This is a genomic window from Micromonospora trifolii (genome assembly GCF_022229005.1).
Taxonomy (GTDB): Bacteria; Actinomycetota; Actinomycetes; order Mycobacteriales; family Micromonosporaceae; genus Micromonospora; species Micromonospora trifolii.
This window is the reverse complement of the sequence record NZ_JAKKFD010000014.1, coordinates 1-55,974: the sequence shown is the minus strand read 5'-3', so window position 1 is coordinate 55,974 and position 55,974 is coordinate 1. Positions and strand designations below refer to the sequence as shown.

Here is a 55,974-nt window from a genome sequence, read left to right as displayed (position 1 = left end):
GGCGTCCGGGGCGATCTCGCCGTTGTTGCTGGTGTGCGAGGGGCCGTACGGGTTGCCGGCGATGAACTGGCTGGTGTCGGTGTAACCGGGGGTGACCACCACTCCACCCCAGTGGTAGAACACGTTGAACAGCGAGGTCAGCGTGGTCTCCTGCCCGCCGTGCGAGGTCGCCGTCGAGGTGAAGGCGGAGTAGACCTTGTTGGCCAGCGCGCCCTGGGCCCAGAGCGGGCCAGTGGTGTCGATGAACTGCTTCAGCTGCGCCGCGACCATGCCGTACCGGGTCGGCGCGCCGAGGATCACCACGTCGGCCCAGGCCAGGTCGTCGACCATCGCCTCGGGCACGTCCTGGGTCTCCAGGCGGTGCGCCTGCCAGCCGGAGTTGGAGCGGATCGCCTCGTCCGGCGCCAACTCGCGCACCTTGCGCAGGCGCACGTCGGCGCCGGCGTCCCCGGCAGCCTCACACACGGCCTGCGCCATCTGGTACGTGATGCCGGTGGCGCTGTAGTAGATCACCGCTACCTTGGTCTGGGCAGCCATCAGAGTGTCCCCTTCTCGTCTCGGATCAGCTCCCGCGACTACCCGCTGCGGACGTGCTCTAACGACAGCCCGAGGCGGTCCCGGCTACCGGTCCGCCGGCTCAAGTTTTCCGCAACTTCCCGGTCGTTCCGGCCCGACGTCGCGCGCGGACGACGATCCTGATGCCATCGGTGCCGGCGGGATCGAGCCGCCGCCCCGCACCGGGCACCTGAACGGGGGATCGCGCTCCGCCGGCAACGGCGCTGGCGTAGCGCGATCAGGGGACGATCACCGCTCCCCCGCCCCGCTTCGATTCAGCGGACCAGGGTCGCCATCAGCCGGTCCAGCTCGGCCGCCGGGTCGACGGTGAGGCCGGTGTGCACCGGCCCGGTCTGGATCATCGTGCTGCGTGGCGCGGCCAGCCAGTGGAACCGCTCACCGAGTCGCATCCGGGTCGCCGGCCCGTCACCGGAGCAGGTCCGGTCCCAGGAGTCGAGCACCGCGGCCACGGCTGGCAGGTCGACGTCGGGTGCCAGCGCGCGAACCCGGTCGGCGTCCAGGTGCGTCCGCGCGGCCAGGAAGTCGAGCTGCTGGCAGTAGAGCAACACCCCGACGTTGATCTGCTCGCCGCGCTCGATGCGGGGCACGAGCCGGATCAGCGCGTACTCGAAGGGTTGCCTCATGCCCCGCTCCCCGATGGCAGCCAGTCGGCCGTGCGGGCGACCCGGCGGGACAGGTGATCCAGGTACGCGCCGCGCGCCGCGTCGGCCGTCTCGAAGTCGGCGGCGGTCAACCACTCCTCCGGCACCAGGGTCAGCACCTCGGCGAGCAGCTCCGGGGTGACCTGGGGAGCCAGTTCGGCGTCGGCCTCGGCCAGCCGCGACGCGTACGGCGCCAGCACGTGATCCTCCGCGCGGTAGGCCCGGTGCACGGCGGCCTCGGCGCGCGGCCAGTTGTGGTGGAAGTACAGCGAGGCGCCGTGGTCGATCAGCCACAGCTCCCGGTGCCAGACGAGCAGGTTCGGGTTGCGCCAACTCCGGTCGACGTTCTCCACGTACGCGTCGAACCAGAGCACCCGGGAGGCCAGCTCCGGGTCGACGGGGTGCGCCACCGGGTCGAAGCCCAGCGCCCCGGGCAGGAAGTCCATCCCGAGGTTGGCGCCGCCGCTGTTGCGCAGCAGCTCCTGCACCTCCTGGTCGGGCTCGGCCCGCCCGATCACCGGGTCGATGTCGAGGACCACCAGCGGCGGCACCCGCAACCCCAGCCGGCGCGCCAGCTCACCGCAGATCACCTCGGCGATCAGCGCCTTGGGCCCCTGCCCGGCGCCCCGGAACTTCGCCACGTAGGTGCCCAGGTCGTCGGCCTCCACCACGCCCGGCAGCGACCCACCCTCGCGCAGCGGGGTGACGTAACGGATCGCGGTGACCTGGCGGAGCACGCCGCCCACCCTACTGGGGCCGACCGGAACGGGTGGCGGGCCGGCCCAGACCGGCACCCGCCGGTCAGTCGATCTTGTCGCGTAGCTTGTCGACCTGGGTCTGGAGGCGGTCCACAGCGTTCTCGTTGTTGACGAACGTGGTGATCCCCGCGGCCAGACCGAGGCCGATCAGCACGGCCAGGATGCTGAGCACCAGGCCGCCGATCGACACGCCACGACCGGTGACCCCGGGTCGGCGGGCCATCTTGAGGCCCACGATGCCGAGGATGATCCCGATGATGCCGAGCACCAACCCCAGCCAGGCGAGGATCGCCGTCAACACGCTGAACAGGGCGGCCACTCCGAACACCAGGGCGAAGGTCGCCGCGGCGCTCGTCTTCGCGCGGGCGTCCCCCCGATGGCTGCGGGACCCGGCCGTCACGCCGGCGCCCCGCGCCGGCTCGCTTGCGGCAGTCATGAGCTTCCCTTCCGTACGCGCGGCGCGCGCACTTCCGGCGAGCCGCATTCCCCCGACGACCGCCGTTACGCCTCCCACCAGCAGGAGTGTCGGTGGTCGGTCCTAGGCTGGCCGCCCGGCCACCAGAAGGAGCGCCCGATGCCTGTCGACCTCAGCGCGGCCGACGCGCTGGCGCTGCGGATGACCAGCCTGCTGCTGCGCCCACACCCGAGCACCCGACCCGGCACCGTCGCCGAGGTGGTCGAGTGGTTCGGCGCGATGCAGGCACAGGATCTGGCCAGCGGGCTGTGGTCGCTCGGCGCCCGGCTCCCCGGTCACCGCATGACCGACGTGCAGGCGGCGTTGGAGCGGCGCGAGGCGCTGCGCACCTGGCCGATGCGGGGCACAGTGCACCTCGTTCCGCCGGCCGACGCCCGCTGGATGCTGGAGTTGACCGGCGTACGGTCCCTGGCCGGCGTGGCGACCCGGCGGGCGCAGCTCGGGCTCACCGAGGCCGACGCGGACCGGGCGGCGGACGTCCTCGGCACCGCGCTGGCCGGCGGCGGTCGACTCACCCGCGCGCAGTGCCTGGCCACCCTGCGGGCGGCCGGCCTGGGCACCGACGGGCAACGCGGCTACCACCTGCTGTGGTATGCCAGCGTTCGCGGCGTGACCTGCGTGGCGCCGAACGTCGGCACCGAGCAGACCTTCGCCCTGCTCGACGAGTGGGCACCCACGTCCCATCGGCTGGAGCGCGACGAGGCGCTGGCACTGCTCGCCCACCGCTACGTCCGCGGGCACGGCCCGGTCACCGACCGCGAGTTCGCCGGGTGGAGCGGCCTCACAGTGACCGACGCCCGGCGCGGCCTGGCCGCCGCCGACGATGCGCTGAGCACGGTACGCGTCGACGGCACACCGATGTACGTCGACGCGGCACTGGCCGACGCGCCACGCCCGACGCTTGACGATGTGCTGGCGCTGCCCGGCTTCGACGAGTACCTGCTCGGCTTCCGGGACCGCACGTTGATGCTCGACCCCGCCCACCAGGCGGCAGTGGTGCCGGGCAACAACGGCATCTTCCAGGCCACAGTGGTCCGCGCCGGTCGCGTGGTGGGCGTGTGGAAGCGCAAGGTCGGCCGCACCGCTGTCACAGTGACGATCCAGCCGCTCACGACACTCGACGTCGCCGCGCGGGTCCGGGTGGAGCAGGCGCTCGAACGCTACGCCGACTTCCTCGGGTTGCCGGCCCGCTTCGACTGGCTGACCTGAGCAGGCCCCGTCACTCCTCGGCGGCTGGCGTCGGGTCGGCCGGTCGCGGGCGGGCGGCGCTGAGCAGGTCGACGATCCGGGCCACCCGGGGGTCCGCGCGGATCTGCGCCACGCTGGCCGGCAGCGGCAGCCGCCAGTTCGGATACTCGTCCACAGTGCCCGGCATGTTGGGTTGGCGCACCTCGCCCAGCACGTCGTAGAGGGAGACGCCGAGCAGCCGGGTCGGGCTGGCCGCGAGCGCGGCGTGCATCGCCACCACCACCTCGCCGTCGTCGGGCGCCCCAGTCGCCTCGGGCAATGCCGGATCGGCGGTCGCAGCCGGCTCGGGCAGCAGGTTCTCGGCGGCCAGCATCGTGAGCAGCCGGTCCCGGTCGGCGGCGGCGCGGGCCCGCTCCACCGCCACGTCGGTGCCGAGCAGCTTCAACTCGTCGCGCACCCGCACGTGCTCACCGGTGAGGAAACCCGGCGCGGTGGGCAGGTCGTGGGTGGAGATCGTGGCGAGGGCGTTGCGCGGCCACCGGGCCGGCGAAACGAAGTCACCGGCCTCGTCACGCGCGAACCACAGCACTGTCGAGCCGAGCATGTTGCGCCCCCGCAACCCTCGGGTCACCGCCGGTTGGACCGTGCCGAGATCCTCACCGACCACCACGGCGCCGGCCCGGTGCGCCTCCAACGCGAGGATGCCGAGCATCGCCTCGGCGTCGTAGCGCACGTAGGTGCCCTCGGCCGCGCCGCCGCCCGGCGGCACCCACCACAGTCGCCACAGACCGGCGACGTGGTCGACCCGCAGGCCACCCGCGTGCCGCAGGACGCGGCGCAGCATGTCCCGGTACGCGGCGTAGCCGGTGGCGGCGAGCCGGTCCGGGCGCCACGCGGCGAGCCCCCAGTCCTGGCCGAGCTGGTTGAAGTCGTCCGGCGGCGCGCCGACGCGCACGCCCTGGGCCAGCACGTCGGCGAGCTGCCACCCGTCCGCGCCGCCCGGGTCGATGCCCACGGCCAGGTCGTGCACGACACCGACCGGCATCCCCGCCGAGCGGGCCGCCGCCGTGACGGCGTCGAGCTGCTCGTCGCAGAGGTGTTGCAGCCAGGCGTGGAAGGCGACCCGGTCGGCGAGCTGCCGGCGCTGCTCGGCGACCGCCGGGGCGTCCGGGTGGTGCAGTTCCGCCGGCCAGGCCCGCCAGTCGTTGCCGTGCCGCTCGGCGAGCGCGCACCAGGTGGCGAAGCTGGTCAACGCCGGGTCCGCGGCAAGATCCACCGGCTGGGCGTACGGGTGCAGCAACTCCAGGGCGCGCCGCTTGGCGGCCCACACCTCGTCATAGTCGATCAGACGCCCCCGGTCGGGACGCAACGCGTCGACCACCGCACGGGTCGCCGGGTCCGCCGCCCGGTACGCGGCGGTGTCGCCGACCCGCAGGTAGAGCGGATTGACGAAGCGTCGACTGGCCGGCGAATACGGTGAGGTGGCCACCGGGTGCGCCGGCCCGACCGCGTGCAGCGGGTTGAGCAGCACCAGCCCCGCCCCGCTGGCACCGGCCCACCCGGTGAACTCGGCGAGGTCACCGAGGTCGCCCATGCCCCAGGAACGCTCCGAGGTGAGCGCGTAGAGCTGGAGCATCCACCCCCAGCTCGACGGCGGCACCGGCAGCCGGCGCGGCACCACCACCACTGTCACGTCCCGGTCGGCGCAGGCCAGCCGGTGCCACCCCAGCGGCAGGTCCGCCGGCAGCTCACCGTCGACAGCGCGGCGGCCACCGTCCTCCAGGGTCACCACCCCCGGGCCGGGCAGCGCCCGGCTGCGGCCCTGGGTGAGCACGACCGTCTCCGGCAGCGCGCTCCGGTCGACAGCACGGGCGGCGGCGAGCGCGTCGGTGATCGCTGACGGGCTGGTGGCGTCCACGCCGAGCAGCCCCAGCACACCCACCACGGTCTCCGGTGCGACATCGACGCGGCGGTGCCGCCAATCCTCGTACCAGGTGGAAACACCGTGTGCGTTGGCCAGCGCGGCCAATCGTCGGTTCATCCGTCCCCCGCTTCACGACGCGACCTGCGACCACCATGCCACGCCCGCCCCAACACCGCAGAACACAAGCCGCGCCACCCCCGCCGCGCCGATCTTGCACTTCCTGCCCCGACACAAGGGGCATTCCACCTGTGTCGGCAACCGAAAGTGCAAGATCGGCGCGATCGGGTTGTCAGTCGGCGAGCGCTCCGGCGGCCCGGCCCTCGTGCAGGGTCAGGTTGCGGCCGTTGGCCGGGTCGAACAGGTGGATCTTCTCCAGGTTGAACCAGACTCGGCGCGTCTGCCCCTCGGCCACCGGGGACTCGGCGGACAGCCGGGTCACCAGGTTGCCGCCGGCGCCGGCGAAGTCGGTGGCGCCCGCGTCGGCGGCCAGCTCCTCCAACTCGGCGGCGCTGGCCTTCTCCCCCTCGACGGTGAAGTACACGTACTTGTCCGAGCCCATCGACTCGACGATGTCCACCGGCGCCTCGAACTCCATGCCCCGCCGACGGGTGTCGTCGTCGACCAGTTCGGCGTCCTCGAAGTGCTCCGGCCGGATACCGAGGATCAGCTCACGGGGCGCGTCAGCCGCCTCCAACTCCCGGCGGACCCGGTCCCCGATCGGCACCGTGCCCAGGGCGGTGTGCAGCTCGCCGTCCTGAACGGCGGCGTGCAGGAAGTTCATCGACGGCGAGCCGATGAAGCCGGCCACGAAGAGGTTCTTCGGGTGGTCGTACAGCTCCTGTGGCGGCCCGACCTGCTGCACCGCGCCCCCGCGCATGATCACCACGCGGTCGCCGAGGGTCATCGCCTCGGTCTGGTCGTGGGTGACGTAGACGGTGGTGGTGCCGAGTTGCTTCTGCAGACGGGACACCACTGTGCGCATCTGCACCCGCAGCTTGGCGTCGAGGTTGGACAACGGCTCGTCCATCAGGAACGCCTTCGGCTGGCGGACGATCGCCCGGCCCATCGCCACCCGCTGACGCTGACCACCGGAGAGGTTGGCCGGCTTGCGGTCCAGCAGCGAGGTCAGCTCCAGCACCTTCGCCGCCTCGTCGACCTTGCGGTCGATGGTCTCCTTGTCGAGCTTCGCCAACCGCAACGGGAACGCCATGTTCTCCCGCACCGTCATGTTCGGGTACAGCGCGTACGACTGGAACACCATGGCGATGTCCCGGTCCCGGGGGGCCTTGTCGTTGACCCGCTGCCCGGCGATGCGCAGCTCACCGGAGCTGATGTCCTCCAGCCCGGCGATCATGTTGAGGGTGGTGGACTTACCGCAGCCCGAGGGCCCGACCAGGATCACGAACTCGCCGTCGGCGATCTCCAGGTCGACGTCCTGCACGGCGACGGTCCCGTCCGGGAAGCTCTTGCTCACCTTGTCCAGCACGATGTCAGCCATGACTACCCACCTATCCCTTTACCGCGCCGGAGGTCAGACCGGACACGATGCGACGCTGGAAGAAGAGAACGAACAGGATGATCGGAACGGTGATCACCACGGCGGCGGCGCAGATCGCCCCGGTGGGGTCCTCGAACTGCGACGCGCCGGTGAAGAACGACAACGCGGCCGGCACCGTGCGGGACCGCTCGGTCGACGTCAGCGAGATCGCGAACAGGAAGTCGTTCCAGCAGAAGATGAAGACCAGGATCGCCGTGGTGAACAGCCCGGGCGCGGCCAGTGGCGCGATCACCCGTCGGAACGCCTGGCCCTGGGTGGCGCCGTCCATCTTCGCGGCCTTCTCCAGGTCCCATGGGATCTGCTTGAAGAACGCCGACAGCGTGTAGATCGCCAGCGGCAACGCGAAGGTGATGTACGGCAGGATCAGCCCGAGCCAGGTGTCGAAGATCTTGAGCTGACGCTCGATCTCGAACAGCGGCGACACCAGTGACACCTGCGGGAACATCGCGATCAGCAGGGAGACGCCGACCAACAGCTTCTTACCGGGGAAGTCCAGGCGGCTGATCGCGTACGCGGCCATCGCGCCGAGCACCACAGCGACCAGCGTGGCGATCAGCGCGACGCCGATCGAGTTGACCAGTGCCCGGACGAACTGGTCGGTGTCGAAGATGGTCCGGTAGTTGTCCAGCGTCCACTCCCGGGGGATGAAGTTCCCGTCGGTGAGGGTGGCCGGTGTCTTGAACGACAGCGACGCGATCCACAGCACCGGGACCAGCGCGAAGACGACCACGAGGACGTCGAGCAGACCCCAGCGCAGCTTTGCCCTGGTAGTGGTTTCGACAGCCATGTCAGCGCCTCTCCCCGTCGTCGCTGCCCGGAGCAGCGGTGCCGAACAGCTTCACGAAGACGAAGGCGATGATCGCCACGGTGATGAAGATCAGCACCGACATCGTCGAACCGATGCCGAGGTTGAGACCCCGGATCAGGTTGTTGTAGGCGAGCATCGACACCGACGACGTCTCGTTGCCTCCGGCGGTCAACACGAAGATGTTGTCGAAGACCCGGAACGCGTCCAGGGTGCGGAACAGCAACGCGACCAGGATCGCCGGCTTCATCACCGGCAGCATCACCTTTGTGAACTTCTGCCAGGCGGTCGCGCCGTCGGTGGAGGCCGCCTTGAGCAGGTCCTCCGGCACCAGCGCCAGCCCGGCCATCAGCAGCAGCGCCATGAACGGCGTGGTCTTCCAGATCTCCGCCAGCATGATGATCGCCAGGGAGCTGGCCCGTTCGGTGAGCGGCGCGCCGTCGCTGAACAGGTCGGCCAGGTAGCCGGTGCCGGGCGTCCAGGCGTACCGCCAGGAGAACGCGGCGACCACTGTGACGATCCCGTACGGGATCAGCGCCGAGGTCCGGACCAGGCCGCGGCCGATGATGGTGCGGTGCATGATGATCGCCAGGCCCATGCCGAGCACCAGCTCGACGGCGACGGTGACCACCGTGATCAGCATGGTCACCCCGAACGCGGTCCACCAGAACTCGTTGGTGAGCACCGTGACGTAGTTCTCCAGCCCGATGAACTCACGCTGGTCGGGGAAGCGCAGGTCGAAGCGCTGCAACGACAGCCAGACCGAGTAGATGATCGGGTACGCGGTCACCGCGATCATGACCAGCGCAGCCGGCGCGCAGAGCAGCAGACCGAGTCGGCGTTCGGCCTTCTTGTTCTCACTCAACGGGGGCTTGCGACGGCCGCCGCGTTGCTTCGGCACGGCGGCGGGCTGCCGGGTCTCCTCGGCGGCGACGTCGGCGCCGGTCGGCGTGGCGTTGATACTCACGGGGCCACCTTCCTTCGCGACTGCGGGGCTCGCAGGAACGGCTCACTCCTCGCGCTCACGGCAGGACCCCCTTGGACTGGAGGGCGTCGGCGATGGCGCCGCGCAGCTCGTCGGCGGTCTGCTGCGGACGGATCCCGGACGGCGGCGACAGGATCGCCGACATCACTGTGGAGATGCTCTGGTAGGCGGGGGTCAGCGGCCGCGTCGCCGGCTCCTTCAGCTCCTCCAGGATGGTGTCCTTCATCGGGTACGCCTCGGTCATCTCCGGGTCGTCGAAGACGGCCTCGATGGTCGGCGGCACACCGTCGTTGATGGCGGAGAACTTCTGGTGCTCGGCGCTGCGGATGCACCGGGCCGCCTCGAAGGACTGCTCCGGGTGCTTGGAGTAGGAGCTGACCGCCAGGTTGACCCCACCGATGGTGACCTTGCTGGGGGTGCCCTCGTCGATGCCCGGGATCCGAGCCCAGCCGACCTGCTTGGCCAGCTCCGGGTTCGCTTCCTGAAGGGCCGGGTAGACGAACGGCCAGTTCACCTGGAACGCACCGGAGCCGGACTGGAACTCCAGCCGAACCGGGTCCTCGGTGGCGTTGCTGAACGACGGCGAGGTCACGCCCGACGTGGCGAACTTCTTCAGCTGCTCCAACGCCCGGACCGTGCCCTGGTCCATCACGGCCTTCTGGCCGTCGTCGCTGAGGATCTTCCCCCCGGCGCTCTCGGCCAGGGTGTTGTAGAGGACGACCAGACCCTCGTACTGCGCACCCATGGTGAGTACCTGGTACGGCTTGCCCTGGTCCTTGAGCTGCTGGGCCGCGCTGATCATCTGGTCCCACGTGGTCGGCGGCTGCGGCACCAGGTCCTTGCGGTACCAGAGCAACTGGACGTTGGTGTTCTTCGGCGCCGCGTACAACTTGTCCTCGTACCGGGCGGTGTCCAACGGCCCGGCGAGGGTGCCCTGCTCGACCTCGGCCTTGTCCTGGCCGGTCCACTCGCGGATCCAGTCGGCGCTGGCGAACTCCTGGGTCCAGGTGACGTCCAGCCCGAGCAGGTCCATTCCGCTGTCCTCGGCGGCCAGCCGGCGCACCATCTGCACCCGCTGGTCGTCGGCCTGCCGGGGCAGCACCCGGTAGGCGATCTCGTACCGTCCCTGGGCCTGCGCGTTGCAGTCGTCGACGACCTTCTGCAGGTTCTGCTCGGGCGGGTAGTACAGGTTGATCGTCGGTGGGCCACCAGCGTCGTCCGCGCCGCACGCGGCCAGCGGCGCGACGAGTGCCAGTGCGGCAGCCGCCGCGCCCAGCCGAACGACCGGCCGGCGTCGGTGTCGAGCCGTTTCGGGGTCCGTCATCGCCCTCCCCCTCTCCTCGGCGAAAGACCGGGGAGGGCATCCGTGCCCCGGCGCACGGCGAGCCGATTCCGAGTCGGCAAGCTGCGGAAACACCGGCCCAGAGGCTCTGTAGCGGCTACTCTGCCCCACCCGTGAAGCCACGAAACCTGGCTGTCACTACGGAAGTCCGCTTCGGTATATCGCGACGCCGAATAGCAAGGTAGTATGTGTCGCATGGTAGCGGCGGAGAGCCAGTCCATCGACGACAACGACCGGCAGACCCAACTTCTGCGGGGCGCGCTTGACATGTGCCTGCTGGCGCTGCTGGCGCGCGAGCCCGCGCACGGCTACGAGCTGGTTCGGCGGATGGAGGCGGCCGGCTTCGGCGCCATCAGCTACGGCACCATCTATCCCCTGCTCACTCGCATGCGCCGACTTGGTCTTGTCGCTCACGAACAGCAGGTCAGCCCGACCGGCCCGCCCCGAAAGGTCTACGCGCTGACCGGGTCCGGTCGGACCCACCTGGATGCCTGGCAGAAACAGTGGAACCGCTTCACTGACACCGTCGACGCCGTTCTCTGCCCGCTCGACCACACCCCCACGAGGAGTTGACCCATGGACACCATCGACCGCCTTCTGAGCGAAGCCGACCAGGCGTGGCGCGGGCACGGGGTCGGCTCGGCCGATCGGGCGGCGCTCGCCGCGGACCTGCGCCTCGACCTGCGGGCCGCGGCTGCCGACGGGGGCGATCCCGCGCAGTTGATCGGCGGTGACGTGGCAGGCTTCGCGCGGCGGCTTGCCGACGAGGCTGGCGTCCAGCGGGTGCGCGGCGACTACGGCCGCATTCTCGGCACCGCGCTGATCGGCGCGGCGCTCGGTGTCGTGCTCGGCTTCGGCCTCCTGATGGCGGCCTACCCGGCCTTCGTCCGCATGGTCGACATCCCCCGCTCGATCGACGTACCGGTCCAGCTCGCCGTCGCCGTCTACTACGGCATACCGGCCGCCGTGGTCGTCACGGGAGCGGTCATCGCGGTGCGGACCCGGCTCCGCGACCTGCCCGAGATCCGGCGGACGGCTCGGTTGATGAGCATCCTCGTGCCTGCGGCCGGCATCGTCATCACGCCGATCACCGTCGGCTTCGCCTGGGCCACCGACTACAGCTTGGCCCCGTCGGTGGTGGTCACGGAGATCGCCCTGGTGCTGGCCGCGCTCGCGGGCGCCACGGCGCTGGCGCGTCGCTTGTCGCTCCGCGAGGACCGAACCGCCTCCGGCACCTCGCAGCCGGACGCCACCAGAGTCAAACCCGCCTGACGGTACGAGCAGCGCCAGCCTGGAGTATGACAGGTGTAGGCTGCGCGTATGACAGAGCCTCAGCGCCGCTTCACGATCTCCGTCCCTCCGGACGTGAGTCAGATCCTGGAGAGCCAGGGCAACCGCATGGCCAGTGCCTACGTCACGGAGTCGGTGCGTCGGCGCAAGCGGGTGGAGCAGCACAAGGAGTTGTTGCTCGCCGCCGGCATTCACGTCAGCGAGCAGGGTGTGGCCGAGGCTCGGGCCCGCCGTCTGGGCGTGGAGGCTGAGTGGTCTGCGGAGCGGTTCGAGGCGGAGCGCGCCAAGATCCGAGCCGCCATGGAGGCCGAGATGAACGGTGACGACACCGCGCCCCGCGCCGACGCCGCATGACCTCGGAGACAACACCACCAGTTCGACTCATCCTGGACCGGTCGGCCCTGCTGGGATACGCCGTCCTCCGGACGGTGCACGTGGGCGAGCCCGTCCACGAGGTGATTGAGGACGGGGTGCGGTTCGGGGTGCCGGTGGTGGCAGCGACCGAAGCGTTGACCATGGCGACCGGCAAGGACCTGGCCCTGCTGCACAAGCTGCTGGCCTTGACTTCCTGCGCGCTGCTGCCCGAGCAGGCGGAGGATCTACCGGAGCTGACCTTCTGGCAGCGCAGGACCCGCCGTTTCGACCTGGCCGCAGCCGCCGTGGCGGGCCTGACCCACGACGCCGCGGTGCTGACCAGTGAGGGGCCCGGATACTCCGACGGGGTGCCACTGATCCACTTTCCGGGGTGAACGACGGCGGGCCGAGCGTCAACTCCGGGCCCTGGCCCAGGAGAGGAAGCGCTCGGTCATCCTGGTCGGTGGATGATCCGGGTGGAGTTGGGTGAGCTGGTTCGTCGCCTCGTGCATCAGGGTGCCAAGGTAGATCAGCAGCGCGGTCCGGCTGGTCCGGTACTCCGTCAGCAGGGCGAGCTTGGCCGGTTGGCAGGGCCACTCGGTGCCACAGTTGCGGCACCGCCACAGCGGGCGCATGGCGACGTGCGGGACGGGCGGCCGAACCACCATCACCGCCACCACACCGAGGGCTGCTGGCCTGTCGGGGTGAGCACATCGACCTCCTCGGGGACGGGGAAGGGGCCGCTCCCGCAAGGGGGAAACGGGAGCGACCCCGGAGGGCAGGGCCCACCGCCGCCATTGCGGCCACCAGCGGACCCGCCACTGGTGACAGTCTGGTGATGAGGCGACTACCGTCGATACGTGCTCGCGCCATCTGTGCAGCTCAGCGGTCCAGGTGAGCATCCATGAGGGACACGCCGAGCCAGACTGAGCGAAGGTTGGGGAATCGATGGGGACCGTCACCGACTACGTGCTGGAGGAACTGCGTCTGTTCCGGACGGGGATCGGGCTCAGTCAGGACGACTTTGGCAGGGGCATCGGCTATTCGGGTTCGCACGTCAGCTCGGTGGAGACCGGCGGGCGACCGCCCACGAAGGAATACATGAGGGCGGTAGACACCCACCACCAGACCGGCGGACGCTTCCTCCGCATGCTGGACGGGTTGGCCCGGCTCGACGCCGAGCCGGCCTGGCTACGCGAGTGGATCGAGTTCGAGCGGGAGGCGACCACGCTGCGCTGGTTCGAGTTGGCCTACGTGCCGGGCCTGCTCCAGACCGAGCGGTACGCCCGCGCGACGCTGGCCGGCGGCCGCTTCGACGCCGAGGACGTGGATCGCATCGTCGCCTCCCGGCTGGAGCGCCAGGCGATCCTGCACCGCCCGCGCCCGCCGCAGCTCATCGCCGTGCTGGACGAGGCGGTGCTGCGTCGACCTGTGCTCGACCAGCCGGGCCTCATGGTCGAGCAGTGCGAGCACCTGGCCCAGTTGGCGACGGCGGAGCATATCCAGGTGCACATCGTCCCGACGGATGCTGGGATGTACCTGGGAATGGGCGGCCAGTTCATCATCGCCGAGATGCCAGACGGCGAACGCGTGACCTATGCCGACAACCAGCTCACAGCGCAGATCGTCGATGCGTCGGCCGACATCGCTAAGCTGGCGAAGACGTGGGAGATCGTGCGGAACGAGGCGCTCCCCCGCCGGCAGTCAACCGAGCTGATCAAGGAAGTGGCGAAGTCATGGGCATTCTGACCCCACAGTGGCGAAAGTCGACCCGGTCCGGCGGCAACGGCGGAGCCTGCGTCGAGGTCGCCGACAACCTCCCGACCGTGGTGCTGGTGCGCGACACCAAGGACCGCGACGGCGGCACTCTGCACGTCGACCCGACGGCCTGGAAGGCCTTCGTCGCGTACGCCAAACAGCACTGAACGCGAAACCCGAAGAAGCCTCGCCCCGACCGGCCGCCCGCGCCGATCTTGCTGTTTCGGTCGCCGAAAAGTATCGAATGCCCCTTACGTCGGGACAGTAAGTGCAAGATCGCGGCCGGGTCCGGGCTCGGACCGCCCGGACCGGGCATGCTGAAGCCATGATCGCGCGCTTCAAGGACCTCTGCCTCGACGCCAACGACCCACTCGCGCTCGGTGCCTTCTGGGCCCGGATGCTCGACGGTGACGTGGCCGACGCCGGTGACGACGACACCCGGGTGGACCCCCGCTCGGCGCGCTCCAACGCCGAGTCCATCTGGGTGAACAAGGTGCCCGAGCCTCGGGTCGGCAAGACCCGCGTACACCTGGATCTGCGGTTGGCCGGCGCGGACCCGGCGGCGCTGCTCGCGGACGGCGCCCGGCTGGTTCGCGAACCGGACGGCGAGGCGACCTGGTGGGTGCTCGACGACCCGGAGGGCAACGAGTTCTGCGCGTTTCCGGCCCGCGAGGGCACCGGAGCGGGCCCGTTCGAGCTGGTCGTGGACTCGGCCGACCCGGCTGCCCAGGCGACCTGGTGGGCCGGGGTGGTCGGCGGCACCGTGGAGCACGACTCGACCACCTCGTCGGTGGTCGGTGCGGCCGGGTTCCCCTGGGACTACTGGGTGTTCGTCGGGGTGGCCGAGCCCAAAACGGTCAAGAACCGGCTGCACTGGGACGTCGACCTGGTCGACCCGGAGCCGATGGCGCTGATCGCGGCGGGCGCGACCCTGCTGCGGGAGCCACTCGACGAGGCGCACTGGTGGTGGGTGCTGGCCGACCCCGAGGGCAACGAGTTCTGCGCCTTCGCACCACGCCCCACCGGGTGAACGACCGACTACCGAGCACGGGCGTCGTCGGCTAGCGTTTTCCTAGCGCCGCAGCCGGCGCGTTCGCCGCCGCCGTCGACACGCCTCCGGCCGACCCATGCCTGCCCGATCGGTTGGTAATCGCGGAACATCCCACCGCCGCTCCCCCGGTTCGGCAGGATCGTCCCAACGAGGAGGTGCCGTCGTGCAGGACACCCGCGCTCTCGCCCTGACGTTCGAGGTGAGCGGCCTGCCACCGGTCAAGACCGAAGCGTTGTCCATCTTCGCCGCCGGGCACCGGCAGGCGACGAGGGTCCGCACCCTGCTCCAGGCCGCCCTCGTCGCGGCCCAGCGCACCGGCTGGACGCCGTTGCCCGGGCCGATCGAGGTGGACCTGGTGTTGCGCTGCCCGCCCGGGCACCGTACGTCCGACGCCAGCACCCTGCTCGGCGGCGTCTGCGCGGTGTTGCAGGACAAGAAGCGGGTGTCCAGCATCGGCCTCGCCCACCTCGGCGTGCTGGTGGACGTCGCCCTCTACGACGACGACCGGCAGATCCGCCGGCTGTCGTACCACGAGGAGCCGGCGGAGGAGTTCTCGTACCAGGTGCGGGTCGCCGCCGTACCGACCGGGGTTTGACCGACGTCCGCGGTGGGGTATCGCGGACGCCGACGAAGGGAGCACCGATGTCGGAGCCACATGTCACGCTCGACCCCCGCGGGCTCGATCCTGTGCAGCAGAAGCTGCGCGGCCCGCTGGAGGAGCAGCTGACCTCGGCGCTTCAGGCGGCCACCGACCGGGTCCGCACCGGCTACGCCGGCGAACCGGTCGAGCAGGTCTGCCAGCGACTGTTGGAGGAGACCCGCTCCGGGTTGCATCCCGACATCGCTGCCGGGTTCAACCCGGACATGGACGAGTTCTGCCGGGTGGCGGTGGCGATCGTCCGGCGCGAGGCCGGCTGAGCCGCGGCGGCTCTCAGTATCGGCTCAGCTGCGCGTACGGGCTGAGCACGATGCGCGGCGACAGCGCCGGGTCCAGCCACTTGAGCACATCGACCAGGTGAGCGTGGGCGAGAGAGACGCAACCGGCTGTCGCGTTGCCGGCGCTGGTGCTGAACTGGTGCAGGAAGATCCCGCTGCCCGCGTTCGGCACCGGCTTCGGCACGTTCGGCGGCATGTTGTAGGTGATCACCGCGAAGTGCGTGTACGCGGGGACCTCCTTCCACAGTGCCTCGCTGGCCCCGCCCGGGTTGGTAGCACTCTGCTGGAAGGTGTTGTAGCGCGCGGACGACGGATTCTCGTTCCACCAGTCACCGCTCACCAGCCGGTGGTAGGGGTAGAGCATGCCCGGGTTGGCGGCGATGCCGTACATGGTGGGGCCGATCGAGTAGACGCCGGTCGGCGTGGTCGGCACACCCTCCACGTGGTTGTCGCTGAAGCCCTTCGAACCGATCCGGGCGGGCAACGACGCCGAGGCCGGATGCCAGCCGTTGCGGACCCGCACGTACGCCTCCAGCGTGGCGTAGGTGGTGGTGTAGCTGCTGGCGCCGACGATGATCACCTGCTTCGTCTCCGCCGGCAGCGTGGTCAGCGCGCTGGCCCGGTTCTGTAGCTGCGGCACCGACCAGGGTCGCTGCCCCGGGGGCGTGCCCCAGCCCGGCCGCAGCGGCCGGTCCGCCGCGAGAGCGGGCGCGGCCGGGGTGAGCACGGCCGGGGCGGCCAGACCCGCCGCCGCGCCGAGGAGGAGAGATCTGCGCTTCATGCCGCCATCCTGACAGTCGAACCGACGCGAGGTCTGCCCCGCTCCGCCCTGTCGGACGACTCGCGGGCCGGGTCAGGACCGGGTCCGCAACTACCCGGCCCTGACCCTCAGCCGTCCGACAGGGAAGCGGACAGCTCCGGCACCCCGCGACGCGGGCGTGGCACGACGCCACGCGCCAGCACGGGGTGAGCCAGCCACTTCGCACTCAGCTCCACGGTGCTCACCCGCCGAACGCCGACACGCCCCGACACACCCCGAAGGGCCGTGAGCGCCGGACCAGGCTAGGCGGGCTCCGGCCAGCCGGACAAGCCGCGCCGGCCCACCGACGGCAGGACTGATCCCACGATGAAAATCGGGCAGATCGGCGTAACGCGACCATGATCGCCGACGCTGTTTGGCGTCGGCACGGTCAGAAGTGGCGCAGCAGGTCGCGGAACGCGGCGAGCCGCAGCACCCCGCCGTCGGTCGGGTCCAGCTCGTCGTCCTCCAGCACCCAGGTGTTCGCGTTCGGAATGAACACCGCGTTCAACCCGGCCGCCCGCGCCGGCAGGATGTCGGACTTCGGGGAGTTGCCGATCATCCACGCGTCGTCCGGCGCGAAGCCGTGCTCCCGAGTGAGCCACCGGTACGTGTCGACGTTCTTCTCGGCGACGATGTGCGCGGCCCCGAAGTGGTGCAGCAGACCGCAGGCGTCCAGCTTGCGCTGCTGCTCCTCCTGGTCGCCCTTGGTGAGCAGCAGCAACTCGTGCCGGCCGGCCAGCTCGTCGAGCGCGTCGGCCACCCCGGGCATCAACTCCACCTGGTGCTCGACGAGGGCCGCCGCCAGCCGGTCGATCTCCTGACGTTCGGAGGCGGTGGCCGGCCGCTCGCGCAGCCGCTCCAGGCACTCCGCCAGGCTGCGCAGGAAGACCTTGCTGCCGTACCCGTGCGCCACCGCGTTGGCCCGCTCGATGTCGTCGAGGACGGTCCGTAGCTCGGCCCGGTCCAGTGTGGGGTGGTCCAGCCAGCCCAGGAAGTCGTCGATCACCCGCTCGAAGACGACGTTGTTCTCCCACAACGTGTCGTCCGCATCGAAGATCAACACCTGTGCCTGCCGTCGCGCCGCCACGCCGAGCGTCATGCCAACCCCTCCCCGTGCCACCGGCCCCGAGGCCGAGAGACAGGATAGGCGGGCGACAAACGGCGAAGCCCTTGATTTTCCGCTCGACAGGTTCGGGACGCTCTTGAGGAGTGCGGCATGGTCACCATGAAGTGGGTCACCGGCGCGGCGATGCTTGCCTGCACCAGCGCGCTGGTGGCGTGCCAGGGCGGTGCGGACAAGGCAGCGGGTACGCCGACGCCGTCGGGCGCCGTGACAGGCGCGCCGACGCCGACGGCAGCGGCGCCGGCCACGTCATCGGCGGCGGCGACCGACCCGCTGCTGTCCGGCAAGCGCGAGGTCACGATCACCCGCGTGCAGGGTTCGGGGCAGCCGTTGGAGATCAGCGGGCGCCTCGAGGAGGGCGGCGACACCGGCGGTCGCACCCTGTTCGTGCCGACGCCGATCGGCGGCGACCGGTACGTGATCAGGGCATTCGGCGTGAAGGACGACCACCCCGCCAACGACGACCCGTCCTGCTGGCAGGTGAACGGCCTGGACATCGAGCCCGAACTGACCATCGGGGCCGTCGTCTGCGACCAGGACGACCCGATCCAGCGATTCACCATCATCGCCAAGGGCGACGGCACGTACGCGATCGGCAGCGAGACCCGGTTCCTCCAGCACCTCCCCGGCAACGGCCTGGTCCTCAAGGAGTTGGACAACGCCAAGCTGAACACCACGTTCCGGTTCACCGACAAGGGCCCGGCCGACCGCGAGCCCATCAACTGACAACGATCGGGAGCGTCGGCGGCGGCCCGGTCAGGGCCACCGCAGCAACCGCTGCGCGATCAACGCTTCGCGGTCCTCCTGCCCCTCGGGTCGCAGCCGGCCACCCCGGGTGAGCATCACCACGCCGTGCAGCAGGCTCCAACCCACCTCGGCGAGGGTGTCCGGGTCCCGCCCCTCGGCGAGCGGGGTCAGGGCCGCCCGCAGCTCGGCGAAGACCGCCCGCGGCGCGGCCGGCACACCATCCACGCCGAGGGCCAGGTCGGGGGTCAGCGCGAGCATCGCGTCATAGACCTCGGGGTTCGTGTACGCGAAGTCGAGGTACGCGGTAGCGACCGCCGGCCAGACCCCCTCGGGGCTACCGGCGGTCTCCGCGTGCGCCTCGGCGAGGTCGGCGGCCAGATCGGCGAAGGCGCACACCGCGACGGCGGCGATCAGCGCCTCCAGATCGGCGAAGTGCCGATAGATGTCGCCCATGTCGATCTCGGTGCGTTCGGCGAGCCGTCGGGTGGTCACCCCCGCCCAGCCCTCCGTCTCGGCCAGCTCTCGCGCGACCGTGACGAGGAGGTCACGCCGGTCCTGTTCAGTGGCCTTCTCGGCAGGTCCGGGCACGCCCACGAGCGTAGAGGCGTACACCTGCCGTAGTGGTCGGGTGACGGATTGGTGACTGTTGTGGGTCGCCGGTCCCCTCTCCCCACGTGCCACCGCCGCACCCTGGCTCGTTAGGCGATCAGATCACCGCGACGGGAGGGCACGTGGTCGTTTCGCGGCACCGGCGCGTGGCGAGCCGATGAGGAACAGCCCCGATGGACTGTTGCGCAGCGAAGCCACCCGCCAGCGGGCCACCTTTCTGGAGCTCTTCCTCGACCTGGTCTTCGTCTTCGCCCTCACCCGGATCTCCGCGCGGCTGATCGCCGACTTCACCGACGGCCAACGCGGCGTGTACGCGGGCCTCGGCCAGGCTCTGCTGCTGTTCCTGGCGCTGTGGGCGGTCTGGTCGGTGACGGTCTGGTCGACAAGTTGGCTGGACCCGGACGCCCCGATCGTCCAGACCGTCATCATCATGACGTTGGTCGGTGCGATGACGATGGCCGTCGCCGTGCCGCACGGCTTCGGCGCACGGGCCTCACTCTTCGCCATCACCCTGGTGACCCTCCAGATCGGCCGGGTGGTGTTCTTCCACGTGGCCGGGCACGGCCGGCCGGACCCTCAACAGTCGATCCGGATCATGTTCTGGTTCGGCTTGAGCGCACCGCTCTGGGTCGTCGGCGGGCTGGTCAACGACGGCACGGCTCGGGGGGCACTCTGGACTCTCGCCGTGTCGATCGACTACACCGGGCTGTTCTTCGGCTGGCCGACGCCACGACTCGGCGCGCAACGGCTCGGCGTCCAGATGATCGCTGCCGAACACCTGGCCGAGCGGTACCAACAGTTCCTCCTCATCGCTCTCGGCGAGGCGATCTTCGTCATCGGCCTCGCTTTCAGTGGCAGCGAGTTCCACACCGACCAGACGGGTGGGTTCGTCCTGGCGCTGGCGAGCACCGTCCTGCTCTGGCGGATCTACTTTCACGTGGCGGGAGGGATGCTGGACGTGGCCATCGGTCGTTCCCGCAACCCGGCCCGGCTCGCGACCGACATGGCGTTCGCCCACATGGTCATGATCGCGGGGATCGTGCTGACCGGCGTCGGCTTCGAGCTGTTCATCGCCGAGCCGCTCGGGCACCTCCCGGCGACCTGGCTCATCGCCATCTTCGGCGGTCCGGCGCTCTTCCTCGCCGGACGAGCGGCGCTCGAATACCAGGTCTTCGGTCGGGTCTCCCGGTCCCGGGTAGCCGGCTTGCTGGCCCTCGGCCTGCTGATCCCGGCAGCACTGCACCTGCTGCCGCTCACCGCCGGCGCGGTCGCCGCAGTGGTGCTGCTCGGCGTGGCCACCGCGGACGCGCGACGCTCCCGCCACCGGTCGCCGGAGACGCCCACGCCCCCGTACTAGGAGCTGAGTCGACGCGCTGGTCAGCCGATCGTTCAGCGGCGCAGGGCCGTTTCGCTCCGCATGTGCGACAGCTTCTCGGGGTTCCGCACGGCGTAGACCCCGCTGATGAGACCGTCGTCGATACGCAGCGCGAGGACCGTGTCGACAGCGCCGTCGAGGCGCATAACCAGCGCCGGGTGACCGTTGACCTGGGCGGGGTGCAGCGACATGGTTGCCGTCCTGGCGTGCGTGCTGCACAGCAGGCGGGCCACCTTGTCGGCCCCGGCGACCGGCCGCAGCACTGCCTGCTTGATCCCGCCGCCATCGCCGAGGAGCACGACGTCCGGCGCGAGGACGTCGAGCAGGGCCTGCACGTCGCCCGTCTCGACCGCGAGCCGGAACGCGCTGAGCGCACGTCGGGTCTCGGCCGGCGAGACCATCCCGCGCGGCCGCCGCGCGGCGACATGCGCCCGCGCACGGTGGGCGATCTGACGGACCGCTGCCGAACTCTTGTCGACCGCCTCGGCGATCTCGTCGTATCCCAGGTCGAAGACCTCACGGAGGACGAACACCGCCCGCTCGGTCGGTGCCAGCGTCTCCAGCACCAGCAGCATCGCCATCGACACGCTCTCGGCGAGTTCGACGTCGTCGGCGACGTCGGGTGCTGTCAACAGCGGCTCGGGTAACCACGAGCCGACGTAGGACTCCCGGCGCCGGCCAACCGCACGCAGCCGGTTGAGCGCCTGACGGGTGGTGATCCGGACCAGGTAGGCGCGCTGGTCCCGCACCGCCGCGAGATCCGCGTCCGCCCACCGCAGCCAGGTCTCCTGGAGTACGTCCTCCGCGTCCGCGGCCGAGCCGAGCATCTCGTAGGCGACGGTGAAGAGCAGGTTCCGGTGGCTGACGAACGCGTCGACGGCGTGGTCCCCCCGGTCGTCCGCACTCATGATTCGGCCTCTAGCGTCCATGCGTCCTCCAGTCTCGCCGATCTCGACCCCTCGCGTCTCGCCTCGTTCCGGCCGCTCCACGCCGTTTACCGGCGGCCGTGTTCCGCAACCCCGGCCTGGTTCGGCGTCTGCCCGGCTCAGGCAAGCCATGTCCCCTTTTGAGCGTGATGTCTGTGAGTCATCACGTTGACGCACAGACATCACGCTCATCAACATGTATGCCTGCCGGCGGAGCGCCCCGACCGGACGCAGGGTCGCCGTCGCGGTCAGACAGCGCCGTGCGGCGACCGGCAAGGGACGCGGACCATCAGCTTCGCTGCTCGCCCACCAGACACCGGCCTCCCGACTTCTGTGACGTCGGGCGTCCGTGCTCCTCGTCACTTCACGAGCTGTCACAGCGCACCGGCCGGCGGTGTCTCCTGTGTGACCCGATACGGAGGGAAACACATGAACCTGGCACTGTGGATCGCGGCCGGCCTGTTGGCCACAATCGCCCTGGCCGGCGGCATCACCAAGACGTTCGTACCCAAGCAGAAGTTGGCCGCTGCCAACGGCGGCGGGTGGACCGGCGACGCCAGCGTGGGCTTCGTCAAGACCCTCGGCGTCCTCGAACTCCTGGCCGCGGTCGGTCTGATCCTGCCCGCCGTGCTGGACATCGCACCGGTGCTGGTGCCGGTGACAGCATTCTGCTGGATCCTGCTGATGGTCGGCGCGATGATCACCCACCTGCGCTACGGCGAGGCGAGGTTCATCATGCTGAATCTGGTCTACCTCGCGCTGGCCGCGTTCGTCGCCTCGGGCCGCCTCGGGCCCGAGCCCTTCACCGGCTGACCCGAGCCCACTCCGGCCCCGGCTGATCGACGGTGCCCCGCTATTCTCGCGCGATGACGTCGCGGACCGCGCTGCGCAGACGGACGAAGCGCACCCTCGTGGCCGTGTCCGTCACGCTGGGTCTGCTGTCGTGCCTGTGGGTCCTGTCGTTCCTGTGGTTGCAGGTGTTCAAGACCGAGGGATCGTTGCCGTCGAAGTCGCGAATGCCGGAGGTGCCATCCGGAGCGACGGTCGCCGACGAGAGCATGGAGTGCGCCTCCGGCGGGTGCTGGCGAACGATCACGCTGGTACCCGCTTCGGGGCAGTCTCCGGAGGACCTGGCGCGCGAGATGGGTCTCTCCGAGGATCTGACCCTGCCGCCGACAGTGTTCGACCCGGCGACCGTCTACGTGGGGGCCAACCCCAGAGAGGGCAAGCTGATCGTCCACGTCGGCTATCAGTGAGCCCTTCCGGGGCCTCGGCACAGCCGCGGAGGTGAAGCCACCGCGGGTCAAGCGCTCAGGAGGGCGCGGCGGCGGGGAAACCGTCGGTGAGCGCGCCGATCACCCGCTGGATCCGGTGCGCCATCCGGGCGATCACAGTGCCCGGCATCAGCGGCCTCGTCCGACGAGGCATCGAACGCGCGAACCGCTGAATGGTGCTCCGCGCCACATCCCTTGACTTGAAGCGCTTGAAGTTGGGGACGCTTCACCCGTGGCAGCGACGAAGGAAGGCCGTAAGCAGGCCGAAGGGCCTCTGACCATCCAGGAGATGGCCCAGCGGTCGGGCTTCAGCGAGCCGACCCTGCGCTACTACGAGAAGGCCGGCCTGCTCGGCGCGGTGCCCCGCGACGACAGCAGCGGCCACCGCCGTTACGACACTCCGCTCGCCGAGCGGGTCGACGCTCTGGCCTGCCTGCGGTCAGCCGGGATGAGCGTCGCCGAGATGCGCCGGTACCTGACGCTGCTCGACGAGGGCGACCAGGCCGCGGCCGAACAGCGCGACCTCTTCGCCCGGCACGCCGACCGGCTGTCCGCCGAGATCGAGCGCCTACGGGTACGCCAGGAGTACATGCGCGCAAAGGCGGACATGTGGGATGCCCGACACCGAAGCGACACCGCTGCGGAGACCCGCGCGATCAAGCAGGTCAAGCGCGCTCTTGAGGAATTCTGAGCAACGATGGGACACACCATGCCAAACGATCTACAGCTTCGCTCCACCGACGACGCCCTGGTGCTGGTGACCGGCGCGACCGGCCACCTCGGCGGGCATTCCGTCGCCCGACTGCTCGACGAGGGCTACCGGGTACGGGTCACTGTCCGCGAGCCGGGCCAGGGCGACGAGGTGCTCGACCGGGTCCGGCAGTCGGGCGCGAACCCGGACGGTCGGGTCGACGTCCGCACCGCGGCCCTCTCCGCCGACGAGGGCTGGGCCGAGGCGGTCGCCGGGGCACGGTACGTGCTGCACCACGCGTCGCCGTTCCCGTTCACCCCGCCCATCGACGACGACGAGGTGATCCGGCCGGCCCGCGACGGAGCGCTGCGCGTCGTGCGGGCCGCCCGCGAGGCCGGGGTACGGCGGGTAGTGCTGACCTCGTCGTACGCGGCGGTGGGTTACACCGTCAGGCCCGACGGCCGCTACAGCGAGGCAGACTGGACGAACGTCGACGACGACATCCCGGCGTACCACCGGTCGAAGACGCTCGCCGAACGTGCGGCCTGGGACTACGTCCGAAACAACGGCGGGGTCGAGCTGAGCGTCGTCAACCCGACCGGCATCTTCGGGCCACTCCTGGGCACGCGGGTGTCCGCGACCATCGGCCTGGTGCAGGCGTTCCTCCAGGGGGCGACGCCGGTCGTACCCCGGATGCACTTCGGGGTGGTCGACGTCCGGGACGTGGTCGACCTGCACCTACGCGCGATGCTGCACCCGGACGCCGCCGGTGAGCGGTTCATCGGGGTCAGTGGCCAATCGATCAGCTTCCTCGACATGGCGAAGATGCTCGCGCGGCACCTGCCGAGCCTGGCCGACCGAGTGCCGGCCAGAGAGTTGACCGACGAGGAGGTCCGGGAGGGCGCGAAGACCGAGCCGGCGCTGCGTGAGGCCGCCGTCCTCGGTGGTCAGGTCCCGGTGATCAGCAACGACAAGGCCCGCACCGTCCTCGGCTGGCGGCCCCGCCCGGTGCAGACGACCATCACCGACACCGCCGACAGCCTCATCAAGCTCGGCGTCGTCAGCGCCTGACCGCCCTGCCCGCCGCCCGTCGCCCGTCGCCCGTCGCCCGTCGCCCGTCGCCCGCACGATCGTGCTCGATCCAGGATCGAGTGGCCTCCCGACGCCAGCGACACCACTACAACAAGGATCGAGCGCGATCATGCAGTGGCGGGCCAGCGAGCGGACGAAGGCGGGCGGAGGTCAGCGGCGCAGGGTGAGGATCAGGTCGGCTACCAGGGCCGTCCAGCCGGTCTGGTGCCAGGCGCCCAGGCCGGCCCCGTTGTCGCCGTGGAAGTACTCCGGGAAGGCGATCAGGTCGCGCCAGTCCGGGTGGGTTTGGAACATCTGAGCGGCACCGTAGATCGGCCGTCGACCCCAGTCGTCCTGGGTGAAGAGCGAGATCAGCCGGGCGGAGAGGTCGTCGGCGATCTCGTCAAGGGTGTGCTTCACCCCGGAGCGGGTCGGGTACTCCACCTGGAGGTCGTCGCCGAAGAACGCCGCGTAGTCGCGCAGCGCGCTGATCAGCAGGAAGTTCGTCGGCATCCAGATCGGGCCGCGCCAGTTCGAGTTGCCCCCGAACAGTCCGCTCGTCGATTCTGCCGGCTCGTAGCCGACGGAGAACTCCTGCCCGCCGAGGGTGACCGAGAACGGCTTGTCCAGGTGCGCGCGGGACAGCGTGCGGAGGCCGAAGTCGGAGAGGAACTCGTCGGGGTCGAGCATCCGGGCGAGCAGGCGGACCACCTGCTCCGGGCCGACCATGGACAGCAGTCGCTGCTGCCGGCCGTCGGGGCCCAGTCGGCGGGTGCCGATCACCTGGGCGTACTCCGGGCGGTTGGTGAGGAACCAGCGCAGCCGGGCGCCCAACTCCGGTAGGTGGTGCAGGGTTCGGGCGGTGAGCCGGGTGGTGGCGGCCAACGGCAGCAGCCCGACGACGGAGCGGACCTTCAGCGGCACCTTCGTGCCGTCGGCGAGGCGCAGCACGTCGTAGAAGAAGGCGTCCTCGTCGTCCCACAACCCCTGCTCGTACGCGGCGGCGGCGATGTAGGCGAAGTGCTCGAAGAACTTGGTGGCGGTGTCCACCCAGGTCCGGTCGTGTTCGGCGAGCACGATCGCCATGTCCAGCAGGTTGAGCGCGTACATGCCCATCCAGCCGGTGCCGTCGGACTGCTCCAGCACCCCGGCGACCGGCAGCGCCGCCGATCTGTCGAACGGCCCGACGTTGTCCAGCCCGAGGAAGCCGCCCTCGAAGACGTTGTTGCCGCCGGTGTCCTTGCGGTTGACCCACCAGGTGAAGTTGAGCAGCAGCTTGTGCATCACCCGGGCCAGGAACTCGTAGTCCCGGCCGCCGTCGATCTCGAACACCTTCAGCGCCGCCCACGCGTGCACCGGCGGGTTCACATCACCGAACGCCCACTCGTACGCCGGGATCTGCCCGTTGGGGTGCAGGTACCACTCCCGGAGCAGGAGCAGGATCTGCTCCTTGGCGAAGCCCGGGTCGACCCGGGCGATGCTCACGCAGTGGAAGGCCAGGTCCCAGGCCGCGTACCAGGGGTATTCCCACGGGTCAGGCATGGAGATGACGTCGAAGCTGGTCATGTGCCACCAGGCGCTGTTGCGCCCGTGCCGACGCCCGGCCGGCGGCGGCGTCGAGCCCGGGTCGCCGTCGAGCCAGCGTTTGACGTCGAAGTGGTAGAACTGCTTGCCCCACATCAGCCCGGCGATGGCCTGCCGGGCGACCAGCGCCTCGTCGGGTGTGGCGGCCGGCGGGATCACTCCGGCGAAGAACCGGTTCGCCTCGGCCCGCCGCGCCCACACCACTGCCTCGAAGCCGTCGCTGAGGTCGGCCGGGGGCGGCGGCGCGGCTGCCGGCGGCGACGCGGTGCGGGTCAGCCGCAGCCGGATCTGGCGCTGCCCGCCGGCCGGCACGTCGAGCACGTAGTGCAGCGCGCCCTTGGTGCCCTCCCGGGCCGGGTTGACAGTGGCCGCGCCGTTGACGACGTGGTCGTTGATGCCGTCCTTCGGGTACGGGGAGCGGCCGGGCAGGCCCCAGAGCCGTTCGGCGTTGGTGTCGTTGTCGCAGAGCAGCGGCACCGGGCCGCCGTCGCCCTCCAGCAGCAGTTGGCCGAGCACCCGGTGTTCGCCGACGAGGCGGGTGCCCTGGCCGGTCAGCCGGGGGATCCGGTCGCCGCCGGGCAGGCCCCAGGACCAGGTGTTACGAAACCACAGGGTGGGCAGGACGTGCAGGGTCGCCGCCTCGTCGCCCCGGTTGGCGACGGTCACCACCATGCAGAGGTCGGTCGGGGACGCCTTGGCGTAGTCGACAGTCACCGCCCAGTACCTGTCGTCGTCGAAGATGCCGGTGTCCACCAGCTCGTACTCGGTGTCGTCGCGGCCGCGCAACGCGTTCACCGCGACGAGTTCGTCGTACGGGAAGGCGGCCTGCGGGTAGTGGTAGCGCCAGCGCATCCAGGAGTGGGTGGGCGTGGAGTCCTCGTACCACCAGTACTCCTTGACGTCCTCGCCGTGGTTGCCGCTGTCGCCGCCGAGGCCGAACATCCGCTCCTTGAGGATCGGGTCCTTGCCGTTCCAGAGGGCCAGGGCGAACGCGAAGGTCTGTCGTTCGTCGCAGACGCCGGCCATCCCGTCTTCATTCCACCGGTAGGCTCTGGACCGCGCGTGGTCATGCGGGAAGTAGTCCCAGGCCGTACCGTGCTCGCTGTAGTCCTCCCGTACCGTCCCCCACGCCCGTTCGGACAGATAGGGACCCCATGCACGCCAGTCCTGCTCCCCCGAGTCGGCCTGGGCGAGCCGGAGCCGCTCAGCGTCGGGTGGCGAGGCGTCGGAGGACGATCGGTCAGTGATCACGTGCACATCTTTGACGTCGCCGCGGTACTTGACCACAGCGGCCATTCTCGTCGTGGCGTGTTACACCCCGCCGCCGGTGGAGGAAAGTTGATCGACATTCACTTCGGCCCGCAGATTTGCGGCGATCTGACCAGCGCGGCCAGCCGGGAGTGGCTGGTCCCCGACGGCCTCGGCGGCTATGCGATGGGCACTGTCGGCGGGCTGCGGACACGTCGCTACCACGGTCTGCTGGTGGTTCCCGGCGAAACACCGGCGTCCCGCCAGGTGGGACTGGTCAGCCTCGACCCGGCGGTCACCCTGCCGTCCGGCGCGCGGGTGCGCCTCGGCGCGCACGAGTGGGCCTCCGGCGACGTGGACCCGCGCGGCTTCGAGCTGCTGGAGCGCTTCGACCTGGTCGACGGGCTGCCCCGGTGGCGGTGGCGGATCGGCGCTGTGGTGATCGAACGGGAGCTGGCAATGCTGCCCGGCCGCTCCTGCGTGGCTGTGGTGCACCGGCTGGTCGCCGGTGGTCCGGTCCGGCTGGAGCTGTCGGCCGCCTGCACCTGGCGGGACGCGCACGGCGAACGGCGGGCCGACGGCCCGGTCCCGCAGGTCGAGGCGGTGGCCGGCGGCGCGGTGGTCGAGGGCGCGTACCGGCTCGCCGGCCCGGACTGGGCGCCCGAGGGGCAGTGGTGGCTGGGCGTGCACCACCGCGAGGAGGCCAACCGCGGTCTCAACGCCGACGAGGACCTCTGGTACGCGGGCCGCTTCTCCGGTGAGCTGGAACGCCCCGGCGACACGATGTCGGTGCGGGCCTGGGCCGGTCGACTCGACGAGGAGCCGCCGCCGGCGGAGGAGATCGTGGCGACCGCGCGGAGGCGCAACCGGCGGGTGGTGGCGACGGCGAAGCCGGCCGACGACGTGGACGCCACCCTGGCGCTGGCCGCCGACGCGTTCGTGGTGCGCACCGACCAGGCGGCGGTGGACGTGGTGGCCGGCTACCCGTGGTTCGGGGCGTGGTCGCGGGACACGATGATCTCGTACGAGGGGTTGTTCCTCTGCACGGGTCGCGCCGACGAGGGTCGGGAGCTGCTGCGGGCGTACGCGGCGACGCTGTCGGAGGGGATGCTCGCCAACACTGCCGACACCGGTCGGGTGGAGTACAACACCGTCGACGGCACGCTGTGGTTCCTGCACGCGGTGAGCCGGCACGTCACAGTCACCGGCGACACCGACCTCGGCGACGAGTTGCTGCCCGCGCTGCGCGCCGTGGTCGACGCCCACGCGGCCGGCACCCGGTACGGCATCCGGGTCGACCCGGCCGACGGGCTGCTCACCCAGGGCGCTCCCGGCACCGCGCTGACCTGGATGGACGCCCGGGTGTACGGGGTGCCGGTCACCCCGCGCACCGGCAAGCCGGTCGAGGTCAACGCGTTGTGGATCAATGGGCTGGCCGGGATCGCGGAGCTGACCGAGCTGGCCGGGCAGGAGGCCGACGAGCTGTGGCGACGCCACCGGCAGGCCACCGCCTCGTTCCGGGAGCGGTTCCCGGCCCCGACCGGCTGGCTGCACGACGTGCTGGACGCGCCGGCGCCGGCGTACCCGTTGGGCGGTGCCGCCCTGCACGACGACGACGCGTTGCGCCCCAACCAGCTGCTGGCCTGGTCGCTGCCGTACGCCCCGTTGGAGCCGGACGAAGCGACGCTGCGCCGGGTCGCGGGCGGGCTGCTCACCCCGCTCGGGCCGCGCAGTCTGGCCCCTGACTCCACGGAGTTCGTGGGCCGGCACCGGGGCGGCCCGGCCGACCGGGACGGGGGCTACCACCAGGGCACGGTCTGGCCGTGGTTGCTCGGCCCGTACGTGGACGCCGCGCGCCGGAGGAAGATGTCCGTCGATGACGTGTTCGTTGGCATTGAGGCCCATTTGATGGAATATGGGTTAGGCTCGGTGAGCGAGACGGCCGATGGCCTCGCGCCGCACACCGCTACCGGGTGCCCGTTCCAGGCATGGTCGGTGGCCGAGCTGCTGCGGGTGCGGCGAAAGAGCCAGTAGCGCTTTACACGACCGCAACGGTGGTGTCGCCGCTGGTTATCGCAATCCCGGCAGGATTGGCCTCGATCCAGACGCGACGGCGACATCGATTCGGTGTCGGTCGGCGCGCGCCCGGGGACAACTCAAAGGGGGCCGCATGTCACCCGATGCCCACGTGATCGACATCAACCCCGCCCGACAGCTGCGGGTGCTGATGCTCTCCTGGGAGTACCCACCGGTGCTCGTCGGCGGTCTCGGCCGACACGTGCACGCCCTCTCCGTCGCCCTCGCCGCCGCCGGCCACGAAGTCACCGTCGTCACCCGCCACAGCGAGGGCGCACCCCTGGAGGAGTACGCCGACGGCGTACGCATCCTGCGCGCCCCCGAAGACCCGGTCACCTTCCCCCTCGCCACCGGCTCACTGCTGGCCTGGACCATGGCCTTCAACCACACCCTCACCCGCACCGCCCTGCGCGCCACCCAGGCCGGCTCCTACGACGTCATCCACGCCCACGACTGGCTCGTCGCCCACACGGCCGTCACCCTCGCCGAGCACCTGGACCTGCCCCTGGTCACCACCATCCACGCCACCGAGGCCGGCCGGCACCAGGGCTGGCTGCCGGAGGAGATGAACCGCACCATCCACGGCGTCGAACACTGGCTCAGCAACTCGTCCATTCGGGTGATCACCTGCTCCGGCTACATGCGCGACCAGGTGACAGCACTGTTCGACGTACCGGCCGCCCACGTCGACGTGGTGCCCAACGGGGTCGACGACCGGGCCTGGCGGGCCCGCCCCCGAGCGGTCGCGTCGGCCCGGGCACGGTTCGCCGGGGACGGCCCGTTGGTCGGGTACGCCGGTCGGCTGGTCTACGAGAAGGGCGTCCAGCACCTGGTGCACGCCGTACCCCGGCTGCGCGAACGACACCCGGGGCTGCGCGTGGTGATCGCCGGCGACGGCCCGTACCGCACCGAGTTGGAGTCGGAGGCCCGGCGACTGGCGCTCAGCTCGACCGTCCGGTTCACCGGGTTCCTCGACTCCACCCAACTACCGGCGATGTTCGGCGCCACCGACGCGACAGTGGTCCCCAGCCTCTACGAGCCGTTCGGCATGGTGGCGCTGGAGGCGGCGGCCGCCGGAGCGCCCCTCGCCGTGGCTCGCACCGGCGGCCTCGCCGAGATCGTCGAACCCGGCGTGACCGGCGTGACGTTCCCGCACAGCGACCCGGACGCGCTCGCCGGCGCGGTCGGCCAACTGCTCGGCGACGAGGTCTTCGCCCGGCGGCTGGCCCGCCGGGCCCGCACGATGGTCGGCGAGCGGTACGGCTGGGCCGCCATCGCGGCCCGCACCGCCGCGAGCTACGCCACAGCCCGTCGCGAACACGGCCCCGTGCAGGCCCGACGCGCCGCCGCCCGACTGAGCGGCGGGCGCACCCGGATCGCCATCCCGGAAGGGAACCTGCTCGCCACCGCCGCCGACCACGCCGCCTGCTGAGCCGAGTCGGACGACCGATAGGTGACTTCCGATCCGCTGGTTAGGGTGTAGCCCGGACAGCGGCTGAGGAGGAGCGTGCACAGGTGCTGATCGCCGGTCGGTACCGACTGCTCGACCTGGTGGGTCGCGGGGGCATGGGTCGGGTGTGGCGCGCCCGCGACGAGATGCTGCACCGCGAGGTGGCGATCAAGGAGATCGTTCCACCGAGCTGGTTGGCCGAAGGTGAACGGGCCGAGGTGCGCTCACGCACCCTGCGGGAGGCGCGCGCCGCGGCCCGGCTCAACCACCCCGCCGTGGTCCGGCTCTACGACGTCGTCGCCGTCGACGGCAGCCCATGGATCGTCATGGAGTACGTCCCGTCCCGCACCCTGCAGGACGTCGTGGACGCCGAGGGGCCGCTGGAGCCGGCCCGCGCGGCCCGGATCGGGCTGGCCGTGCTCGACGCGCTCCAGGCCGCGCACACCGCCGGGGTGCTGCACCGCGACATCAAACCGCAGAACGTGCTCGTGGCGCACGACGGGCGGGTGATGCTCACCGACTTCGGGCTGGCCACCTTCGACGGCGGCGACGGCGCGATGACCCGCCCCGGCATGGTCTTCGGCTCCCCGCAGTACGTGGCCCCCGAACGGGCCGCCGAAGGGGTGTCCACGGTGGCGGCCGATCTGTGGTCGCTCGGGGCGACACTGCACGCCGCGGTGGAGGGGCAGTCCCCGTACGCCCGCAGCACCGCGATGGCCACCCTGAGCGCGCTGGCCGCCGGCCCGCCGGACCCTGCCCCACACGCCGGGGCGCTCGCGCCGGTGCTGGACGGGTTGCTGCGCCGCGACCCGCGCGAGCGCCTCGACCACGAGACGGCCCGTCGGTTGCTCAGGACGGCCGCGACCGGCCGCGTCGACCCGCCGTCGGCAACCGACCGACCCGCGGCCGACCGGCCGGTGCCAGGGCTGGTCGGCCAGCCCGCCACGGCGGACGACCCCGACGACCAGGACCCCACCGTTCCGCTGCCCGACCCGGCCGCCCCGGCCGCCGCCGGTGGCACCTCCCCCACGCCGACCCCGGATCCGGCAGCCGCCGGGCGCACCGCGCGTCGGGTGGCGGTGGTCGCCGTGGCGCTGCTGGTGGCCGTCGTGGCCGGCGTCGGCACCGCGCTGACCCTCGTCGGCGACAAGCCCAGCAACCCCACCGGCTGGTCCTCCCCGCCGCCGAACCGTCCGCCCAACGGCGGGCCGTTCGGGCCCGGCCCGCCGCCCGGCCCGCCGCCGAATGGGCGGAACGTCCCCCCGCCCCCGTTCGCCTGTGTCCGCCCGGACGTCGGCGGTACACCAGTGCGGGCCGGCACGCCGACAGCGGGCGAAGACCTCCGGCCGCCGCCCGGCTGGGTCTGGCACGCCGACACCGCCGGCTTCCGGGTCTCCGTACCGGCGACGTGGCTGACCTCCCGCGACGGCACCGTGGCGTGCTTCCAGGACCCGGCGACCGGGCGGGCCTTCAGCGTCGCCGAAGGCAGCGCCGCCGATCCCCTGGAGCTCCTGCGGACCGCCCGTGACGCGGCGGCCGGAGAGGGCTCCCTGCCGGGGTACGACGAGATCCGGCTCGCCACGGACGACGGCGGAGCCGAGTGGGAGCTCCGCTGGCAGACGCCACACGGCCCGTGGCTGCACGCCCGACAGCAGGTCCTCGGCACCGACCACTGGACGCTCGGTTGGATCACCCGGGACGAGGACTGGGCCGAGGCCGCAGCCGACTGGGAACTGGTGCGAAAGAGTTTCCGACCACCCCGCTGACCTGCACCGTATGGCCATGATCCGGACCACCGTCCGTCGTGGATCGAGGCCGCTCAGTGGATGAGAAAGCCCGCATTGGTGACTATCGTGGATCCCGGGGTGACCGAGGGGGAAGCGACCGTGCATCAGTTGCTGATCGCGGGTCGGTACCGGCTGCTCGACCTGGTCGGCACCGGCGGAATGGGCCGGGTGTGGCTTGCTCGCGACGAGATGTTGCATCGCGACGTGGCAGTGAAGGAGGTCGTGCCGCCGTCCTGGCTGGCCGAGACCGAGCGCGAGGAGCTGCGGCTACGCACCCTGCGTGAGGCACGCACCGCCGCCCGGCTCAACCATCCCAACGTGGTCCGCCTCTACGACGTGGTCCACGACCGGGAGAGCCCCTGGATCGTGATGGAGTACGTACCGTCGCGATCGGTGCAGCAGATCATCAGCGCCGAGGGGCCGCTGAGCCCGCAGCGCACCGCCCGGATCGGGCTGGCGGTGCTCGCCGCGTTGCGGGCCGCGCACGCCGCCGGGGTGCTGCACCGCGACGTCAAGCCGCACAACGTGCTGGTGGCCGACGACGGTCGGGTGGTGCTCACCGACTTCGGGTTGGCCACCTTCGACGGCGGCGATGGTGTGATGACCGGGCCCGGCACTGTGCTCGGCTCGCCGCAGTTCGTCGCGCCCGAACGGGCTCGCGAAGGGGTGTCCGACGCCCGCACCGACATGTGGTCGCTGGGCGCGACGCTCTACGCGACGGTCGAGGGGCAGTCACCGTACGCACGGTCCAGCGCGATGGCGACGCTCAGCGCGCTGGCCACCGAACCACCGGATCCGATGCGTCGGGCCGGCCCGTTGCGTCCCGCCCTCATCGGCCTGTTGCAGCGCGACCCGTGGCGGCGGTTGACCGCCGCCGAGGCGGAGCCGCTGTTGCGCGGCGCCGCGGCGAGCGACGACGAGCCCGCCAAGCCGGTCCGCTCCTCGGCGGTCGCGGCGATCCGGAGCGCCGGGCGGGCCATGACGCCGCACCCGGTCGAACCGGTGGCCCCGTCGGGCGAGCCGGCCACGCCAGCCCCGAGCCCGCGGCGCCCACCTGGCCGGCGAGGGCGCCTGATCGCCCTGGGTTGTGTGGCCACCGCCGTGCTCGTCGCGGGTGGCGTCACGCTGGCGCTGGTCAACCGGCACGATGAGCGGACCCCACCGTCCGGCTCGGGCGGTGGCGCGCCCACCTCCCGGCCTGCGGCGTTCGCCTGCACGTCGTCCCCGCCACCGTCGGCGACCCCGGTGGTGGCGGTGTCACCGCCACCGGATGTGAAGTACGGGCTGCGCAAGGGCTGGACCTGGTACGACGACCCGACCGGGTTCCGGATCGCCGCGCCGGTCGGCTGGGCGCGCTGGACCGAGGGCTCGGTGACCTGCTTCCGCAAATCCGGCGGGTCCCGGGTGCTCAGCGTCGAGGTGGGGCCGGCCCGCCCGGATCCGGTGGCGCACTGGAAGGCCGAGGAGGCTCGGCTGACAGCGAGTGCCGCGCTGCCGGACTATCGCAAGGTGGACATCTCCGCGATGGACATCTTCGAGGGTGGCGCGGTGTGGGAGTGCGGCTGGCAGAACGCCGTGGGCGTTCCGGTGCACAGCTTCCGGCTGTTGGCCAACACCTCGGCCGACCGCTCGTACACCGTCTCGTGGTTGACAGAAGAGTTCGACTGGCAGGTCAACGCGGCATACTTGCCGATGATCCGGCAGAGCTTCACCCCCACCCTGTGACAGGGTCCGATGTGGACCTTCCGGGTGATGCCCCTGCGGCGCCGACGCTGACTACAGTGGCGTAGTTTTGGGCGCTCAAGATCCCTGGGGAGGGTGAGCCGAGATGATGGGACCGCAACACGCGCTGTCCGGCGCGGCGGTGTGGCTGGCCGGCTCCTGGGCGCTGGAGCAGTTCGCCGACTACCACCAGTCGCCGCTCGCGTTGGCGGTGGGCACCGCCGTGTGCGCCGGTGGCGCGCTCTTTCCCGACCTCGACATGTCGGGCAAGGTGACCAAGAACCAGGGTGGGGCCACCGTGGCCCGTACCTTCGGAGTCTTCTCGCTCTTCGCCGCCGAGGTGATGGAGAAGATCTCCCTCGGGGTCTACTACGCCACCAAGCTCAGCAAGGACCCCCGCCGCAACAACGGGCACCGGACGCTGACCCACACGCTGCCGTTCACACTGCTGGTCGGCTGGGGCACCACAGCGCTCTGCGCCGCGTACGGCAAGTGGGCGGTCATCACCATCCTGTTCTTTATGTTCGGCCTGGCGCTGCGCGGGCTGTTCGACGAGTGGGCCGAGCGGGCCGGGTGGGTGATCATCACTCTCGCGTCGGCCGGGGCGGCCTGGTTCACCTTCGCCAACCTGCCGGGCGGACGCGGCTATCCGCTGATCGGCACCGCCCTGGGTGTGGGCTGCTTCGTGCACATCCTCGGCGACATGATCACCAGAGCCGGCGTGCCGATCCTCTGGCCGATCCCGATCAAGCGGCGGATGTGGATGATGATCGGCCTGCCGAACAGCATCGCCCTGCGCGTCGGCAGCAAGGCCGAGGTGGTCGGAATGCGCATCGCACTGACAGTCGTCTCCGCGCTCGCCACCGTCGGCCTGATCGCGCCCTCGGTGCTGAGCCGTTTCGACATCGACATATGACCGATGCGGCGCCGGTGGTCCCGCCGGCCGCGGACGACCGCGTACCGGAGTTCTGCCGCGAGCTGGGGCTGCCCGGCCTCGCCGACGTGCACGTGCACTTCCTGCCGCCACGCCTGCTGCGTCGGGTGTGGGCCTACTTCGACGCCGCCGGGCCACTGGTCGGCACCGAGTGGCCGATCCTCTACCGCTGGAGCGACGCCGACCGGGTGGCGCACCTGCGCCGGCTCGGGGTGCTGGCGTTCAGCGCCCTGGCGTACGCGCACCGACCGGGCATGGCGGCGGAACTCAACCGCTGGACACTGGATTTCGCCCGCGACACCCCCGGGTGCCTGGCCTCGGCCACGTTCTACCCCGAGCCGGACGCCCCCGGGTACGTCGAGGCGGCCCTCGCCGAAGGCGCCAAGGTGTTCAAGCTGCACCTACAGGTCGGCGGCTTCGCGCCGACCGATCCGGCGCTGGACCCGGTGTGGGGGATGCTGTCCGACGCGGGCGTGCCGGTGGTGGTGCACGCCGGGCACGCCCCGGTGGGAACCGCCAACACCGGCCCGGACCCGTTCGCCGCCCTACTCGCCCGCCACCCTCGCCTGACCGCCGTGGTGGCGCACCTGGGCGCCCCGGACTACCGGGCCTTCCTGGACCTCGCCGAGACGTACGAGCAGGTCCGGCTGGACACCACAATGGCGTTCACGCCCTTCTTCGACCAGTTCGTCCCCTTCCCCGCCGAGGAACTGCCCCGGTTGCGCGAGTTGGGGCTGGCCGGCAAGGTCCTGCTGGGCAGCGACTTCCCGAACATTCCGTACCCGTACGCCGACCAGGTGACCGGGCTGGCCCGACTGGACCTGGGCGACGACTGGCTACGCGCGGTCTGCTGGAAAAACGCCGCTACCCTGTTCAACCTGCCCTAACCCCCCGCCCCGCCCCCGCTCGACTCCGCGATCTTGCGCTTTCTGTCCCGACACAAGCTGCATATCCGTCCATGTCGGCAGCAGAAACTGCAAGATCGGCGCGGTCTGCGCGCCACGCGACCCTGCTGAATTCTTTTCGACATCGGCTATTGACGTCGCCGTAACAGGTGGCCTAGCGTCCTGTCGAACCGCTTCGTCGAAACGCTTCGACGAAGTTCGGGAGCGGTCCCACCCCAGGCCGGAGGAGGTGCGCGGTGGCCACCATGCACGACGTCGCCCGCCTCGCACAGGTCTCGGTCAGCACCGTCTCGTACGTGCTCACCGGCACCCGGCCGATCTCGCAGGCCACCCGCAACAAGGTGCTCGCCGCGATGGCGCAGCTCGACTACCAGCCCAACGCGATGGCCCGAGGGCTGGCCAGTCGCCGCAGCCGCATCCTCGGCCTGCTGATGCCGATGGACGAACGCGGCCTCGGCGCCACCGAGACCGCCTTCGTCACCGGTGCCGCCGCCGCGGCCAGCGTCGCCGGCTACCACCTGGTGCTCTCGCCGGTCGGCGGTGGCAACCTCGACGACCTGCGTCGGCTGGCCAGTCAGCGGATGCTCGACGGGGTCGTGCTGATGGAGGTCCAGTTGGCCGACGAGCGGGTCACAGTGCTCCAGGAGGCGGGGGTGCCGCTGGTGCTGATCGGCCGCACCGGCGACACCAGCACGCTCTCGTACGTCGACATCGACTTCGACCAGACTGTCCGGGATGCCGTCGCGCACCTGGTCGGCCTGGGGCACCGGCGAATCGTCTACGTCAACCACTCGGCCGCCACGCTGGCCAGCGGTTACGGGCCCGCGCTGCGTACCCGTGACGCCTTCACCGCGTCGATGACCGGGCACGGCCTGGAGCCGGTGATGATCGCGGCCGAGGACAGCGCCGCCGGCGGTCGGGCCGCCCTGGCCGCCGCGTTCGCGCAGGCCCCGGAGCTGACGGCGGTGTTGGCCATGAACGAGACGGCGATCTTCGGCATCCTCGGCGAGTTGACCGGCCGCGGGTTGTCGGTGCCCGACGACGTCTCCGTCGTCTCGATGGTCACCTCGCCGCAGGTCGCCGAACTGGCCACCCCGGCGCTGACCGCTATGACGTCACCCGGCTCGGCGCTCGGCCGGATCGCGATCGAGGCGCTGACGCGCCACCTGGATGGCCCCGCTGACCTTCGCCACCAGCAACTGCTGCCGTGCGCGTTGGAGATCCGGGGTTCGACCGCCGCACCTCGAAGCCGCCAACCAATGGGGGCTGATCAGTAAATGGCCCGCCGCCGCGCTGCAACGCGACGACGGGCCCCGTGAAGTACCGGCTAGATACTCAACGAGGAGGATGCTAATGCAGCGATTCCGCCGGCTCGTCGCCGCGATCGCCCTGGCGGCGACCGCGACGACCACCGTGGCCGCCTGCGGCGGTGGTGACAACGGGGACGACAGCGACGCCAAGGTTCTCAAGCTCTGGCACTACGAGAGCGAGAACAGCGCCATGGGCGTCGGTTGGAACCGGGCCATCGAGCTCTTCAAGTCCGAGCACCCGGGCGTCGAGGTGCGCTTCGAGCGCAAGGCGTTCGAGCAGATCCAGCAAAACGCCGGCATGATCATCAACTCGTCCGAGGGCCCGGACATCATGGAGTACAACAAGGGCAACGCCACCGCCGGGCTGCTCTCCTCCCAGGGTCTGCTGGCCGACCTGAGCAGCGAGGCCGACAAGCGCGGCTGGGCCAGCAAGCTCAGCCCCAGCCTGCAGACCACCGCCCGGTACAGCGACAAGGGCGTGATGGGCTCCGGCAAGTGGTTCGGCGTGCCGAACTACGGCGAGTACGTCACTGTCTACTACAACAAGGACCTGTTCCAGAGCAACGGCGTCAAGGTCCCGACCACCATGGCCGAGATGACCGCCGCGATGGACACCTTCGTCGGCAAGGGCGTCACCCCGCTGGGCATGGCCGGCGCCGAGTACCCGGCCGGGCAGCTCTTCTACCAGCTCGCCCTCTCCAAGGGTGACCGGCAGTTCGTCGACAACTACCAGCTCTACAAGAACCCTGTCGACTTCAAGGCCGACCCGCTCAAGTACGGCGCGGACACCTTCGCCCAGTGGGTGCAGAAGGGCTACGTCGCGAAGAACTCGGCCAGCCTCAAGGCCGAGGACATGGGCACCGCCTTCATCGGCGGCAAGGTTCCGATGATCGTCTCGGGTAGCTGGTGGTACGGCCGGTTCAAGACCGAGATGAAGGCCAACTGGGACACCTTCCTCTTCCCGGGCAACACCCTGCAGGCCGGCTCCTCCGGCAACCTCTGGGTCGTCCCGGAGAACAGCAAGGCCAAGAGCCTGGCGTACGACTTCATCGACATCACCCTGCGTCCGGAGATCCAGGACCTGATCGGCAACAACGGTGGTGTTCCGGTCGCCGCCGACGCGTCGAAGATCAGCGACCCGAAGGACCGCAAGCTGATCGAGGACTTCAACACGGTCAGCAAGTCCGACGGGCTCGCCTTCTACCCGGACTGGCCGGTCCCCGGCTACTACGACGTGCTCGTCTCCGGCTTCCAGGGTCTGATCAACGGCTCGAAGTCGCCCGACCAGGTCCTCGACACGATCGCCAAGCCGTACGCCGATGGCGTCAAGGAGATCACCGGCAAGTGACACGGCGAGCGGCGGGCGCGACCGGCACGACCGGCGCGCCCGCCCGCCCCGCTGGGAAGGATCTTCCATGGCAGTCTCCGAGACGGTCGCCGCCACACCGCCGGCAGCGACCCCCACCCCGCCCCCGCCCAGCCGCGGACGCCGCGGCCGCAACGCGGCGTACTGGCTCTACCTGCTCCCCGGAGCGGTGCTCTTCCTCCTGGTCATCGGTGCACCGCTGGTCGGCACCCTCTACCTGTCGCTGACCAAGTGGTCCGGCATCGGCGACCCCCGCTGGGTCGGCCTGGCCAACTACCAGCAGTTGCTGCAGGACGACGTGTTCTGGGCGTCGTTCCGCAACACCATCTGGATGCTCGTCGCGATGGTGGTGGTGCCCACAGTGCTCGGGCTGCTGCTCGCCGCTGTGCTCTTCGACGTCATCGGCCGACGGTTCAAGCCCCGCACCGCCGCCGCGCTGCGGGCCGCGTTCTACCTTCCGCAGGTGCTGCCCGTCGTGGTGGCCGGCATCGTCTGGGGCTGGATCCTGCGCCCCGACGGCGCGTTCAACAGCCTCCTCGACGCTGTCGGTCTCGGCGCGTTACGCCACGACTGGCTCGGCGACCCGGGCACCGCCCTACCGGCCGTGATGGCCGTGATGATCTGGGTGCAGATCGGCTACCCGGTGGTCGTCTTCATGGCGGCGTTGCAGCGGGTCGACCCCGAGCTGTACGAGGCGGCCGAGGTCGACGGCGCGAACTGGCTGCACCGGTTCCGGGCGATCACCCTTCCGCAGATCCGGCCGGAGACCTTCGTGGTGGCTCTGACCTGCACCATCGCCGCGTTGAAGGTGTTCGGGCCGATCTTCGCCCTGACCCGGGGTGGCCCGGACAACGCCACGAACGTGCCCTCGTACTTCGCCTACTACACGTTCTTCAAGAAGCTGCAGGTCGGCTACGGCTCCGCGATCTCGATGGTGCTGACACTGATCATCGTGGTGGTGGCCGGGGTCTTCATCTGGATGCAGGCCCGCAGCGAGCGCCGGGACCGGGGGTTCTGACATGGGCGTCACGCTCACACCGAGCACCGCGCCGGTGACACCGGCCCGGCCCGTACGCGACCGACACCACAGGGGTGTCAGCCGCTGGGTGGTGCTCGCCCTGGTCACCCTCGGCGCACTCGTCATGCTGGTGCCGTTCGCGTTCATGCTGCTCAACGCGTTCAAGTCGCCCGGCGACTACTCGTCGGGCGGCCCGCTGAGCTGGCCGACGGAGTTCTACACGAAGGGTCTGCGCACGTACTGGACCGAAGTGAACTTCCCGCTGAAGTTCTGGAACTCGGCGGTCATCGCCGGCTCGGTGGCCGTGCTCGGCGTCGCCGTGTCACTGCTCAACGCGTACGCGCTGGGCATCGGCCGGGTCCGGGGCCGGCTGTGGATCGTCGGGCTCTTCCTGCTGGCCAACATGCTGCCGCAGGAGGCGCTGATCTACCCGCTGTACTACGTGGCGAAGCAGGTCGGCCTCTACAACACCCAACTCTCGGTGATCATCATCTTCACCGTGATCCAGAGCGCGTTCGGTACCTACCTGCTCGCCTCGGTGATGGGCACGTTCCCGCGCTCGCTGCTGGAGGCCGCCGCGCTGGACGGCGCCGGCAAGTGGACGGTGCTGTGGCGGGTGGTCTTCCCCAACCTGCGGCCCACCCTCGCGGTGCTGCTCATCTTCTTCTTCATCTGGACGTGGAACGAGTTCCTCATCCCGCTGGTCATGCTGATCGACAACCAGACGCAGACCATTCCGGTCGCGCTCGCGTCGTTGCAGGGCGACCGGCTGATGGACGCTCCGACCACCAACGCCGGCGCGCTGATCAGCCTGGTGCCGGCCATCCTCTTCTTCCTCATCTTCCAGCGCACTCTGGCGCGCGGCATCACGGCAGGAGCCGAGAAGTGAAGTTCACCGACGGGTACTGGCAGCTGCGCCCCGGCGTCAGCGTCCTGCGCCCCGGCACCGTGGAGTCGGTCGAGCCGGACGAGCGTGGCTTCACCGTCTTCGCACCGACCGGTCAGATCACCGGTCGCGGCGACACCCTCAACCGTCCGCTGGTCACCGTCCGGTTCTTCTCCCCCGCCCCCGGCGTCATCGGAGTGACCATCGCCCACCACACCGGAGGGCTGCCCCGGGAGCCGCACTTCGGGCTGAGCACCGACGAGACGCACCCGGTCACCGTCGACGTCACCGGGCTCAGCGCGACGCTGACCACCGGCGAGCTGACCGCGCGGGTCGCGCTCATCGACGGGTGGCGGGTCGACTTCCTGCACGGCGACCGGCTGGTCACCGCGTCCACCGCGCGCAGCATCGGCGTCGTCACCGACGCCGAGGGCCGCCGGCACGTACACGAACGGCTCGCCCTCGGTGTCGGTGAGACGGTGTACGGGCTGGGCGAGCGCTTCGGCCCGTTCGTCAAGAACGGGCAGACCGTCGACATCTGGAACGCCGACGGGGGCACCGCCAGCGAGCAGGCGTACAAGAACGTGCCGTTCTACCTGAGCAGCGCCGGCTACGGGGTCTTCGTGGACCACCCGGAGCACGTGTCGTTCGAGGTCGGCTCCGAGGTCGTCACGCAGACCCAGTTCAGCGTCGAGGGCCAGTCGCTCACCTACTACGTCATCGACGGGCCCCAGCCGAAGGACGTGCTGCGCCGGTACACAGCGCTCACCGGCCGTCCGGCCCGGATCCCCGCGTGGTCGTACGGCCTCTGGCTGTCCACCTCGTTCACCACCTCGTACGACGAGAAGACGGTGACCGAGTTCGTCGACGGGATGGCCGAGCGGGGGCTGCCGCTGTCGGTGTTCCACTTCGACTGCTTCTGGATGCGTCAGTTCCACTGGGTCGACTTCGTCTGGGACCCGGCGACCTTCCCCGACCCGGAGGGGATGCTGCGCCGGCTGCGCGAGCGCGACCTGAAGGTGTGCGTCTGGATCAACCCGTACATCGCGCAGCGCTCGTACCTCTTCGAGGAGGGCCGCGAGGCCGGTTACCTGGTGCGCAACCCGGACGGTTCGGTCTGGCAGTGGGACAAGTGGCAGGCCGGCATGGCGCTTGTCGACTTCACCAACCCGGACGCGGTCCGCTGGTTCACCGGCAAGCTCAAGGCGCTGCTCGACATGGGCGTCGACTGCTTCAAGACCGACTTCGGCGAGCGCATCCCGACCGACGTGGTGTGGCACGACGGCTCGGACCCGCAGCGCATGCACAACTACTACTCGTACCTGTACAACAAGGCGGTCTTCGAGCTGCTGGAGACCGAGCGCGGCGAGGGCGAGGCGGTGCTGTTCGCCCGCTCGGCCACCGCCGGCGGGCAGCAGTTCCCGGTGCACTGGGGCGGCGACTGCGAGTCGACGTTCGTCGCGATGGCCGAGTCGCTGCGCGGCGGGTTGTCCCTGGCGGCGTCCGGCTTCGGCTACTGGAGCCACGACATCGGCGGCTTCGAGGGCACCCCCGACCCGGCGGTGTTCAAGCGGTGGGTCGCCTTCGGGCTGCTCTCCTCGCACTCCCGGTTGCACGGGTCCGGGTCGTACCGGGTGCCGTGGGCCTACGACGAGGAGGCAGTGGACGTGCTGCGGCACTTCACCCACCTCAAGCTCGGCCTGATGCCGTACCTGGCGGCCGCCGCCCAGGAGGCACACCGCGACGGGACGCCGGTGATGCGGCCGATGTTCGTGGAGTTCCCGGACGACCCGGCGACGGCGCATCTGGACCGGCAGTACATGCTCGGCCCGGACGTGCTGGTCGCCCCGGTGCTCAGCGCCGACGGCGACGTCACGTACTACGTACCCGCCGGCACCTGGACGCACCTGGTCACCGGCGCGCAGGTCACCGGCCCGGCCTGGTTGACCGAGAAGCACGGCTTCGACAGCCTGCCGGTGCTGGCCCGACCGGGCTCGGTCATCCCGTTCGGCTCGCGCACCGACCGACCGGACTACGAGTGGGCCGACGATGTGCGGCTGCGGGTGTACGCACCGACCGAGGGGCAGCGGACCCGGGTACGGGTACCGTCACCCGGCAACGGGCCGGGCGCCGAGTTCGACGTGCGCTACGAGGGTGGGACGGCCAGCGCCGAACTGGTCGCCGGCACCTCGACGGGCTACATCTGCGAGATCCAGGGGACGGAACGATGACGCAACACCACTTCCCGGAGAGCTTCGTCTGGGGCTCGGCGACGGCCGCGTACCAGATCGAGGGCGCGGCGACCGAGGACGGGCGCGGACCGTCCATCTGGGACACCTACAGCCAGACACCCGGCCGGACCCTCAACGGTGACACCGGTGACGTGGCCGCCGACCACTACCACAGGTGGGCCGACGACCTCGGGCACATCGCCGACCTCGGGCTTGGCGCGTACCGGTTCTCCATCTCCTGGCCCCGGGTGCAGCCGGGCGGCTCGGGCCGATTCAACCAGGCCGGCATCGACTTCTACTCCCGGCTGGTGGACGGGCTGCTGGAGCGGGGCGTCCGCCCGGTGGCCACCATGTACCACTGGGACCTGCCGCAGGAGTTGGAGGACGCCGGCGGGTGGGCGGCGCGGGAGACCGCGTTGCGCTTCCAGGAGTACGCGGCGGGCATCGTCGGCGCGCTGGGCGACCGGGTGCACACCTGGACGACGCTCAACGAGCCGTGGTGCTCCGCGTACCTGGGCTACGCCTCCGGCGTGCACGCACCGGGTCGGACCGAGCCGGCGGCGGCGCTGGCCGCTGTGCACCACCTCAACCTCGCGCACGGCCTGGCCGGTCGGGTGGTCCGGGAGCTGGCCCCGTCCGCCGAGCTGTCGGTGACGCTGAACCTGCACGTCATCCGGGGCGCGTCCGACTCGGCCGCCGACCAGGACGCGGTCCGGCGGATCGACGCGTTGGCGAACCGGGCGTTCCTCGGCCCGATGCTGGACGGGGAGTACCCGGCCGACCTGCTGGCCGACACCGCCTCCGTCACCGACTGGTCGTTCGTCCGCGAGGGCGACGAGAAGCTGATCGCGGTGCCGCTGGACGTGCTCGGGGTCAACTACTACTCCAGCACCCTGGTCCGGGCCTGGGACGGGGTGTCGGCCCGCTCCGACGCCGACGGGCACGGCGCGTCGACGTCGACGCCGTGGGTCGCCGCGGAGAACGTCGACTTCCTGCCGCAGCCCGGCCCGTACACGGCGATGGGTTGGAACATCGACCCGCCGGCGCTGACCGAGCTGCTGCTGCGCCTCCAGCGCGAATACCCCAGCCAGCCCATGATGATCACCGAGAACGGCGCGGCGTTCGACGATGTGGTGTCGGCCGACGGCCGGATCCACGACGAGCGGCGGATCGACTACCTGCGTCGGCACATCGGCGCGATGGCCGACGCCCGCACGCAGGGCGCGGATGTGCGCGGCTACTTCGTCTGGTCGTTGCTGGACAACTTCGAGTGGGGCTACGGCTACGACCGTCGCTTCGGCATCATCCGGGTCGACTACGACACCCAGGTCCGCACCTGGAAGGACAGCGCCCACTGGTACCAGCGTCTCGCCGCCACCGGCGAGCTGGACCAAACACAGGACTGACACCGCAGGTAGCACGTCGCCGTCACCCGCCCTGCCTGCCCCCCCCCGCCCCTTCCGCGTCGATCATGGACTTGTGGTGGGTGACAAACACCTTGCCTGTGCCCATATCAGGCACCACGACTCCATGATCGACGCGGCAGGGGCAGGGGTGGGCAGGGGTGGGGGCTAGACGCCGACGCGCTGCGGCGGGACGGTGAGCCCGTACATCTCCATCAGCTCCGGACTGTCGACCCGGCTGCCGTCGGCCACCGAGTCGCAGGCGATGTCGACGATCTGGTCCTTGTGCGCCAACAGGTACGGCCGGGCGCCCACGTCGGCGCTGGCCAGGGTGGCGATGCCGGGCCAGTGCCGGCGGCCGAACAGCATCGGGTAGCCGCGCAACCCGTCGTAGGTGGCGCAGACCAGCACGTCCGGGTACGGCAGCGCGGCCACCCGGCTGACCGCCTCGGCGGTCAGGCCCGGCATGTCGACCGGCACCACCACCACCGCCTCGATCCCCTCGTCGTCCATGGCGGCCAGGCCGGCCCGGATGGACGAGCCGACTCCGGTGCCCCACGCCTTGTTGATCACAACGGTGGCCTTGCCCAGGTCAGCGGTCTCCTGGACCTGCTCGGCGGCGGCACCCAGGACGACCACGATCTGCTCGCAGCCCGCCTCGGTCATCGTGTCGATCATCTGGTTCACCAGGGGCTTGTCACCCTGGTGCAGCAGCGCCTCGGGACCACCGATCCGTCGTCCCCCGCCTGCGGCGATGATCATTCCTGCGATCCGGTTCAGCTGCGCCCCCTCCAGCACGGGACGGACCGTGACCGATCCGTCCCCTCCTACGGACACTGCAACGAGGACGGCCAGCCGGGGGTGGCGGGGCGAAAAGGAGAAATAGCACAACCGTTACACGACCGGCACCCGCCGACACCGACACTCCGACGGTCAGGCCGCGTCGGCGTAACAGTCGACGATGGACAGGTCCAGTGGGAACCGGACCGGCGTCGCACCGAAGAGCAGCGCGGAGGCGCGCTCGCCGCACCGGTTGACAGCCTCGGCGACCGCGTCCGCCTGAGCGGCCGGCGCGTGCACGACCACCTCGTCGTGCTGAAAGAAGACCAGCTCGGCGTCGGTGCCGGACAACTCCGTCCGCAGCGTGGCCAGCAACGTGGAGGCCCACTCCGCCGCCGTGGCCTGGATGACGAAGTTGCGGGTGAAGCGCCCCCGGGACCGCGCGGCACGCGCCCGCGGACTGTGCGGATCACCCGCCCCCTCCGGATCGGAGGGCTCGTCGTCGAGATCACCGAACCCGGCCGAGCCGGGCGGACACGTGCGCCCCAGCCACGACCGCACCAGCCCACCCGTCTCACCGGTCCGCGCGGCAGCCTCGACATAACCGAACGCCGTCGGGTAGCTGCGCTTCAGCACCGCCAACGCGGGCACCGCGGCCCCGCCGGTCTGCCCGTACATCGCGCCGAGCAGCGCCACCTTGGCCTTGGCCCGGTCGCCGCCGAACGAGTCCCGGGCCAGGGCCGCGTAGAGGTCGCCGGCACCGCCCGCCGCCGCCAGCCGCGCGTCGCCGGAGACCGCGGCCAGCACCCTGGGCTCCAACTGGCCGGCGTCGGCGACCACCAACCGCCAGCCCGGATCGGCCACCACCGCCCGCCGGATCACCTTCGGGATCTGCAACGCGCCACCACCCCGGGTGGCCCACCGGCCGGAGACGACACCAGCCGGCACGTACTCCGGTTGGAACCGGCCGCCCCGCGCCCACTGATCGAGCCAGGACCAGCCGTGCGCCGTCCAGATCCGGTAGAGCTCCTTGTATTCCAGCACCAGCGGCACCGCCGGATGGTCCACCCCGCGCAGCACCCAGGCCCGGGTGTTGGGCAGCTCCACCCCGGCCCGGGCGAACGCCTTCAGCAGCTCCGCCGGGGAGTCGGTGTGCAGGCCGCGTACGCCGAGCGCGTCGGCGATCCGGGCGGCCAGCTCGGCGAGTCGGCGTGGCGGACCACCGACCGGGGACGCCTCGCCGAGCAGCTCGTGCAGGATCTCGTTGTGCACGTCGGCACGCCAGGGCAGCCCGACGACGCCCATCTCCGCCGCGATCAGCGCGCCGGCCGACTCCGCGGCCACCAGCAACCGGAACCGGCCGGGGTGCTCGGTCGCCGCGACGCGGGTGAGCTGGTCGGCGTACACCTGGGTCAGTGCCTCGATGCCCGGGCCCGGCGGACCGGGCAGTGTGTCGAAGAGCGCGCCCTGCCCGTGCCCGGGTGGCGCGGCGGCGCGCGGCGGCGGGTCGGGCGGCACCGCCGCGCCGGTCAGCCGGGCCCAGGCGGCGGCCACCGAGCGGGGCTCGCCCCAGCGGCCCACGTGCCCGAGCAGCAACGCCTCGGTCAACTCCACGTCGTGACACCTGTCGACCCGCACGCCGGCGCGCAGCAGCGTCGGGTAGACCGCCGTGGCGGTCGACCAGACCCAGCGCGGGTGCTCAGCGGCCTCGCGGGCGGCGACCGCGGCGACCAGATCGGTGACGACCTCGGGCGGACCGGTGGGCCGGCCGGTGGCGTCCAGCGGGCACAGCACTCCCCTACCCCGCTCGTCGGACACCACCGCCACCAGCACGAACGTGATTCTGCCTCTCCCGTCCGACAGAAACGGAGGCGGACCTCACCATGATCGGGGCGGTGGGGTGTCAGGGCCGGTCGGTAGCGTGATCGGGTGCCTCCGCAGATCCCGCATCCCGATCCAGGCACCCCCGACGCCCGCGGTCCGATGCGCTACCTCTGGTGGCTGGTCCGCTGCCAACCCTGGCGGGTGCTGCGCGGCAGCCTGATCGGCACGGCCTGGATGATCGGGCTCTCGGCCCGGCCCTACCTGATCTACCGTGCCGTCGACGACGGGCTGCGCGCCGGCGACACCCAGGCCCTGGCGCTCTGGGTCGCGACGATCGTCGTCGCGGGCGTGGGCCTGTCCTACCTGGGCATCATGCGACACCGCACGATGACCTTCCTCCGGGAGGACGCCAAGGCCCGCTCGGCGGAGGTTCTGCTGCGCCACCTGTCCCGCATCGGCGCGGTGCTGCCCCGCCGGGTCGGGGCGGGCGAGGTGTCCACCATCGGCGGCTCCGACATCGACTGGACGGCGCAGGTGCTGACGCTGACCGGGCCGGGCGTCGGCGCGATCATCGCGTACGGGGTGATCGCCGTGGTGCTCTGGTCGATCTCCCCGCTGCTCGCGCTCTGCGTGCTGGTGGGGATGCCGGTCGTCGCCTTGATCGTGGGGCCGTTGCTGCGCCGCCTGGAGCAGGTCGAATCGGTCTACCGCCGGCAACAGGGCGCGCTCACCGCCCGATCCGGTGACATCGTGGCCGGGCTGCGGGTGCTCGCCGGTGTTGGCGGCCGGGACCTGTTCGCCCGGCGGTACGCGGCCCGGTCCCAGGAGCTGCGCGCCGAGGGCTACCGGGTCGGCGCGGTCAACAGCTGGATCGACGCGGCGACTGTCGCCATCCCCGGGTTGTTCCTGGCGGCGGTGGTGTGGCTGACGGCCCGGATGGCGGTGACCGGTGACGTCACGATCGGCGAGTTGGTCGCCGTCTACGGCTACGTGGCGACCCTGATCGTGCCGGTCTGGTTTCTGCTGGAGGGCAGTTACCAGCTCATCCGCGGTCGGGTCGCCGCCCGACGGATCACCGACCTGCTCAACGTGACACCGGACGACGTCGGTGGCCCGGGCCGCCGGTGGCCGGGCGCCGTACCCGAGGCACGCCGACCGGCCGGCCTGGCCGCACCGGACGGCCCGGCCGACCTGCACGACCCGGCCACCGGCCTGACCGTGCGCGCCGGCCAGCTGACCGCTGTGGCGGCAGACGACCCGACGGCGGCCGTGGCGTTGGCCGACCGGCTCGGCCGGTACGTCGCCAGCGACGTCACCTGGGGCGGCGTGCCGCTGCGCGAGGTCGCCCTGGACGAGGTCCGCGCGCGGATCCTCGTCGCCGACCACGACTCCTACCTCTTCGCCGGCACGCTGCGCGACATCCTGCGCGCCGGGGCCGACGGCGACGACGAACGGATCGGCGCCGCCCTGCGGACCGCCTCGGCGCAGGACGTCGTCGACGCCCTGCCGGCCGGGCTGGACACCCCGATCGACGCCCGAGCCCGGACGCTCTCCGGCGGTCAACGCCAACGGCTGCGCCTGGCCCGGGCGCTGAGCGGCGAACCGGAGGTGCTGATCCTCGTCGACCCGACGTCGGCCGTGGACGCGCACACCGAGGCACGGATCGCCGAGGGGCTGCGGGCCGCACGGGTCGGGCGGACCACAGTGGTGATCGCCACGTCGCCGCTGCTGCTCGGCCGGGCCGACGTGGTCGCGCTTCTGAGCACCGGCCGGATCACCGCCACCGGCAGCCACGCCGACCTGCTCGACGACGACCCGGCCTACCGGCACCTGGTGGCCCGCGGCAGCGAGGAGGCGTACCGGTGAGCCGGCTGCCGGTCGCCGACCGTCGCACCGTACGCCGGGCCCTGCGGGACATGATCAGCCGGCACCGGCGCGCCGTCGGGGTCGTGCTGGCGCTGCACGGCGCCGCCGCGGTCGCCGGGCTCGCCCCGCCGTGGCTGCTGGGCACCATCGTCGACCGGGTCACCGCGGGCGCGGACGTGGCCACTGTGGACCGGCTGGCACTGGCCATCGCCGGCTGCGTCCTGGTCAGCGCCCTGCTCTCCCGGTACGCCCAGTACGCCGGCCACCGCTTCGGCGAACGGGCCGTCGCCGAACTGCGCGAGGAGTTCGTCTCCCGGAGTCTCGGGCTGCCCGTCTCGGTCGTCGAGCGAGCCGGCTCCGGGGACCTGGCCACCCGCAGCTCGGTCGACGTGTCGACGGTCGGCACCACAGTCCGGGACGTGGTGCCCACCATCGTCATCGCCACTGTGCAGTTGACGTTGCTGTTCGGGGCTGTCTTCCTGCTGCACCCGCTGCTCGGGCTGGCCGCGCTGGCCGGGCTCCCGTCGATCGTGGCGGTGACCCGCTGGTACCTGCGCCGGGCCAGCTCCGCGTACCTCACCGAGGGCGCGGCGGCGGCCGAGCTGACCGAGACGCTGACCACCACCGCCGAGGGCGCGCGCACCGTGGAGGCGCTGCGGCTGACCGACGACCGGATCCGGCACGGCACCACCCGCGTCACTCTGGTGTGGCGGGCCCGCCGGGCGACCCTCGCGCTGCGCACCGTGTTCTTCTCGGTCGTCGAGGCCAGCTATCCGCTGCCGGTCGCCATGGTCCTGCTCGTCGGGGGCTACCTGCTCTCCCGGGACATGGTGTCGCTCGGCGCCGTGGTCGCCGCCGCGCTCTACCTGCAACAGGCGATCGACCCGTTGGACCGGCTGTTGCAGTGGACCGAGCAGGCGCAACGCGGCTTCGCGTCGTACGCGCGGCTGCTCGGCGTCGGCATGGTCCCGCCGGAAGCACCCGGCACGACCGCCTCGTCACGGGGCGAGCGGCTCGTCGTCAGTGGCGCCCGGTTCTCCTACTCCGACGGGCCGGACGTGCTGCACGGCATCGACCTGGAGGTGCAGCCCGGTGAGCGGCTGGCCGTCGTCGGCCCGTCCGGAGCCGGCAAGTCCACTCTCGCCCGGCTGCTGGCCGGGATCGACGCGCCGCGCCAGGGCGTCGTCAGCATCGGCGGCTGCCCGGTCACCGACCTCGACCCGGCCGAGCGACGCCGCCGGATCGCCCTGGTCACCCAGGAGCACCACGTCTTCATCGGCTCGGTACGCGACAACCTCTCCTTCGCCGCGCCCGACGCCTCCGACGAACAGATGCGCGCCGCGCTGCTCACAGTGGGTGCCGAGTGGTTCGCGGAGCTGCCCGACGACCTGGACACCCAGCTCGGCGACGGGGCCCGTCAACTCGGTGCGGCCGAGGCCCAACAGCTCGCGCTGGCCCGGCTGGTGCTCGCCGACCCGCACACGCTGATCCTGGACGAGGCCACCGCGGCGCTCGACCCGTCCACCGCCCGCCGGACCGAACGCGCGCTTGCCGCCGTGCTGGTCGGACGGACCGTCATCGCGATCGCGCACCGGCTCAACACCGCCCACGACGCCGACCGGGTCGCCGTGCTCGCCGACGGTCGGATCACCGAGATCGGCAGCCACGACGAGCTGGTAGCGGCCGGCGGGGCGTACGCAGCCCTGTGGCGCTCCTGGCACACCCGCGTCGACGAGCACCCGAGATGACGAAGGGGCACCTCGTTGCCGAGGTGCCCCTTCCGGTCGAGCTGCTTACTTGCCGACGCCCGCGGTGAGGCCGGACTGCACCTGCCGCTGGAAGATGATGTAGACCACGAGCACCGGGAGCATCGCCATGGTCACCCCGGCGAAGAGGCCGGACCAGTCGGACTTGTAGCCCTGGTTGACCGAGAGTTCGATCAGGCCCTGGGCGATCACCTGGTTCTTCTCCTCACCCGCCACCGACTGCATGAGCAGGGTGGGCAGGTACCACTGGTTCCACTGACCCAGCACGTTGAAGATGCCGATGCTGATCAGGCCGGGCTTGGACATCGGCAGCATGACGCTGAAGAACAGTCTGCTGTGCGACGCGCCGTCCACCATTGCCGCCTCGGCGATGGTGTTGGGCAGCGTCCGGAAGAACGAGTGCATGAAGAAGACAGTGAACGACAGCGACCAGGCGACGTAGACCAGGATCAGCATGAGGTGCTTGTTCGGGCCGAGCAGCGGTAGGTAGACGCTGGTGTTGTAGACGCCCTTGAACAGCGGCACCGCGGCCAGGTAGACCGGCAGGGTCAGGCCGGAGAGGAACACGTAGTAGATCAGCCGGTTGCCCCGGAACTCGTAGCGGGCCAGCGCGTACGCGGCCATCGAGCCCAGCAGCATGGTCAGGGTGACACTGCCGGCCAGCACCAGCACTGTGTTGAGGAAGAACGAGCCGAGGTGCCCCGCGCTCCAGGCCCTGGCGAAGTTGTCCCAGTTGAGCTTCGCCGGGATCAGGGACAGCGGGTGGCGGATGACCTCCGAGTCGGTCTTCAGCGCCGACATCACCACCCACAGCAGTGGGTAGATCACCATCACGGCCCAGACCAGCAGGAAGACGTGGGAGAAGCCGTTGAACAACCTGCCGCCGACAGTGGCCGCGGTGGACCCCCCGTCCGCGCCACCCTCGGGTGACGTGCCCGGGCTCTGTTCGGGACGGGTCAGACCATCGTGAGTCGCTGTGCTCATCGTCCAGCCTCCTCAGTACTCGATACGCTCACGACGGGTGATCCTGAGCTGCGCCGCGGCGAGCAGGATCGTGAAGATCGCCAAGGCGACACCCATCGCGCAGGCGTAACCGAACTGGCCCTTCTGGAACGCGGTGAAGTTCAGCACCGACGCGAAGATCTCACTGGCGTGGTTCGGGCCGCCCTGGCTGGGCGTCATGACGAAGACCAGGGCGTACATGTCCAGTGCGATGAAGCCCAGGTAGACCCAGGCGACCGAAACGGTGTCCCGCAGCAGCGGCAACGTGATCCGGAAGAAGGTGTGGAAGCGGCTGGCCCCGTCCAGGAGCGCCGCCTCGTAGATGTCCTTCGGGATGGACTGCATGGCCGCGCTGAAGAGCACCATGTAGAAGCCCGCACCGCTCCAGACCGCGATCACCAGCAGCCACCACAGCACCGCCGGCACGCCGAGGAAGGGCTCCGGGTCGGAGGTGAAGGCGATCGGGTTGTCCGCGTCGACCAGACCGATCTTGATCATCAGGCCGTTGATCAGGCCCTGACCGTCGCTTCGGTAGATCTGCTGCCACATCACGGCGATGACCACCAGTGACAGCACCTGCGGGAAGAAGAAAATAATCTTGTAGATGCCGGAGCCGAACACCCCTCGGATGCCGGCCCTGTCCTCGCGTCCGCCCACATTGAGCAGGAACGCGAGGAACAGGGCCAGCGCGATGGTGAACAGCGGCACGGTGATCAGGAAGAAGACGTTGTGCCAGAAGGCCTTCCTGATCAACTCATCCGACAACAGCCGGACGTAGTTGTCCAGACCGACGAAGTTCTGGGTGTCCGAGTAACCACCCCAGTCGGTCAGCGAGTATCCCGCCGCCTGCACGAAGGGCCACACCACGTAAAAGAGGTACAGCCCAAGCGGCAAGGCCAGGAAACCCGTGACGAAACGCGCAACACCGTGCCGCATGGTCACTCACTTCTCTAGCTGATCGGGCCTGTCAGGCGGTGCGGGTCTGCTTCTTGACGGAGGAGTCCTTCGCGACCTTGTCGGCGGCCGCCTGCATCTTGTCGACAAACTGCTGTGCGGTGAGGCGCCCCGCCATCAGCTCCTCGGCCAGGTTCTGGCTCTCCTTGTCCAGGTCGGCGTAGAAGTCCGGGAACTTGACCGAGATCAGGTCCTGCGTGCCGCTCTTCATCAGCGTGTTGGCCGAGGCCAGGGCCGTGTCCTGGACGTTGTCGCCGGAGCCCTTGGTGGAGGCCAGCGACTTGGTCAGCTCGGCGAACTTCGCCGAGCCGGCCTTGGAGAGGATGGCCCGCAGGAACTCCTTCGCGGCCTCCTTGTTCGGGGCCTTGCTCGGCACCACGAAGCCCTCGCCGGAGGAGGCGAAGACGTCCTTGGCGGCCTTGTCACCGGGCTTGGTCCAGTAGTCCGAGAGGGTCATCTCGAAGCCCGGCGGGATGGTCGCCGACATCTCGTTCTTCAGCCAGGTGCCGACCTGGATGAACGCCGCCTTGCCGTCGAGCCAGGCCTGCTGCGACTGGGTGTGGTCCAGCTTGCCCGGCAGGAGCAGCTTGTCCTTGACCAGCTTCTCCCACGGCTCCAACGCCGCGACGATGCCGTCGGCCTTCCAGGCGTTGTCCTTCAGGTTGTCGATGTCGATGATCGGCTGCTTGCCGACGGCCTTCCAGATGCTGGCGAAGAGCGCCCAACGCGGGTAGTAGCCGTGCGCGGCGTCGTGCACGTACGGTGCCATGCCCTTGGCCTTGATCTTCGGCGCGAGGGCGAAGAAGTCGTCCCAGGTCGCCGGCGCCTGCCAGCCCTCACGCTTGAACAGCGCCGCGTTGTACCAGTTGCCCCAGACGGTGTAGGCGACGTTCACCACGTAGAACTTGCCGTTCTGAGTGCCGTCGGTGACCGTGCCGGGCAGCAGGGAGTCGGCGACGGTGCCCTCGCTGTCCCAGGCGGGGGCGGTGAGCAGGTCATCGAGCGGCTCGATCGCGCCCTCGTTGATCAGCGTGCTGCGGTCCATGATGTCGGCGCCCGAGTTCATCACCAGGTCACTCGGCTGGGTCGCCATCTTCGGCTGTTCTTCGGTCTTGATCTTCTGGGTGGAGCTCATGTTGACAGTGATGTTCGGGTGCTTGGCGTTGAAGAGGACCTTGTCCTCCTTGGCCCACTGGTCGCCAAGACCGCCGTTGAAGACGACCACCTTCACGGCGCTGCCGTCCTTGACGCCGAACGGGTTGTCCTTGCTCTTCGCCGCACCGCTGTCGGCGGACTTGGTCGGCTCGCTGCCGGCACAGGCACTCAACATGCCCGCGGCCGGAACGGCGAGCAGACCAGCCGCCGCGGCGCGCTGCAGCAAGGTCCGGCGGCTCAGGTCACCGATGTTCTCGGGGGAATCCGACATCTTTGACTCTCCTTGTGGTGTCGGGTCAGGCGGTACGCCGGAGACGCCCGGCGTACCGCGACTCGAGGGCGAGGTTGTGCTCGTCCCCGCCGGGGACGTTGGCGGAGAGGTAGATAGGGGGTACCTCCCCGGCCTGGTGGAACCGTCGTACGACCTCAGCGGTCAGCAACTGCGCCAGCAGCGCCGTGGTGACCGAGGAGACCGCACAGACCGCGCCGCCGCCCTCGAGCGGCAGCAGTGCATCGCCGTACGGCGCGCCATTGTCCAGCACGACGTCGGCGAGGTCGGCGAGCCGGTGACCGGACGGGTGCCGTGGGGCGACCCGCGCGGTGTGCTCGACCGAGGTGACCGCGATCAACGGGTGACCGCGCTCGGTGACCAGCGCCGCCAGCTCGACCACCGAGCCGTTGATGCCGGATTGGGACGCCACCACGAACACGTCGCGCGGCTGGGGCGCCGCGAGCGCGTAGATCTGGTGGGCGATGGAGGGATCACGTTCCAGCTTGGGATCGGCGAGCACGTCACGCGGGGCGTCACCGTGCATCACCAGGTCCCGTACCGAGAGCCGGTTGGTGGGGACCAGCCCGCCGGCCCGGGCGACCAGCTCGGCGGCGAACGCCTCCGAGTGCCCGGCGCCGAACGCCTGGAGCACGCCGCCGTCGCGCAGGCTGTCGGCGATCAGGTCGGCGGCCCGGGTGATCCCGTCGGCCTCCGAGTCGAGCAGCCGGTCGAGCACCGGGCGGACGGCGTCCGCGTACCCCTGGGCGCTGATCATGAGTGGGCTCCCTTCGCTGCCTTGTGCCCGTCGACGGCCTGCGCTGTCCGCCGGAAGGCCGCGTGCGCGCGGTCGTGCGTGCGTTGGGCGACGGCGATGTAGAGCAGGTCCAGCACCACCAGTTGGGGGTGCCGGGCGGAGAGCGCGTCCGGCCGGAAGGTGGTCGCCTGGCTGGCGGTGAGCAACACGATGTCGGCCAGCTCGGCCAACGGCGAGCGAGGGAAGCCGGTGAGCGCGAGCGTGGTGGCGCCCCGGCTGCCCGCCTCCGCGAGCATCTCGATCGTCTCCCGGGTCTGCCCGGTGTGCGAGATGCCGAGCGCCACGTCCCCCGATCGCAGCAACGCGGCGCTGGCCAGCCCCTCGTGCACGTCGTTCCACGCCCACGCCGCCACACCGATGCGATGCAGGCTGAACTGCATCTCCTCACCGACCAGGGCGCTGCCACTGGCACCGAAGATGTTCACCCTGCTGGCACCGGCGATCGCCACCGCCGCCCGCTCCACCTCGGTGAGGTCGAGCAGGGTGGCGGTGTCGTGCATCGCCCGGGTGTCGGCGGCCATGATCTGGTCGAGCACCCGGCCGAGCGGGTCGCTCGGCTGGATCTCCCGTCCGATGTCGATGGTCCAACCGGCCGAGCGCGCCCGGCCGGTCTCGGAGGCGATGCCCAGCCGCAGGTCGGCGTATCCCTCGAAGCCCATCGCCCGGCAGAAGCGGGTGATGGTCGCCGGTGAGGTGCCGCTGCGCTCGGCCAGCTCGACGATCGTCGAGCGGGCGGCGGCCTCCGGGTCGCTGAGCACGTGCTCGGCGACCCGGCGCAGGGCGCCGGTCAACTCGCCGAGCCCGTTGCGCACCCGGGCCAACACCCCGTCGGAGGCCGAGCTCCGCCGGTCCATCACGTCGGCGTCGACCACCGCGGTCCCCGCGGCGGTGTCCACCTCGTGATCAACCATGAGACGCCTCTGCTTTCCGAAAAGACTGTTAACTGTTAGTGGTAAAAGTTCTTACTGAACGACCCTCTGTGTCAAGACTGTGGGCGAAGTTTTCAAACTGTTACCTGCCGCACAACCCTCCACGCCCGCCACAACTTGCCCCGCGCGACCCCGCCGACCAGCATGAACAAGCCAGATCGCCGTTCCGCGCAAGGAGCCTCGTGCCGATGTCCGACACCGTCGTGGTGGGTCTCGATATCGGCGGTACGTCCACCCGGGCGACCGTCCTCACCCTCACCGGGCAACGCGTCGGCACCGGCCGCGCCGGCGGCGGCAACCCCACCAGTCACGGCGCCGAGCGCGCCGCCGCCGAACTGCTGACCGCGCTCCGCGAGGCGCTCACCGACGTCGACCCGACGCAGGCGGCCGCCGGCACCATCGGGCTCGCCGGAGCCGGCCGGCTGCTCGCCGAC

General features: G+C 70.7%; 53 protein-coding genes (1 of these 53 only partly in view). 31 read left to right on the top strand and 22 right to left on the bottom strand.

Features of this window, described 5'->3' with window-relative positions; all coding sequences use genetic code 11:
- The 4 genes from wrbA to NIE79_RS09895 all read right to left on the bottom strand — a co-directional run.
- Window positions 1-537: the 5' portion of an NAD(P)H:quinone oxidoreductase gene (wrbA, locus tag NIE79_RS09910; protein WP_238678251.1), read on the bottom strand. 81 nt of this gene lie to the left of the window's left edge; 537 of the gene's 618 nt are visible here — the first part of the coding sequence; its start codon is at window positions 535-537; its stop codon lies beyond the left edge, outside the window.
- A 293-nt stretch (window positions 538-830) separates the two neighbouring features.
- Window positions 831-1,199: a DUF3037 domain-containing protein gene (locus NIE79_RS09905; protein ID WP_238678250.1), complete on the bottom strand. Its 369-nt coding sequence runs from the start codon at window positions 1,197-1,199 to the stop codon at window positions 831-833.
- Window positions 1,196-1,954, bottom strand: coding sequence for a HipA family kinase (locus NIE79_RS09900; RefSeq protein ID WP_238678249.1), 759 nt, complete (start codon window positions 1,952-1,954; stop codon window positions 1,196-1,198). The genes NIE79_RS09905 and NIE79_RS09900 overlap by 4 nt, the downstream gene beginning before the upstream one ends.
- 64 nt (window positions 1,955-2,018) lie before the next feature.
- Window positions 2,019-2,411, bottom strand: a complete 393-nt coding sequence (locus NIE79_RS09895; protein WP_238678248.1) for a hypothetical protein — start codon at window positions 2,409-2,411, stop codon at window positions 2,019-2,021.
- Between the two features lie 138 nt (window positions 2,412-2,549).
- Between NIE79_RS09895 and NIE79_RS09890 the strand changes: the two genes are divergently transcribed.
- Complete coding sequence (locus NIE79_RS09890) at window positions 2,550-3,659, top strand: winged helix DNA-binding domain-containing protein (protein ID WP_238678247.1); 1,110 nt, start codon at window positions 2,550-2,552, stop codon at window positions 3,657-3,659.
- A 10-nt stretch (window positions 3,660-3,669) separates the two neighbouring features.
- Here NIE79_RS09890 and malQ read toward each other — a convergent pair whose 3' ends face one another.
- The 5 genes from malQ to NIE79_RS09865 form a co-directional block, all read right to left on the bottom strand.
- Window positions 3,670-5,679, bottom strand: coding sequence for a 4-alpha-glucanotransferase (gene malQ / locus NIE79_RS09885; protein ID WP_238678246.1), 2,010 nt, complete (start codon window positions 5,677-5,679; stop codon window positions 3,670-3,672).
- A 172-nt stretch (window positions 5,680-5,851) separates the two neighbouring features.
- Window positions 5,852-7,060 (bottom strand): ABC transporter ATP-binding protein, encoded by a 1,209-nt coding sequence (locus NIE79_RS09880; RefSeq protein ID WP_238678245.1) that lies wholly within the window; start codon window positions 7,058-7,060, stop codon window positions 5,852-5,854.
- Window positions 7,061-7,070: 10 nt separating this feature from the next.
- A complete protein-coding gene (locus NIE79_RS09875) occupies window positions 7,071-7,907 on the bottom strand; it encodes a carbohydrate ABC transporter permease (RefSeq protein ID WP_124816208.1) in 837 nt (278 codons plus the stop codon).
- Window position 7,908: 1 nt separating this feature from the next.
- On the bottom strand, window positions 7,909-8,892 hold the full coding sequence (locus NIE79_RS09870; protein ID WP_308193164.1) for a carbohydrate ABC transporter permease: 984 nt from the start codon (window positions 8,890-8,892) through the stop codon (window positions 7,909-7,911).
- 55 nt (window positions 8,893-8,947) lie between these two features.
- Window positions 8,948-10,234, bottom strand: coding sequence for an ABC transporter substrate-binding protein (locus NIE79_RS09865; protein ID WP_238678244.1), 1,287 nt, complete (start codon window positions 10,232-10,234; stop codon window positions 8,948-8,950).
- A gap of 213 nt (window positions 10,235-10,447) precedes the next feature.
- On the opposite strand from NIE79_RS09865, the gene NIE79_RS09860 reads away from it, so the two are divergent.
- From NIE79_RS09860 to NIE79_RS09845, 4 genes are read left to right on the top strand one after another with little or no spacing between them, the layout of a single operon-like run.
- Window positions 10,448-10,825, top strand: coding sequence for a PadR family transcriptional regulator (locus NIE79_RS09860; RefSeq protein ID WP_238678243.1), 378 nt, complete (start codon window positions 10,448-10,450; stop codon window positions 10,823-10,825).
- Window positions 10,826-10,828: 3 nt separating this feature from the next.
- Entirely contained in the window at window positions 10,829-11,524 is a 696-nt protein-coding gene (locus tag NIE79_RS09855) for a hypothetical protein (RefSeq protein WP_238678242.1), read from the top strand.
- A gap of 48 nt (window positions 11,525-11,572) precedes the next feature.
- The gene (locus NIE79_RS09850; protein ID WP_091404088.1) at window positions 11,573-11,896 is read left to right on the top strand and encodes a hypothetical protein; all 324 of its coding nucleotides are present in this window, start codon (window positions 11,573-11,575) and stop codon (window positions 11,894-11,896) included.
- A complete protein-coding gene (locus NIE79_RS09845) occupies window positions 11,893-12,291 on the top strand; it encodes a hypothetical protein (protein WP_124858603.1) in 399 nt (132 codons plus the stop codon). The genes NIE79_RS09850 and NIE79_RS09845 overlap by 4 nt, the downstream gene beginning before the upstream one ends.
- Before the next feature lie 18 nt (window positions 12,292-12,309).
- Here the strand turns inward: NIE79_RS09845 and NIE79_RS09840 are convergent, their stop codons facing one another.
- The gene (locus NIE79_RS09840; RefSeq protein WP_112602373.1) at window positions 12,310-12,564 is read right to left on the bottom strand and encodes a flavin reductase; all 255 of its coding nucleotides are present in this window, start codon (window positions 12,562-12,564) and stop codon (window positions 12,310-12,312) included.
- A gap of 280 nt (window positions 12,565-12,844) precedes the next feature.
- Between NIE79_RS09840 and NIE79_RS09835 the strand changes: the two genes are divergently transcribed.
- From NIE79_RS09835 to NIE79_RS09815, 5 genes are all read left to right on the top strand, one after another.
- Complete coding sequence (locus NIE79_RS09835) at window positions 12,845-13,645, top strand: helix-turn-helix domain-containing protein (RefSeq protein ID WP_238678241.1); 801 nt, start codon at window positions 12,845-12,847, stop codon at window positions 13,643-13,645.
- Window positions 13,633-13,821 carry a DUF397 domain-containing protein gene (locus tag NIE79_RS09830; RefSeq protein WP_274523873.1) on the top strand — a complete coding sequence of 63 codons (189 nt, stop codon included), beginning with the start codon at window positions 13,633-13,635 and terminating at the stop codon, window positions 13,819-13,821. The genes NIE79_RS09835 and NIE79_RS09830 overlap by 13 nt, the downstream gene beginning before the upstream one ends.
- Before the next feature lie 158 nt (window positions 13,822-13,979).
- On the top strand, window positions 13,980-14,684 hold the full coding sequence (locus NIE79_RS09825; RefSeq protein WP_238678240.1) for a VOC family protein: 705 nt from the start codon (window positions 13,980-13,982) through the stop codon (window positions 14,682-14,684).
- Between the two features lie 184 nt (window positions 14,685-14,868).
- Window positions 14,869-15,300: a RusA family crossover junction endodeoxyribonuclease gene (locus NIE79_RS09820; protein WP_238678239.1), complete on the top strand. Its 432-nt coding sequence runs from the start codon at window positions 14,869-14,871 to the stop codon at window positions 15,298-15,300.
- A 47-nt stretch (window positions 15,301-15,347) separates the two neighbouring features.
- Complete coding sequence (locus NIE79_RS09815) at window positions 15,348-15,623, top strand: hypothetical protein (protein ID WP_238678238.1); 276 nt, start codon at window positions 15,348-15,350, stop codon at window positions 15,621-15,623.
- Between the two features lie 13 nt (window positions 15,624-15,636).
- On the opposite strand, the gene NIE79_RS09810 is transcribed toward NIE79_RS09815, so the two are convergent.
- Window positions 15,637-16,422 carry a L,D-transpeptidase family protein gene (locus NIE79_RS09810; RefSeq protein ID WP_238678237.1) on the bottom strand — a complete coding sequence of 262 codons (786 nt, stop codon included), beginning with the start codon at window positions 16,420-16,422 and terminating at the stop codon, window positions 15,637-15,639.
- A gap of 409 nt (window positions 16,423-16,831) precedes the next feature.
- Window positions 16,832-17,542, bottom strand: coding sequence for an HAD family hydrolase (locus tag NIE79_RS09805; protein ID WP_238678236.1), 711 nt, complete (start codon window positions 17,540-17,542; stop codon window positions 16,832-16,834).
- A 117-nt stretch (window positions 17,543-17,659) separates the two neighbouring features.
- On the opposite strand from NIE79_RS09805, the gene NIE79_RS09800 reads away from it, so the two are divergent.
- Window positions 17,660-18,292: a hypothetical protein gene (locus NIE79_RS09800; RefSeq protein ID WP_238678235.1), complete on the top strand. Its 633-nt coding sequence runs from the start codon at window positions 17,660-17,662 to the stop codon at window positions 18,290-18,292.
- Between the two features lie 30 nt (window positions 18,293-18,322).
- Here the strand turns inward: NIE79_RS09800 and NIE79_RS33990 are convergent, their stop codons facing one another.
- Window positions 18,323-18,901, bottom strand: a complete 579-nt coding sequence (locus NIE79_RS33990; protein ID WP_238678234.1) for a TetR/AcrR family transcriptional regulator — start codon at window positions 18,899-18,901, stop codon at window positions 18,323-18,325.
- Window positions 18,902-19,079: 178 nt separating this feature from the next.
- Between NIE79_RS33990 and NIE79_RS09790 the strand changes: the two genes are divergently transcribed.
- Window positions 19,080-20,279: a low temperature requirement protein A gene (locus tag NIE79_RS09790; protein WP_238678233.1), complete on the top strand. Its 1,200-nt coding sequence runs from the start codon at window positions 19,080-19,082 to the stop codon at window positions 20,277-20,279.
- Window positions 20,280-20,311: 32 nt separating this feature from the next.
- Here the strand turns inward: NIE79_RS09790 and NIE79_RS09785 are convergent, their stop codons facing one another.
- The gene (locus tag NIE79_RS09785) at window positions 20,312-21,205 is read right to left on the bottom strand and encodes an RNA polymerase sigma-70 factor (RefSeq protein WP_238678232.1); all 894 of its coding nucleotides are present in this window, start codon (window positions 21,203-21,205) and stop codon (window positions 20,312-20,314) included.
- Between the two features lie 447 nt (window positions 21,206-21,652).
- On the opposite strand from NIE79_RS09785, the gene NIE79_RS09780 reads away from it, so the two are divergent.
- From NIE79_RS09780 to NIE79_RS09765, 4 genes are all read left to right on the top strand, one after another.
- Complete coding sequence (locus tag NIE79_RS09780; RefSeq protein ID WP_238678231.1) at window positions 21,653-22,036, top strand: DoxX family protein; 384 nt, start codon at window positions 21,653-21,655, stop codon at window positions 22,034-22,036.
- Between the two features lie 53 nt (window positions 22,037-22,089).
- Window positions 22,090-22,479, top strand: a complete 390-nt coding sequence (locus tag NIE79_RS09775; RefSeq protein ID WP_238678230.1) for a hypothetical protein — start codon at window positions 22,090-22,092, stop codon at window positions 22,477-22,479.
- A 250-nt stretch (window positions 22,480-22,729) separates the two neighbouring features.
- Complete coding sequence (locus NIE79_RS09770) at window positions 22,730-23,188, top strand: MerR family transcriptional regulator (RefSeq protein ID WP_238678229.1); 459 nt, start codon at window positions 22,730-22,732, stop codon at window positions 23,186-23,188.
- 18 nt (window positions 23,189-23,206) lie between these two features.
- Window positions 23,207-24,259 (top strand): NAD-dependent epimerase/dehydratase family protein, encoded by a 1,053-nt coding sequence (locus NIE79_RS09765; protein ID WP_238678228.1) that lies wholly within the window; start codon window positions 23,207-23,209, stop codon window positions 24,257-24,259.
- A 171-nt stretch (window positions 24,260-24,430) separates the two neighbouring features.
- Here NIE79_RS09765 and NIE79_RS09760 read toward each other — a convergent pair whose 3' ends face one another.
- Window positions 24,431-27,139 (bottom strand): MGH1-like glycoside hydrolase domain-containing protein, encoded by a 2,709-nt coding sequence (locus tag NIE79_RS09760; RefSeq protein WP_238678227.1) that lies wholly within the window; start codon window positions 27,137-27,139, stop codon window positions 24,431-24,433.
- Window positions 27,140-27,181: 42 nt separating this feature from the next.
- On the opposite strand from NIE79_RS09760, the gene NIE79_RS09755 reads away from it, so the two are divergent.
- The 12 genes from NIE79_RS09755 (at window position 27,182) to NIE79_RS09700 (ending at window position 44,182) form a co-directional block, all read left to right on the top strand.
- A complete protein-coding gene (locus NIE79_RS09755; protein ID WP_238678226.1) occupies window positions 27,182-29,125 on the top strand; it encodes an amylo-alpha-1,6-glucosidase in 1,944 nt (647 codons plus the stop codon).
- Window positions 29,126-29,261: 136 nt separating this feature from the next.
- Window positions 29,262-30,599 carry a glycosyltransferase family 4 protein gene (locus NIE79_RS09750; protein WP_238678225.1) on the top strand — a complete coding sequence of 446 codons (1,338 nt, stop codon included), beginning with the start codon at window positions 29,262-29,264 and terminating at the stop codon, window positions 30,597-30,599.
- Between the two features lie 83 nt (window positions 30,600-30,682).
- Window positions 30,683-32,383 (top strand): serine/threonine-protein kinase, encoded by a 1,701-nt coding sequence (locus NIE79_RS09745; protein ID WP_308193163.1) that lies wholly within the window; start codon window positions 30,683-30,685, stop codon window positions 32,381-32,383.
- A 99-nt stretch (window positions 32,384-32,482) separates the two neighbouring features.
- Window positions 32,483-34,129: a serine/threonine-protein kinase gene (locus NIE79_RS09740; RefSeq protein WP_238678224.1), complete on the top strand. Its 1,647-nt coding sequence runs from the start codon at window positions 32,483-32,485 to the stop codon at window positions 34,127-34,129.
- 103 nt (window positions 34,130-34,232) lie between these two features.
- Window positions 34,233-35,042 carry a metal-dependent hydrolase gene (locus tag NIE79_RS09735; RefSeq protein WP_238678223.1) on the top strand — a complete coding sequence of 270 codons (810 nt, stop codon included), beginning with the start codon at window positions 34,233-34,235 and terminating at the stop codon, window positions 35,040-35,042.
- Window positions 35,039-35,947 (top strand): amidohydrolase family protein, encoded by a 909-nt coding sequence (locus tag NIE79_RS09730; protein WP_238678222.1) that lies wholly within the window; start codon window positions 35,039-35,041, stop codon window positions 35,945-35,947. Before NIE79_RS09735 ends, NIE79_RS09730 begins: the two co-directional genes overlap by 4 nt.
- A gap of 263 nt (window positions 35,948-36,210) precedes the next feature.
- Window positions 36,211-37,242 carry a LacI family DNA-binding transcriptional regulator gene (locus NIE79_RS09725; protein WP_238678282.1) on the top strand — a complete coding sequence of 344 codons (1,032 nt, stop codon included), beginning with the start codon at window positions 36,211-36,213 and terminating at the stop codon, window positions 37,240-37,242.
- Window positions 37,243-37,318: 76 nt separating this feature from the next.
- The gene (locus NIE79_RS09720) at window positions 37,319-38,623 is read left to right on the top strand and encodes an ABC transporter substrate-binding protein (protein ID WP_238678221.1); all 1,305 of its coding nucleotides are present in this window, start codon (window positions 37,319-37,321) and stop codon (window positions 38,621-38,623) included.
- 67 nt (window positions 38,624-38,690) lie between these two features.
- Window positions 38,691-39,659: a carbohydrate ABC transporter permease gene (locus NIE79_RS09715; RefSeq protein ID WP_238678220.1), complete on the top strand. Its 969-nt coding sequence runs from the start codon at window positions 38,691-38,693 to the stop codon at window positions 39,657-39,659.
- 1 nt (window position 39,660) lies between these two features.
- Window positions 39,661-40,548 (top strand): carbohydrate ABC transporter permease, encoded by an 888-nt coding sequence (locus NIE79_RS09710; protein ID WP_238678219.1) that lies wholly within the window; start codon window positions 39,661-39,663, stop codon window positions 40,546-40,548.
- Entirely contained in the window at window positions 40,545-42,776 is a 2,232-nt protein-coding gene (gene yicI / locus NIE79_RS09705; RefSeq protein WP_238678218.1) for an alpha-xylosidase, read from the top strand. Before NIE79_RS09710 ends, yicI begins: the two co-directional genes overlap by 4 nt.
- A complete protein-coding gene (locus NIE79_RS09700; protein WP_238678217.1) occupies window positions 42,773-44,182 on the top strand; it encodes a GH1 family beta-glucosidase in 1,410 nt (469 codons plus the stop codon). The genes yicI and NIE79_RS09700 overlap by 4 nt, the downstream gene beginning before the upstream one ends.
- 165 nt (window positions 44,183-44,347) lie before the next feature.
- Here NIE79_RS09700 and NIE79_RS09695 read toward each other — a convergent pair whose 3' ends face one another.
- Together NIE79_RS09695 and NIE79_RS09690 are read right to left on the bottom strand one after the other, a co-directional pair.
- Window positions 44,348-44,941, bottom strand: a complete 594-nt coding sequence (locus NIE79_RS09695; protein ID WP_238678281.1) for a nucleotidyltransferase family protein — start codon at window positions 44,939-44,941, stop codon at window positions 44,348-44,350.
- 171 nt (window positions 44,942-45,112) lie between these two features.
- Window positions 45,113-46,792 (bottom strand): bifunctional 3'-5' exonuclease/DNA polymerase, encoded by a 1,680-nt coding sequence (locus NIE79_RS09690; protein WP_372471438.1) that lies wholly within the window; start codon window positions 46,790-46,792, stop codon window positions 45,113-45,115.
- A 150-nt stretch (window positions 46,793-46,942) separates the two neighbouring features.
- Here NIE79_RS09690 and NIE79_RS09685 point away from each other — a divergent pair, with 150 nt between their 5' ends.
- Together NIE79_RS09685 and NIE79_RS09680 are read left to right on the top strand one after the other, a co-directional pair.
- Entirely contained in the window at window positions 46,943-48,649 is a 1,707-nt protein-coding gene (locus NIE79_RS09685) for an ABC transporter ATP-binding protein (protein WP_238678279.1), read from the top strand.
- A 50-nt stretch (window positions 48,650-48,699) separates the two neighbouring features.
- Window positions 48,700-50,397 carry an ABC transporter ATP-binding protein gene (locus NIE79_RS09680; protein ID WP_238678278.1) on the top strand — a complete coding sequence of 566 codons (1,698 nt, stop codon included), beginning with the start codon at window positions 48,700-48,702 and terminating at the stop codon, window positions 50,395-50,397.
- A 45-nt stretch (window positions 50,398-50,442) separates the two neighbouring features.
- Here NIE79_RS09680 and NIE79_RS09675 read toward each other — a convergent pair whose 3' ends face one another.
- From NIE79_RS09675 to NIE79_RS09655, 5 genes are all read right to left on the bottom strand, one after another.
- Complete coding sequence (locus tag NIE79_RS09675; protein WP_238678277.1) at window positions 50,443-51,246, bottom strand: carbohydrate ABC transporter permease; 804 nt, start codon at window positions 51,244-51,246, stop codon at window positions 50,443-50,445.
- A gap of 165 nt (window positions 51,247-51,411) precedes the next feature.
- Complete coding sequence (locus tag NIE79_RS09670) at window positions 51,412-52,353, bottom strand: carbohydrate ABC transporter permease (protein WP_238678216.1); 942 nt, start codon at window positions 52,351-52,353, stop codon at window positions 51,412-51,414.
- A 31-nt stretch (window positions 52,354-52,384) separates the two neighbouring features.
- Complete coding sequence (gene ngcE / locus NIE79_RS09665) at window positions 52,385-53,797, bottom strand: N-acetylglucosamine/diacetylchitobiose ABC transporter substrate-binding protein (protein ID WP_238678215.1); 1,413 nt, start codon at window positions 53,795-53,797, stop codon at window positions 52,385-52,387.
- A gap of 25 nt (window positions 53,798-53,822) precedes the next feature.
- The gene (locus NIE79_RS09660) at window positions 53,823-54,572 is read right to left on the bottom strand and encodes a sugar isomerase domain-containing protein (protein ID WP_091403970.1); all 750 of its coding nucleotides are present in this window, start codon (window positions 54,570-54,572) and stop codon (window positions 53,823-53,825) included.
- Window positions 54,569-55,522: a MurR/RpiR family transcriptional regulator gene (locus NIE79_RS09655; RefSeq protein ID WP_238678214.1), complete on the bottom strand. Its 954-nt coding sequence runs from the start codon at window positions 55,520-55,522 to the stop codon at window positions 54,569-54,571. Before NIE79_RS09655 ends, NIE79_RS09660 begins: the two co-directional genes overlap by 4 nt.
- Before the next feature lie 206 nt (window positions 55,523-55,728).
- Between NIE79_RS09655 and NIE79_RS09650 the strand changes: the two genes are divergently transcribed.
- The coding region (locus NIE79_RS09650; RefSeq protein ID WP_372471437.1) for a BadF/BadG/BcrA/BcrD ATPase family protein at window positions 55,729-55,974 on the top strand (246 nt) is incomplete at its 3' end.

What these genes read in the sequence shown, in the direction of transcription:
- NIE79_RS09905 (WP_238678250.1), bottom strand. Translation starts at nt 1,199, where the DNA reads ATGAGGCAACCCTTCGAGTACGCGCTGATCCGGCTCGTGCCCCGCATC.
- NIE79_RS09895 (WP_238678248.1), bottom strand. Translation starts at nt 2,411, where the DNA reads ATGACTGCCGCAAGCGAGCCGGCGCGGGGCGCCGGCGTGACGGCCGGG.
- NIE79_RS09890 (WP_238678247.1), top strand. Translation starts at nt 2,550, where the DNA reads ATGCCTGTCGACCTCAGCGCGGCCGACGCGCTGGCGCTGCGGATGACC.
- malQ (WP_238678246.1), bottom strand. Translation starts at nt 5,679, where the DNA reads ATGAACCGACGATTGGCCGCGCTGGCCAACGCACACGGTGTTTCCACC.
- NIE79_RS09880 (WP_238678245.1), bottom strand. Translation starts at nt 7,060, where the DNA reads ATGGCTGACATCGTGCTGGACAAGGTGAGCAAGAGCTTCCCGGACGGG.
- NIE79_RS09875 (WP_124816208.1), bottom strand. Translation starts at nt 7,907, where the DNA reads ATGGCTGTCGAAACCACTACCAGGGCAAAGCTGCGCTGGGGTCTGCTC.
- NIE79_RS09865 (WP_238678244.1), bottom strand. Translation starts at nt 10,234, where the DNA reads ATGACGGACCCCGAAACGGCTCGACACCGACGCCGGCCGGTCGTTCGG.
- NIE79_RS09860 (WP_238678243.1), top strand. Translation starts at nt 10,448, where the DNA reads ATGGTAGCGGCGGAGAGCCAGTCCATCGACGACAACGACCGGCAGACC.
- NIE79_RS09855 (WP_238678242.1), top strand. Translation starts at nt 10,829, where the DNA reads ATGGACACCATCGACCGCCTTCTGAGCGAAGCCGACCAGGCGTGGCGC.
- NIE79_RS09850 (WP_091404088.1), top strand. Translation starts at nt 11,573, where the DNA reads ATGACAGAGCCTCAGCGCCGCTTCACGATCTCCGTCCCTCCGGACGTG.
- NIE79_RS09845 (WP_124858603.1), top strand. Translation starts at nt 11,893, where the DNA reads ATGACCTCGGAGACAACACCACCAGTTCGACTCATCCTGGACCGGTCG.
- NIE79_RS09840 (WP_112602373.1), bottom strand. Translation starts at nt 12,564, where the DNA reads ATGGTGGTTCGGCCGCCCGTCCCGCACGTCGCCATGCGCCCGCTGTGG.
- NIE79_RS09835 (WP_238678241.1), top strand. Translation starts at nt 12,845, where the DNA reads ATGGGGACCGTCACCGACTACGTGCTGGAGGAACTGCGTCTGTTCCGG.
- NIE79_RS09830 (WP_274523873.1), top strand. Translation starts at nt 13,633, where the DNA reads ATGGGCATTCTGACCCCACAGTGGCGAAAGTCGACCCGGTCCGGCGGC.
- NIE79_RS09825 (WP_238678240.1), top strand. Translation starts at nt 13,980, where the DNA reads ATGATCGCGCGCTTCAAGGACCTCTGCCTCGACGCCAACGACCCACTC.
- NIE79_RS09815 (WP_238678238.1), top strand. Translation starts at nt 15,348, where the DNA reads ATGTCGGAGCCACATGTCACGCTCGACCCCCGCGGGCTCGATCCTGTG.
- NIE79_RS09810 (WP_238678237.1), bottom strand. Translation starts at nt 16,422, where the DNA reads ATGAAGCGCAGATCTCTCCTCCTCGGCGCGGCGGCGGGTCTGGCCGCC.
- NIE79_RS09805 (WP_238678236.1), bottom strand. Translation starts at nt 17,542, where the DNA reads ATGACGCTCGGCGTGGCGGCGCGACGGCAGGCACAGGTGTTGATCTTC.
- NIE79_RS09800 (WP_238678235.1), top strand. Translation starts at nt 17,660, where the DNA reads ATGGTCACCATGAAGTGGGTCACCGGCGCGGCGATGCTTGCCTGCACC.
- NIE79_RS09790 (WP_238678233.1), top strand. Translation starts at nt 19,080, where the DNA reads ATGAGGAACAGCCCCGATGGACTGTTGCGCAGCGAAGCCACCCGCCAG.
- NIE79_RS09785 (WP_238678232.1), bottom strand. Translation starts at nt 21,205, where the DNA reads ATGAGTGCGGACGACCGGGGGGACCACGCCGTCGACGCGTTCGTCAGC.
- NIE79_RS09780 (WP_238678231.1), top strand. Translation starts at nt 21,653, where the DNA reads ATGAACCTGGCACTGTGGATCGCGGCCGGCCTGTTGGCCACAATCGCC.
- NIE79_RS09775 (WP_238678230.1), top strand. Translation starts at nt 22,090, where the DNA reads ATGACGTCGCGGACCGCGCTGCGCAGACGGACGAAGCGCACCCTCGTG.
- NIE79_RS09765 (WP_238678228.1), top strand. Translation starts at nt 23,207, where the DNA reads ATGCCAAACGATCTACAGCTTCGCTCCACCGACGACGCCCTGGTGCTG.
- NIE79_RS09760 (WP_238678227.1), bottom strand. Translation starts at nt 27,139, where the DNA reads ATGGCCGCTGTGGTCAAGTACCGCGGCGACGTCAAAGATGTGCACGTG.
- NIE79_RS09750 (WP_238678225.1), top strand. Translation starts at nt 29,262, where the DNA reads ATGTCACCCGATGCCCACGTGATCGACATCAACCCCGCCCGACAGCTG.
- NIE79_RS09735 (WP_238678223.1), top strand. Translation starts at nt 34,233, where the DNA reads ATGATGGGACCGCAACACGCGCTGTCCGGCGCGGCGGTGTGGCTGGCC.
- NIE79_RS09730 (WP_238678222.1), top strand. Translation starts at nt 35,039, where the DNA reads ATGACCGATGCGGCGCCGGTGGTCCCGCCGGCCGCGGACGACCGCGTA.
- NIE79_RS09725 (WP_238678282.1), top strand. Translation starts at nt 36,211, where the DNA reads ATGCACGACGTCGCCCGCCTCGCACAGGTCTCGGTCAGCACCGTCTCG.
- NIE79_RS09720 (WP_238678221.1), top strand. Translation starts at nt 37,319, where the DNA reads ATGCAGCGATTCCGCCGGCTCGTCGCCGCGATCGCCCTGGCGGCGACC.
- NIE79_RS09715 (WP_238678220.1), top strand. Translation starts at nt 38,691, where the DNA reads ATGGCAGTCTCCGAGACGGTCGCCGCCACACCGCCGGCAGCGACCCCC.
- NIE79_RS09710 (WP_238678219.1), top strand. Translation starts at nt 39,661, where the DNA reads ATGGGCGTCACGCTCACACCGAGCACCGCGCCGGTGACACCGGCCCGG.
- NIE79_RS09700 (WP_238678217.1), top strand. Translation starts at nt 42,773, where the DNA reads ATGACGCAACACCACTTCCCGGAGAGCTTCGTCTGGGGCTCGGCGACG.
- NIE79_RS09695 (WP_238678281.1), bottom strand. Translation starts at nt 44,941, where the DNA reads ATGATCATCGCCGCAGGCGGGGGACGACGGATCGGTGGTCCCGAGGCG.
- NIE79_RS09685 (WP_238678279.1), top strand. Translation starts at nt 46,943, where the DNA reads ATGCGCTACCTCTGGTGGCTGGTCCGCTGCCAACCCTGGCGGGTGCTG.
- NIE79_RS09680 (WP_238678278.1), top strand. Translation starts at nt 48,700, where the DNA reads ATGATCAGCCGGCACCGGCGCGCCGTCGGGGTCGTGCTGGCGCTGCAC.
- NIE79_RS09675 (WP_238678277.1), bottom strand. Translation starts at nt 51,246, where the DNA reads ATGGTGATCTACCCACTGCTGTGGGTGGTGATGTCGGCGCTGAAGACC.
- NIE79_RS09670 (WP_238678216.1), bottom strand. Translation starts at nt 52,353, where the DNA reads ATGCGGCACGGTGTTGCGCGTTTCGTCACGGGTTTCCTGGCCTTGCCG.
- ngcE (WP_238678215.1), bottom strand. Translation starts at nt 53,797, where the DNA reads ATGTCGGATTCCCCCGAGAACATCGGTGACCTGAGCCGCCGGACCTTG.
- NIE79_RS09660 (WP_091403970.1), bottom strand. Translation starts at nt 54,572, where the DNA reads ATGATCAGCGCCCAGGGGTACGCGGACGCCGTCCGCCCGGTGCTCGAC.
- NIE79_RS09655 (WP_238678214.1), bottom strand. Translation starts at nt 55,522, where the DNA reads ATGGTTGATCACGAGGTGGACACCGCCGCGGGGACCGCGGTGGTCGAC.